This window comes from Photobacterium angustum, assembly GCF_002954615.1.
In the GTDB taxonomy this organism is placed as follows: Bacteria; Pseudomonadota; Gammaproteobacteria; order Enterobacterales; family Vibrionaceae; genus Photobacterium; species Photobacterium angustum_A.
The window spans coordinates 1,730,146-1,787,816 of sequence record NZ_MSCJ01000001.1; the positions used below are offsets into that span (position 1 = coordinate 1,730,146).

Annotated in this window: 48 protein-coding genes and 1 other annotated feature (2 of these 49 only partly in view); of the genes, 28 read left to right on the forward strand and 20 right to left on the reverse strand. The window is 39.7% G+C overall.

What is annotated here, in order from left to right; translation table 11 throughout:
• The 3 genes in view from BTO08_RS07540 to BTO08_RS07550 are tightly spaced (at most 10 nt apart) and all read left to right on the forward strand, a layout consistent with a single transcriptional unit that may run on beyond the window.
• Positions 1 to 141 carry the 3' end of a response regulator transcription factor gene (locus tag BTO08_RS07540; RefSeq protein ID WP_105060515.1) on the forward strand. The gene continues 531 nt to the left of window position 1, outside the view, so only the last 141 of its 672 coding nucleotides appear in the window; its start codon lies beyond the left edge, outside the window; it ends in the stop codon at positions 139 to 141.
• Positions 110 to 1,360 carry a sensor histidine kinase gene (locus tag BTO08_RS07545; protein WP_105060516.1) on the forward strand — a complete coding sequence of 417 codons (1,251 nt, stop codon included), beginning with the start codon at positions 110 to 112 and terminating at the stop codon, positions 1,358 to 1,360. Before BTO08_RS07540 ends, BTO08_RS07545 begins: the two co-directional genes overlap by 32 nt.
• Positions 1,361 to 1,370: 10 nt before the next feature.
• A complete protein-coding gene (locus tag BTO08_RS07550; protein ID WP_105060517.1) occupies positions 1,371 to 1,895 on the forward strand; it encodes a lipocalin family protein in 525 nt (174 codons plus the stop codon).
• A 33-nt stretch (positions 1,896 to 1,928) separates the two neighbouring features.
• On the opposite strand, the gene BTO08_RS07555 is transcribed toward BTO08_RS07550, so the two are convergent.
• From BTO08_RS07555 to gyrA, 3 genes are all read right to left on the reverse strand, one after another.
• On the reverse strand, positions 1,929 to 3,935 hold the full coding sequence (locus BTO08_RS07555; RefSeq protein WP_431356666.1) for an EAL domain-containing protein: 2,007 nt from the start codon (positions 3,933 to 3,935) through the stop codon (positions 1,929 to 1,931).
• Between the two features lie 203 nt (positions 3,936 to 4,138).
• Complete coding sequence (gene serC, locus BTO08_RS07560) at positions 4,139 to 5,221, reverse strand: 3-phosphoserine/phosphohydroxythreonine transaminase (protein ID WP_105060519.1); 1,083 nt, start codon at positions 5,219 to 5,221, stop codon at positions 4,139 to 4,141.
• A 441-nt stretch (positions 5,222 to 5,662) separates the two neighbouring features.
• Entirely contained in the window at positions 5,663 to 8,326 is a 2,664-nt protein-coding gene (gyrA, locus tag BTO08_RS07565) for a DNA topoisomerase (ATP-hydrolyzing) subunit A (RefSeq protein WP_105060520.1), read from the reverse strand.
• 458 nt (positions 8,327 to 8,784) lie between these two features.
• Between gyrA and BTO08_RS22320 the strand changes: the two genes are divergently transcribed.
• The 5 genes from BTO08_RS22320 to yfaE all read left to right on the forward strand — a co-directional run bounded on the left by BTO08_RS22320 (position 8,785) and on the right by yfaE (position 14,076).
• A complete protein-coding gene (locus BTO08_RS22320) occupies positions 8,785 to 8,928 on the forward strand; it encodes a hypothetical protein (RefSeq protein ID WP_198038424.1) in 144 nt (47 codons plus the stop codon).
• 148 nt (positions 8,929 to 9,076) lie between these two features.
• A complete protein-coding gene (gene ubiG, locus BTO08_RS07570; protein ID WP_105060521.1) occupies positions 9,077 to 9,787 on the forward strand; it encodes a bifunctional 2-polyprenyl-6-hydroxyphenol methylase/3-demethylubiquinol 3-O-methyltransferase UbiG in 711 nt (236 codons plus the stop codon).
• A 549-nt stretch (positions 9,788 to 10,336) separates the two neighbouring features.
• On the forward strand, positions 10,337 to 12,604 hold the full coding sequence (gene nrdA / locus BTO08_RS07575; protein WP_105060522.1) for a class 1a ribonucleoside-diphosphate reductase subunit alpha: 2,268 nt from the start codon (positions 10,337 to 10,339) through the stop codon (positions 12,602 to 12,604).
• Between the two features lie 45 nt (positions 12,605 to 12,649).
• Positions 12,650 to 13,783, forward strand: coding sequence for a class Ia ribonucleoside-diphosphate reductase subunit beta (gene nrdB, locus BTO08_RS07580; RefSeq protein ID WP_105060523.1), 1,134 nt, complete (start codon positions 12,650 to 12,652; stop codon positions 13,781 to 13,783).
• Complete coding sequence (gene yfaE / locus BTO08_RS07585) at positions 13,780 to 14,076, forward strand: class I ribonucleotide reductase maintenance protein YfaE (RefSeq protein ID WP_105060524.1); 297 nt, start codon at positions 13,780 to 13,782, stop codon at positions 14,074 to 14,076. The genes nrdB and yfaE overlap by 4 nt, the downstream gene beginning before the upstream one ends.
• 35 nt (positions 14,077 to 14,111) lie before the next feature.
• Here the strand turns inward: yfaE and adiA are convergent, their stop codons facing one another.
• From adiA to BTO08_RS07605, 4 genes are all read right to left on the reverse strand, one after another.
• Positions 14,112 to 16,406, reverse strand: coding sequence for an arginine decarboxylase (adiA, locus tag BTO08_RS07590; RefSeq protein ID WP_045129536.1), 2,295 nt, complete (start codon positions 16,404 to 16,406; stop codon positions 14,112 to 14,114).
• A 66-nt stretch (positions 16,407 to 16,472) separates the two neighbouring features.
• The gene (gene potE, locus BTO08_RS07595; protein ID WP_105060525.1) at positions 16,473 to 17,789 is read right to left on the reverse strand and encodes a putrescine-ornithine antiporter; all 1,317 of its coding nucleotides are present in this window, start codon (positions 17,787 to 17,789) and stop codon (positions 16,473 to 16,475) included.
• 284 nt (positions 17,790 to 18,073) lie between these two features.
• Positions 18,074 to 18,913: an META domain-containing protein gene (locus tag BTO08_RS07600; protein WP_105060526.1), complete on the reverse strand. Its 840-nt coding sequence runs from the start codon at positions 18,911 to 18,913 to the stop codon at positions 18,074 to 18,076.
• A 235-nt stretch (positions 18,914 to 19,148) separates the two neighbouring features.
• Positions 19,149 to 20,369 carry a CinA family nicotinamide mononucleotide deamidase-related protein gene (locus BTO08_RS07605; RefSeq protein ID WP_105060527.1) on the reverse strand — a complete coding sequence of 407 codons (1,221 nt, stop codon included), beginning with the start codon at positions 20,367 to 20,369 and terminating at the stop codon, positions 19,149 to 19,151.
• A gap of 423 nt (positions 20,370 to 20,792) precedes the next feature.
• On the opposite strand from BTO08_RS07605, the gene tyrP reads away from it, so the two are divergent.
• A complete protein-coding gene (gene tyrP / locus BTO08_RS07610) occupies positions 20,793 to 22,007 on the forward strand; it encodes a tyrosine transporter TyrP (protein ID WP_105060528.1) in 1,215 nt (404 codons plus the stop codon).
• A 262-nt stretch (positions 22,008 to 22,269) separates the two neighbouring features.
• Complete coding sequence (locus BTO08_RS07615) at positions 22,270 to 24,237, forward strand: putative bifunctional diguanylate cyclase/phosphodiesterase (protein ID WP_105060529.1); 1,968 nt, start codon at positions 22,270 to 22,272, stop codon at positions 24,235 to 24,237.
• A 52-nt stretch (positions 24,238 to 24,289) separates the two neighbouring features.
• Here the strand turns inward: BTO08_RS07615 and BTO08_RS07620 are convergent, their stop codons facing one another.
• Together BTO08_RS07620 and cysB are read right to left on the reverse strand one after the other, a co-directional pair.
• Positions 24,290 to 25,480, reverse strand: a complete 1,191-nt coding sequence (locus BTO08_RS07620) for a methyltransferase (RefSeq protein WP_105060530.1) — start codon at positions 25,478 to 25,480, stop codon at positions 24,290 to 24,292.
• Positions 25,481 to 25,597: 117 nt separating this feature from the next.
• Positions 25,598 to 26,572, reverse strand: coding sequence for an HTH-type transcriptional regulator CysB (cysB, locus tag BTO08_RS07625; protein WP_105060531.1), 975 nt, complete (start codon positions 26,570 to 26,572; stop codon positions 25,598 to 25,600).
• 392 nt (positions 26,573 to 26,964) lie between these two features.
• Between cysB and BTO08_RS07630 the strand changes: the two genes are divergently transcribed.
• Complete coding sequence (locus tag BTO08_RS07630) at positions 26,965 to 27,726, forward strand: DNA repair protein (protein ID WP_105060532.1); 762 nt, start codon at positions 26,965 to 26,967, stop codon at positions 27,724 to 27,726.
• Positions 27,727 to 27,816: 90 nt separating this feature from the next.
• Positions 27,817 to 28,596: a tRNA isopentenyl-2-thiomethyl-A-37 hydroxylase MiaE gene (gene miaE, locus BTO08_RS07635; protein ID WP_105060533.1), complete on the forward strand. Its 780-nt coding sequence runs from the start codon at positions 27,817 to 27,819 to the stop codon at positions 28,594 to 28,596.
• 102 nt (positions 28,597 to 28,698) lie between these two features.
• Here miaE and topA read toward each other — a convergent pair whose 3' ends face one another.
• A complete protein-coding gene (topA, locus tag BTO08_RS07640; protein ID WP_105060534.1) occupies positions 28,699 to 31,353 on the reverse strand; it encodes a type I DNA topoisomerase in 2,655 nt (884 codons plus the stop codon).
• Positions 31,354 to 31,976: 623 nt separating this feature from the next.
• Between topA and BTO08_RS07645 the strand changes: the two genes are divergently transcribed.
• Positions 31,977 to 32,225, forward strand: a complete 249-nt coding sequence (locus BTO08_RS07645) for a DUF2498 family protein (protein WP_105060535.1) — start codon at positions 31,977 to 31,979, stop codon at positions 32,223 to 32,225.
• A gap of 59 nt (positions 32,226 to 32,284) precedes the next feature.
• On the opposite strand, the gene sohB is transcribed toward BTO08_RS07645, so the two are convergent.
• On the reverse strand, positions 32,285 to 33,346 hold the full coding sequence (gene sohB, locus BTO08_RS07650; RefSeq protein ID WP_105060536.1) for a protease SohB: 1,062 nt from the start codon (positions 33,344 to 33,346) through the stop codon (positions 32,285 to 32,287).
• 268 nt (positions 33,347 to 33,614) lie between these two features.
• Between sohB and BTO08_RS07655 the strand changes: the two genes are divergently transcribed.
• Complete coding sequence (locus tag BTO08_RS07655; RefSeq protein WP_105060537.1) at positions 33,615 to 34,388, forward strand: YciK family oxidoreductase; 774 nt, start codon at positions 33,615 to 33,617, stop codon at positions 34,386 to 34,388.
• 67 nt (positions 34,389 to 34,455) lie between these two features.
• Here BTO08_RS07655 and BTO08_RS07660 read toward each other — a convergent pair whose 3' ends face one another.
• From BTO08_RS07660 to rnm, 4 genes are all read right to left on the reverse strand, one after another.
• Entirely contained in the window at positions 34,456 to 35,340 is an 885-nt protein-coding gene (locus tag BTO08_RS07660) for a DMT family transporter (protein WP_105060538.1), read from the reverse strand.
• A 174-nt stretch (positions 35,341 to 35,514) separates the two neighbouring features.
• A complete protein-coding gene (gene rluB, locus BTO08_RS07665) occupies positions 35,515 to 36,645 on the reverse strand; it encodes a 23S rRNA pseudouridine(2605) synthase RluB (protein ID WP_105060539.1) in 1,131 nt (376 codons plus the stop codon).
• A 340-nt stretch (positions 36,646 to 36,985) separates the two neighbouring features.
• The gene (locus BTO08_RS07670; RefSeq protein WP_005370802.1) at positions 36,986 to 37,606 is read right to left on the reverse strand and encodes an L-threonylcarbamoyladenylate synthase; all 621 of its coding nucleotides are present in this window, start codon (positions 37,604 to 37,606) and stop codon (positions 36,986 to 36,988) included.
• Entirely contained in the window at positions 37,606 to 38,496 is an 891-nt protein-coding gene (gene rnm / locus BTO08_RS07675) for an RNase RNM (RefSeq protein ID WP_105060540.1), read from the reverse strand. The genes BTO08_RS07670 and rnm overlap by 1 nt, the downstream gene beginning before the upstream one ends.
• Positions 38,497 to 38,671: 175 nt before the next feature.
• Positions 38,672 to 38,766: a sequence feature (Trp leader region), on the forward strand.
• A gap of 79 nt (positions 38,767 to 38,845) precedes the next feature.
• Here rnm and aroF point away from each other — a divergent pair.
• The 12 genes from aroF to gspS2 all read left to right on the forward strand — a co-directional run bounded on the left by aroF (position 38,846) and on the right by gspS2 (position 50,504).
• Positions 38,846 to 39,859 carry a 3-deoxy-7-phosphoheptulonate synthase gene (gene aroF, locus BTO08_RS07680; protein WP_105060541.1) on the forward strand — a complete coding sequence of 338 codons (1,014 nt, stop codon included), beginning with the start codon at positions 38,846 to 38,848 and terminating at the stop codon, positions 39,857 to 39,859.
• Complete coding sequence (locus tag BTO08_RS07685) at positions 39,856 to 41,451, forward strand: anthranilate synthase component 1 (protein ID WP_105060542.1); 1,596 nt, start codon at positions 39,856 to 39,858, stop codon at positions 41,449 to 41,451. The genes aroF and BTO08_RS07685 overlap by 4 nt, the downstream gene beginning before the upstream one ends.
• Positions 41,452 to 41,462: 11 nt before the next feature.
• Positions 41,463 to 42,083 (forward strand): aminodeoxychorismate/anthranilate synthase component II, encoded by a 621-nt coding sequence (locus tag BTO08_RS07690; protein ID WP_105060543.1) that lies wholly within the window; start codon positions 41,463 to 41,465, stop codon positions 42,081 to 42,083.
• Positions 42,084 to 42,094: 11 nt separating this feature from the next.
• Positions 42,095 to 43,105, forward strand: coding sequence for an anthranilate phosphoribosyltransferase (gene trpD / locus BTO08_RS07695; protein WP_045127200.1), 1,011 nt, complete (start codon positions 42,095 to 42,097; stop codon positions 43,103 to 43,105).
• Positions 43,106 to 43,107: 2 nt separating this feature from the next.
• On the forward strand, positions 43,108 to 44,508 hold the full coding sequence (gene trpCF / locus BTO08_RS07700) for a bifunctional indole-3-glycerol-phosphate synthase TrpC/phosphoribosylanthranilate isomerase TrpF (RefSeq protein WP_105060544.1): 1,401 nt from the start codon (positions 43,108 to 43,110) through the stop codon (positions 44,506 to 44,508).
• 2 nt (positions 44,509 to 44,510) lie between these two features.
• Complete coding sequence (trpB, locus tag BTO08_RS07705; protein ID WP_105060545.1) at positions 44,511 to 45,701, forward strand: tryptophan synthase subunit beta; 1,191 nt, start codon at positions 44,511 to 44,513, stop codon at positions 45,699 to 45,701.
• Positions 45,701 to 46,504 carry a tryptophan synthase subunit alpha gene (gene trpA / locus BTO08_RS07710; protein WP_105060546.1) on the forward strand — a complete coding sequence of 268 codons (804 nt, stop codon included), beginning with the start codon at positions 45,701 to 45,703 and terminating at the stop codon, positions 46,502 to 46,504. The genes trpB and trpA overlap by 1 nt, the downstream gene beginning before the upstream one ends.
• An 827-nt stretch (positions 46,505 to 47,331) precedes the next feature.
• Positions 47,332 to 48,540 (forward strand): dicarboxylate/amino acid:cation symporter, encoded by a 1,209-nt coding sequence (locus tag BTO08_RS07715; RefSeq protein WP_198038425.1) that lies wholly within the window; start codon positions 47,332 to 47,334, stop codon positions 48,538 to 48,540.
• Positions 48,541 to 48,669: 129 nt separating this feature from the next.
• A complete protein-coding gene (locus BTO08_RS07720; RefSeq protein ID WP_105060548.1) occupies positions 48,670 to 49,209 on the forward strand; it encodes a septation protein A in 540 nt (179 codons plus the stop codon).
• An 11-nt stretch (positions 49,210 to 49,220) separates the two neighbouring features.
• Positions 49,221 to 49,622: an acyl-CoA thioester hydrolase YciA gene (gene yciA / locus BTO08_RS07725; RefSeq protein WP_105060549.1), complete on the forward strand. Its 402-nt coding sequence runs from the start codon at positions 49,221 to 49,223 to the stop codon at positions 49,620 to 49,622.
• A 161-nt stretch (positions 49,623 to 49,783) separates the two neighbouring features.
• Entirely contained in the window at positions 49,784 to 50,083 is a 300-nt protein-coding gene (locus BTO08_RS07730) for a YciI family protein (protein ID WP_006646989.1), read from the forward strand.
• Between the two features lie 19 nt (positions 50,084 to 50,102).
• Entirely contained in the window at positions 50,103 to 50,504 is a 402-nt protein-coding gene (gene gspS2 / locus BTO08_RS07735) for a type II secretion system pilot lipoprotein GspS-beta (protein ID WP_105060550.1), read from the forward strand.
• A 99-nt stretch (positions 50,505 to 50,603) separates the two neighbouring features.
• On the opposite strand, the gene sbmA is transcribed toward gspS2, so the two are convergent.
• The 4 genes from sbmA to BTO08_RS07755 form a co-directional block, all read right to left on the reverse strand.
• Complete coding sequence (sbmA, locus tag BTO08_RS07740; protein ID WP_105060551.1) at positions 50,604 to 51,605, reverse strand: peptide antibiotic transporter SbmA; 1,002 nt, start codon at positions 51,603 to 51,605, stop codon at positions 50,604 to 50,606.
• Between the two features lie 282 nt (positions 51,606 to 51,887).
• Positions 51,888 to 52,826, reverse strand: a complete 939-nt coding sequence (locus BTO08_RS07745) for a class I SAM-dependent methyltransferase (protein WP_105060552.1) — start codon at positions 52,824 to 52,826, stop codon at positions 51,888 to 51,890.
• A gap of 80 nt (positions 52,827 to 52,906) precedes the next feature.
• Positions 52,907 to 53,176, reverse strand: a complete 270-nt coding sequence (locus BTO08_RS07750) for a hypothetical protein (protein WP_105060553.1) — start codon at positions 53,174 to 53,176, stop codon at positions 52,907 to 52,909.
• A 149-nt stretch (positions 53,177 to 53,325) separates the two neighbouring features.
• Positions 53,326 to 54,021: a TIGR01621 family pseudouridine synthase gene (locus BTO08_RS07755; protein WP_105060554.1), complete on the reverse strand. Its 696-nt coding sequence runs from the start codon at positions 54,019 to 54,021 to the stop codon at positions 53,326 to 53,328.
• Positions 54,022 to 54,308: 287 nt separating this feature from the next.
• Here BTO08_RS07755 and cls point away from each other — a divergent pair, with 287 nt between their 5' ends.
• Positions 54,309 to 55,760, forward strand: coding sequence for a cardiolipin synthase (gene cls / locus BTO08_RS07760; RefSeq protein ID WP_105060555.1), 1,452 nt, complete (start codon positions 54,309 to 54,311; stop codon positions 55,758 to 55,760).
• A gap of 81 nt (positions 55,761 to 55,841) precedes the next feature.
• Here the strand turns inward: cls and yiaY are convergent, their stop codons facing one another.
• The gene (gene yiaY / locus BTO08_RS07765) at positions 55,842 to 56,990 is read right to left on the reverse strand and encodes an L-threonine dehydrogenase (protein ID WP_105060556.1); all 1,149 of its coding nucleotides are present in this window, start codon (positions 56,988 to 56,990) and stop codon (positions 55,842 to 55,844) included.
• A gap of 515 nt (positions 56,991 to 57,505) precedes the next feature.
• Here yiaY and BTO08_RS07770 point away from each other — a divergent pair.
• Positions 57,506 to 57,671: the 5' portion of a M48 family metallopeptidase gene (locus BTO08_RS07770; protein ID WP_105060557.1), read on the forward strand. The gene runs 629 nt beyond the window's last position; the window shows 166 of its 795 coding nt (coding positions 1-166); its start codon is at positions 57,506 to 57,508; the stop codon falls past the right edge of the window.

The following is a 57,671-nucleotide window of genomic DNA, read 5'->3' on the forward strand; positions in this document are numbered from 1 at the left end:
ACCATTTGGGGAGAAGAATCGCCCTGTAGTGATGCATTACGAAGTCATATTTATGGTTTACGCAACGCCATTGACAAAGGTTTTTCCGAATCACGATTAGAGACAATTCATGGACAAGGCTACCGTATCAAAGCTGCATAAATATCCAAGTCTTTACCAAAAAGTTGGACTTAGCGTCAGTGTCATGGCATTCAGTATGTTCGTTCTTTTTTGGATAGTCATTTATATTGCAGAAAATCAATTAGAAGTAATTAGCCTTCATCACTGGTTAGATAAGGAATCTTCCCAGTACCAAATTGATTATAAGAAAATGGGTGAAAAAGCCCCACTTCCCAATAATAGTGAATTTAAAAGTTATTGGAGCCAAAATTCGTTACCAGATTGGCTTAAACCATACCGTAAACCCGGATTTTATGAACACCTTCGCGGTACTGAAGATAAACACTTTATTGTCTTTAAACACCCATCAGGAAAAGGCTTAATGTATGTTGTGTATCAAGATGATGCTGATGATTACTTAGATGAGTATGAAAGTAGCTTACATTACTTCACCTTTATTTTTGGCGTATTGTTATCTCTATTAATGGGCGGATATAGTTTCTATTTTATTCGTTCGTTATCGCATCCATTTGAGCAAATTAAGCAGAAGATCGGTCAAATGCAGCCAGATCAAACTGAGTTTACTATTGATACCCAATACAATGAAACACGAACAATTGAACAAGCGTTATTAGATAGTAAACGTGCGATCTCACACTATTTTCAGCGAGAACAAGAATTCAGCCGGTTTGCATCGCATGAATTACGTACGCCGATTATGGTTATTCAGGGCTCTACGGAGCTGCTTGATAAAGTGCCTAACCAACCCAAGATTGCAAAAAAGGCGATAAACCGTTTGCACCAAGCCAGTGAGGATATGAAAATTCTCACAGAAACTTTTTTGTTATTAGGAAAACAGCATATAGAGCCGCAACACTTTGTCATTTGCGATATAGAAGCCGAATTAAGTAAGCAGCTCACGGTAATGAAACCTTTATTTGCTAAACAGGATACCAGTTATCAGCTGACGCTTTCATGTAACACTCCGATCAGCGCACCACTCAGTTTCATCACAATTATTATTAACAACCTAATAAAAAATGCATTTAGTTATAGTGTTGGTGACATTATTATTAAGTTAAGCAAAAATACGCTAATGATTACTAACCGTCATGATGGTAATGAGCTCTATAATCAAGGCTATGGATGTGGTTTAGTTATTGTTCAGCGGATCTGTGAAAGGATGAATTGGCCTTATAATATAACTAACGACAACATTAGCTTTACCGTTAGTGTCATATTTTTACCGCCAAATAATTAAGGAACAATTAATGGCAAAATATATCAAACCACTAAGCTTTATCGTGTTATTAGCAACCATGTTTGGATGTACAACAGGTAAACCCAACAATATTGAAGCGGTTACACCTTTTGTGCTTAATAAATACTTGGGGACTTGGCATGAAATAGCAAGAATGGATCATAGCTTTGAGCGTGATTTAGACTATGTCACTGCAACTTACAGTATGAATGAAGATGGCAGCGTAAAAGTCGTTAATCGTGGATTTAACACTCAGTTAAAAGAATGGAAAGAAGCCATTGGTAAAGCCAAATTTGTAGAAAATGATAATGTTAGCTACCTTAAAGTCTCTTTCTTTGGCCCTTTTTATGGCAGCTATATCATTTTCTATTTAGAGCCAGACTATTCAACCGCGCTGATCAGCAGTTATAACCACAATTACTTCTGGTTATTATCTCGTCACAAGCAAATAAGCCCACAGCAATTAGAACGTTATATCAGCATTGCTAAAAAAGCAGGTTTCGATACAAATAAACTGATATATCCAAAACAATAAACAAAAAGCCACAGTTAAGCTGTGGCTTTTATGTTAAGTTCGAATCTTATTATTAGCCCAAACCTGTGCTTCATCTAATGACATAGGTTTAGCAAAATAATAGCCTTGGCAAATATCGATACCACACTGTTCTACAAACTGTTTTTCTTGTTCCGTCTCAATACCTTCTGCAACCAGAACACAGCCCGTCACTTCACTTATCTTAGCTAACAATTGGTAAAGGTTCTTTTCTCGCTCATTTTGCGTATTCAATAACAACGATCTATCAAGTTTTACCTTATCGAAGTTAAATTTAAGTAAATGCGGGAATGACGCATAACCCGAGCCAAAGTCATCGATAGCAACAGTGATCCCTAATGCTTGTAGTGCATCTATATTTTTAGAAATCTGCTTATCTTCAGTGATAATAGCTTCTTCTGTGATCTCAACTTCTAAATTTTCTGGGTCAATATTATAAAAGCGTAAGCGTTCCATGATCAGATGAATGATTACAGGATCAGCAATACTTTCTGCCGAAATATTCACCGACACTTTACAGCCATTATCTAAAGGCATATTTTGCATATCATTTAAAACAAGATCGATAACCATCTGATCCAATTGTTTGATTGCACCAAGCTGATAAAAATCATTAATAAAGATTGGCGGAGTTAGCTTACCCGTTTTATCTTTATAACGAACTAATGCCTCAAAGGATAATTGCGCCGAGTTAGTTACGTTTACCTGCGGCTGATAATGCATTACAAACTCACCGTTATTAAGCATATGATTAACCCGACGGCTTATATCATGCTTGCTTACGTAACTACCCATCATTTGGTTTATATCACCTAAGAAGGTTTTCAGTGTTGAGCTTTCTAATTCTGATTGTCGGCTCATCGTCATATTATTTTGACGACTTCGCCCAACATAATTCAAATAAAACGGACGATAAATCATTACACCAAGTGTTATTACCACAAACTGTAGAACAACCCCACCAATGCTATTTTGGGTCGCAATATAGCCACTTAATAATGGCGGTGTCATCCAATCAACAATCGTACCAACATGATTTACTAAACCTAATGATATAGCGCTATAAACCACAACAAAACTAACTAACGGTACACACACAAAAGGCACAATTAATATTGGATTAAAGATAATAGGCAAACCAAACAGTAATAGCTCATTAATATTAAAGATCACTAATGGTATCGCTGATATTGCTAACGTGATATGACGACGATCTTTTGAAAACAATAAAATACATAGCAAAAGACTGATCGTGTTTCCAGAGCCACCCATTGATAAAAATGCATCATAAAAACCTTGCCCTAAGACATTTAACGGTGCGTCTCCAGCTTGCCATGCTGCAATGTTTAGCTGTGTATTTTCAAAAAGTTGCTGTTTCGCGCGGAATAAAAAGTTATGTCCATTGATACCTACAGCGCCCAATAAACCCAAGATAAATTGGTATGCAAGACCACCTAAAAACGTTAATGGGTTTAATGTTATGAACTTGCTCGCCCCCGTACTAAAAGCGAGGAAACTTTCCATTAGCTTTGCAAGTACGAGTGTCATCAATAGAAAAGCAAAAAAATGAGCCACTTGTTTATAAAGTGTTTTCACAAAATCTAAACGAGACGGATCAAGTGGAAATAAACGAAACGACACACAACACATTGCGGAAATAATTGCCGTCAACAGCGCAATAAGCGGATTATTAGGTAGTCCTGTATTTGCCGCAACTAGATCATTAGGCACCGAAATCGCAATGTACATAAGCAATGAATACGGCACAACAACCATGGCATTCACACCATGTTTCGTTGAAATGTAATAGCTTGTGATAATACACAACGTAATAGGATAAATACCTATTAGTAAATCAGAGAAATAGAAAAACGTACTCGCCGCTTGTGTTAAGCCTGCGATATTTAAGGAGTGACCAACAAAAATGGTTATTGCGTTACAAATCGTTAATGGCAATAACAATAAAAAGACAATTGATATATCTTTAATATAGTTGTTGTAATATGACTTAATTGACGCCATTTTCCACATATAACGATAAAAGCCATGCTAGGGTATGAGCTCGCGATTATATATATGAAAAGCTTTTCATCAATAATAAAACTGTTAGCAGAAGTAACAGAATTAGCGTCTTTGTTTATATCGTTAAACTGCAGTCGTTATAATGTTTAAAAATTAAAAAAAGCCATAATATCGACTATTATGGCTTTAATTTTTATTCGATTTTACGCGTTTTCTTTTTCGAACTTAGCCATAAAATCAACTAATGCTTGAACACCTTCTAATGGCATCGCATTGTAGATTGACGCTCGCATACCACCTACTACACGATGTCCTTTTAATGCTTTTAAGCCAGCCAAATCTGCTTGCTCTAAAAACAAGTTATCCAACTCAGCATTTTTTAATTGGAACGGCACATTCATAATTGAACGGTTATCACTGTGTACTTCATTAACATAAAAGTCAGAGTGATCAACAAAGTCATACAGTAATTTAGCTTTAGCGAGATTACGCTCTTCCATCGCTTCTACCCCACCGACAGCTTTTAGCCACTTAAAGACTTCAGCAGCTAAATACCATGCAAATGTTGGTGGTGTATTAAACATCGATTCTTTTTCTACCAGAACCGTGTAATCAAGAATACTTGGAAGAATAGATTTAGCTTTACCAAGCAAATCATCACGTACAATAACAATCGTTAAACCAGCAGGGCCAATGTTCTTTTGTGCACCGGCGTAAATCACACCGTATTTTGATACATCAATCTTACGCGATAAGATTGTTGATGACATATCAGCCACAATGGGTTTATCCGTCTGAGGTAAATCACGGATTTCAATGCCATCAATCGTTTCATTTGGACAAAAATGCACAAATGCCGCATCGTCAGAAAGTGACCATTGTGAAGCCGGTAGTACTGCCTTTTTACCGTCTTTTTCACAGGTAATATCAATCGCATTTGGTTGGCAATATTTCTTTGCTTCTTCAATCGCACTGTGCGCCCAGAAGCCACCATCCATGTAATCAGCAGTTTCTGCATCACCTAGTAAATTTAACGGTACAGCAGCAAACTGACCACGTGCGCCACCATGACAAAACAGCACGTGGTAATTAGCAGGAATATTCAAAAGATCACGTAAATCTTGTTCTGATTGTGCAGCAACAGCAAGAAACTCTTTACTACGGTGGCTTACTTCCATCACAGAAGTACCTAAACCATTCCAGTTAATCAATTCTTGTTGAGCTTTGGCGAGAACATCTGCGGGGATCATTGCGGGTCCTGCGCAAAAGTTATAAACCTTATCCATAATTTTGACTTTGCTCCTGCTTGGGGAAATAAAAATAAATGCCTATTGCTTCATAAAGCTAATAACACCAAACACATAACGTTTTTAGCATTATAAAACAACATAAGAGAAAACATCGCCACGACAGCAAATGTCAATGCTTTGTTTTTACACCTTTATTAAGCAACTTAAAAGTTTTTATTATAAATTGCTAGCTTGATGAATAAACAAAGTACAAAAAGTCTACTCACAAAAAAATAGCGAACAGAGGAATATTTGGAATTATTGAGTGATCCTGAAATATTTCAAATACGACAACGGAGATTTATTCATAAACTCACGTATTGAGCGTTTTAATAACTATATTGATCCATTCTGAATAAAATCAAAATACCGAGATAAAAAAATGGCGACTACTCTAGGAGTAATCGCCATTTCATATCATCAAACAGTTAAGGTAACTTATTCTTGTTCAGTTGAATCATCAGAGCTGGTATCAGTTGCTGGTTGATCTGTATTTTCTACAGCTTCACCTTCGACTAATTCCGCATCTTCAATTAATTCTTCTTCTGGTTCATCAATACGTTGAAGGCCAACAACTTTTTCGCCTTCAGTTGTACGGATAAGCGTTACACCTTGGGTGTTACGGCCAACACGACTTACTTCAGAAACACGAGTACGAACAAGCGTACCAGCGTTAGTGATCATCATGAATTCATCGCCGTCTTCTGCTTGAACAGCACCAACAACGCGACCATTACGCTCAGAAACCTTAATCGATACAACACCTTGCGTTGCACGGCTCTTCGCTGGGTATTCAGCCAGTTCTGTACGCTTACCGTAACCGTTTTCAGTTACTGTTAGTACATCACCATCGTTATGAGGAACGATAAGTGAAATCACTTTATCGCCTTCAGCAAGCTTGATACCACGAACACCTGCGGCAGTACGGCCCATACCTCGAACACCGCCTTTCGCGTTGCCTTCAGCATCAATTACAGGGCTTTCGTAGAAGCGAACAACTTTACCAAATGCAGAGAACAGCATAATGTCGCAATCACCGTCAGTAACATCAACACCGATCAATGAATCACCTTCACGTAGATTAACGGCAATAATACCGGCACTACGAGGACGACTAAAGTCAGTTAATGGTGTTTTCTTCACTGTACCGTCAGCGGTTGCCATAAAGACGAACTTGTCTTCTGTGTATTCACGTACTGGAAGAATAGCGGTGATACGCTCATTTTCTTCAAGAGGTAGAATGTTCACAATTGGCTTACCACGTGCAGTACGGCTTGCTAATGGTAATTGATATACCTTCAGCCAGTACATACGGCCACGACTAGAGAAACATAAAATCGTATCGTGAGTATTAGCAACTAACAGACGCTCAATGAAGTCTTCTTCCTTCATACGCGTTGCAGCTTTACCTTTACCACCACGACGCTGTGCTTCATAGTCGCTTAAAACTTGATACTTAACGTAACCTTCATGAGATAGCGTTACAACAACATCTTCTTGAGTGATTAAATCTTCTAAATCGATGTCGTGGCTAGCAGCAGTGATCTCAGTACGACGTTCATCGTTAAACTGCTCTTTAACTAGCTCTAGCTCTTCACGGATCACTTCCATCAAGCGCTCAGAGCTTGACAGGATGTACATTAGTTCCGCGATTTCATCAAGCAGTGCTTTGTACTCTTCTAAAATCTTCTCGTGCTCAAGCCCTGTTAGCTTGTGTAGACGAAGATCAAGAATCGCTTGTGCTTGCTGTTCAGTTAAGTAGTACTGATTATCACGAATACCGAATTGCTCTTCCAGCCACTCAGGACGTGCAGCATCTGTACCAGCACGCTCAAGCATTGCTGCTACATTACCAAGATCCCAGCCACGTGCAATTAAACCAGCTTTCGCTTCTGCAGGTGTTGGTGCACGGCGGATAAGCTCAATAATTTCATCAATGTTAGCCAAAGCAAGAGCAAGACCTTCAAGGATGTGTGCACGATCACGCGCTTTACGCAATTCGTAAATAGTACGACGTGTTACCACCTCACGGCGGTGATTCACGAAGCACTTCAGCATTTCTTTTAAGTTAAAGATTTTTGGCTGACCGTTATCCAGTGCAACCATGTTGATGCCGAATGTGGTTTGTAGCTGAGTTTGTGCATAAAGGTTGTTAAGTACAACTTCACCCACAGCATCACGCTTACATTCAATAACAATACGCATACCATCTTTATCAGATTCGTCACGTAGTGCACTAATGCCTTCAACTTTCTTATCTTTAACAAGCTCTGCAATCTTTTCGATTAAGCGAGCCTTGTTAACTTGGTACGGAATTTCGTGAACAACAATGGTTTCTTTACCATTCTTCTCAACTTCAATCTCCGCTTTGGCACGCATGTAAACTTTACCGCGGCCAGTATGATAAGCGTCAATAATTCCTTTACGACCGCTGATCATTGCAGCTGTCGGGAAATCTGGGCCTGGAATATATTCCATTAGCTGATCAATGGTGATGTCTTCATCATTGATGTAAGCCAAACAGCCATTGATCACTTCACCTAGATTGTGTGGCGGAATATTTGTTGCCATACCTACAGCGATACCAGAAGAGCCATTCACCAATAGGTTAGGGATCTTAGTTGGTAATACTGCAGGAATTTGCTCTGTACCATCGTAGTTTGGTACATAATCCACAGTTTCTTTATCTAGATCAGCAAGTAGTTCATGTGCGATTTTAGACATACGAACTTCGGTATAACGCATCGCAGCGGCTGAATCGCCGTCGATTGAACCAAAGTTACCCTGACCATCTACGAGCATGTAACGCAACGAGAATGGTTGAGCCATACGTACAATAGTATCGTACACAGCACTATCACCATGTGGGTGATATTTACCGATAACATCACCTACCACACGGGCAGATTTTTTATATGCTTTATTCCAGTCATTGCCTAGTACATTCATCGCGAATAAAACGCGGCGGTGTACTGGCTTAAGGCCATCACGCACATCAGGAAGAGCACGACCAACGATTACTGACATCGCATAGTCGAGGTAAGAGCTTTTCAGCTCATCTTCAATATTTATGGGCGTGATCTCTTTTGCAAGATCGCTCATGGAGCCAATATCCCTCAGGTAATTTCTGTCGTATTTTTATACGTGCAAGGCGTAAGAATATAGCATATTACAGCCCTAATAGGCACACCTTTCACGACTTATGTTGTGAGTAATTTAGCGGAAATGAAATAAAACAGAAATAAACGATGTCACAATTGTGAATTGAATATATGCACCTGTTTATAAATTACACACTATTGGAAGAACAACTCAAATCATAATGTAACTATTCTAACTTACCGAATATGTAATGGTTTGTAAAAACTAGACTGATAACTTAATTTTTAACTGTACGCGTTGCAATTGATTAATCAATCATAAGATTGGGAGTTGTCGCAACTTTCACCCCCCCATAACCATTAAAATAGTGTGGTTAATAAGCCAATATACAACAAACAGGTAGATTTTAGATCACCTCTATATCTACACCTACGTCATGAACGCATGAGGATACGCTGATGGGTACAGCAATAAATATGATTGGACTATCAATTGTCATTGGAAAATACATCTTAATGGCAATACTTGCGACATTCACTTTTCTTGGTGGTTCTGTGAGCCCAGAGCTTATTCCTGCAACGTTAGCGTCTTTTAATGATTAGTTTTGCTATCAATATGTAATCAAATAGCCAAGCACATCTAGTTTGGCTATTTCTTTTCTGACTCCTCTCCTTTTACTTTAGCGCTTTGCAACCATTCAATTATTTCGCATAATGCGCAGTATCAATTAAGGAAAATGGCATCAATGTAATGAGCAAACCACAAAATGTTGATCCAGCAGAGATCAGTAAATTTGAAGATATGGCCTCTCGCTGGTGGGATCTAGAAGGTGAATTTAAACCTCTTCATCAAATTAATCCCCTTCGTCTAAATTACGTTATTGATCATGCCAATGGTCTATTTGGCAAAAAAGTACTCGATGTCGGTTGTGGCGGTGGTATTTTAGCAGAAAGTATGGCGATAGAAGGCGCTGAGGTAACAGGTCTCGATATGGGCAAAGAACCATTAACTGTTGCTCGTTTACATGCTTTAGAAACAGGGACAAAGTTAGATTACATTCAATCAACAGCAGAAGAGCATGCTGATGAGCGTCATGGATATTATGATGTTATTACATGTATGGAAATGCTAGAGCATGTTCCTGATCCTGCATCAATTATTGCGGCCTGTGCCAAAATGGTTAAGCCAGGCGGTCACGTTTTCTTCTCTACCTTAAACCGTAACCTCAAATCTTACCTTTTTGCTATTGTTGGCGCAGAGCATGTTATGCGTATCGTTCCCAAAGGGACACACGATCATAATAAGTTTATTCGCCCTTCTGAATTAATCGCAATGATTGATAAAACAGAACTAGAAGAACGTAATATTATAGGTTTACATTATAATCCTCTAACAAATGCTTATAGTTTAGGCTCCAATGTTGATGTGAACTATATCGTTCACACCCAAAAACAAAGCTAACCTACATAAATAATGCTTTTAGCTTCAACATTGAATATTGAATGTTGAAGCTACGTTTAGTTATTCAACCTCATGCATCTTAGCTCTACTATCAATAAACATCTCAGTAACATTAGACCAATAAACTGTGTACATAGTCACTCAAAAATATCTTGGTATATCAAGGGTTACTTAGTATTTATTGATATCACTCACAACAATTTTTGAACCTCTAAAATCACGAAAATTCAATAAAAATATATTTTTTTTATCTCCTAAATCTCACCCTAAAATATTGCTTTTTGCTATCTAATTGATGGCATTAGCGAGTTAAGTAAGTAGGTACTGACTTTTTTAAAAAAATCCCCACCTTATCCACAGCTGGTCAAAAAATGTCATCTTGCAATAATCTGAAATCAACACTATCTTGTAATCACTTTGATAGAACACCCCAAGATGTAGTGTTTCTGTCTTACAAAACTTCAATCAAAGATCACATTCTTTGCTAAGATACTTATAAAAGTAACAAAAAAAGCTCATAGGCAAGGAAAATTGGGAAACTAACGAAAAATGACTCAACAACTAACAGTTACCAAGCGCGACGGTCGTACTGAAAGTATCGATTTAGATAAAATCCACCGAGTTATTGAGTGGGCGGCAGAAGGTTTAGAAAATGTTTCCGTATCACAGGTTGAATTGAAGTCTCATATTCAATTTTACGATGGCATTCGTACTGATGATATTCATGAAACAATTATTAAAGCTGCAGCTGATTTAATCTCCGAAGACACGCCAGATTACCAATATCTTGCTGCACGTTTGGCGATTTTCCATCTTCGTAAAAAAGCCTATGGTCAATTTGAGCCACCGAAATTATATGATCACGTAAAAAACCTTGTTGAAAAAGGTAAATACGACGGTCACTTATTAGAAGATTACACAGAAGAAGAATTCGCAGTGATGGATAATTTTATCGATCACTGGCGCGATATGAACTTTTCATACGCAGCGGTTAAGCAACTTGAAGGTAAATACCTTGTTCAAAACCGTGTATCAGGTGAAATTTTTGAAAGTGCCCAATTCCTATACATCCTGATTGCAGCAGCTTTATTTAATAAGTATCCAAAAGAAACACGTCTTGATTACATTAAGCGTTTCTACGATGCATCATCACTATTTAAAATTTCACTACCAACACCAATTATGTCTGGTGTTCGTACGCCAACACGTCAATTTAGCTCTTGTGTACTGATTGAATGTGATGACAGCCTTGATTCTATCAATGCGACGGCAAGTTCCATTGTTCGTTACGTATCACAACGTGCAGGTATTGGTATTAATGCTGGTCGTATTCGTGCATTGGGTTCAGAAATCCGTGATGGTGAAGCATTCCATACCGGTTGTATCCCATTTTACAAGTACTTCCAAACAGCCGTTAAATGTTGTTCGCAAGGTGGCGTACGTGGTGGTGCAGCAACACTGTTCTACCCTCTTTGGCACCGTGAAGTTGAATCACTGTTAGTGCTTAAAAATAACCGTGGTGTTGAAGAAAACCGTGTTCGTCATATGGACTACGGCGTACAAATCAACAAACTGATGTACACCCGTTTGATCAAAGGCGAAAGCATTTCTCTGTTCTCTCCTTCTGACGTACCGGGAATGTACGATGCATTCTTTGCTGATCAAGAAGAGTTCGAGCGTTTATACCTAAAGTATGAGCAAGATAGCAGCATCAAACGTGAAACAATCAAAGCGATTGATCTGTTCTCACTACTAATGCAAGAGCGTGCGTCAACAGGTCGTATTTACATCCAAAACGTTGACCACTGTAATACACACAGCCCATTTGATCCGGCAGTTGCACCAATTCGTCAATCTAACCTGTGTCTTGAAATCGCACTGCCGACTAAGCCACTGAACAACGTTGAAGATGAAAACGGTGAAATTGCACTGTGTACGCTGTCTGCATTTAACCTAGGTGCTATTGATAGCCTTGATGATTTAGAAGAGCTAGCAGAGCTAACTGTTCGTGCGCTTGATGCATTATTAGATTACCAAGATTACCCACTTCCAGCTGCGCGTCGTTCAACGATGAACCGCCGTACATTAGGTGTGGGTGTTATTAACTTTGCTTACTACTTAGCGAAAAATGGTGTTCGTTACTCTGACGGCAGCGCAAATAACCTGACACACGAAGCCTTTGAAGCAATTCAATATTACTTATTAAAAGCTTCTGTAAATCTGGCTAAAGAGCAAGGTGCTTGTCCAGCATTTAATGAGACAACGTATTCACAAGGTATTCTACCTATTGATACGTATAAAAAAGATATCAATAATATTTGCTCTGCTGAATTACGCTACGATTGGGAAACATTACGTGAAGAGATCAAAACACACGGTCTACGTAACTCAACCCTATCGGCATTAATGCCATCAGAAACATCATCGCAAATTTCTAATGCGACAAATGGTATTGAGCCACCACGTGGTTTCGTTTCTGTTAAAGCGTCAAAAGATGGTATCCTCAAACAAGTTGTTCCTGAGTACGCGAAGTACAAAGATAACTACGAGCTACTATGGAATATCGGCAGTAACGACGGTTACCTACAACTTGTGGGTATCATGCAGAAGTTTATCGACCAAGCGATCTCAGCTAACACCAATTATGATCCAAGTAAGCAAGTTGGCGGTAAAGTTCCAATGAAGTTGCTACTTAAAGATCTACTAAATGCTTACAAACTTGGCGTGAAAACACTTTACTACCATAACACTCGTGATGGTGCCTCTGATAGTCAGGGTGATATGGCAGCAGACGATTGCACCAGTTGTAAAATTTAATTATTAAATGGGAGCCTCATGGCTCCCCTTTGATTTGAGGAAATCATGGCTTACAGTACTTTTTGTCAAACACGTAATGATCAATTAAAAGAACCTATGTTCTTTGGTCAATCAGTGAATGTTGCTCGCTACGATCAACAAAAATTCGAAATTTTCGAAAAACTTATTGAAAAACAACTATCCTTTTTCTGGCGTCCAGAAGAAGTAGATGTTTCTGGTGATCGTATTAATTACAACAACTTGCCAGATCATGAAAAGCACATTTTCATCAGTAACCTAAAATACCAAACATTACTTGATTCGATTCAAGGTCGTAGCCCTAACGTGGCACTATTACCGATTGTTTCTCTTCCTGAATTAGAAACATGGATTGAAACTTGGTCGTTCTCTGAAACGATTCACTCTCGTTCTTATACGCATATTATCCGCAATATCGTTAACAACCCTTCTGTAGTTTTTGACGATATTGTCGAGAATGAGCATATTATCAAGCGTGCTGGTGATATTTCTAAATACTATGATGCTCTAATTTCTGCGACTAATGATTATCACCGTTATGGTGAAGGTAATCATTCAGCTAATGGTGTTCCATTTACGGTCAACCTTCATGAGTTAAAGAAAAAACTCTACCTTTGCTTAATGTCAGTAAATGCTTTAGAAGCTATTCGCTTTTATGTTAGCTTTGCGTGTTCATTCGCTTTCGCTGAACGTGAGCTAATGGAAGGTAATGCAAAAATCATCAAGCTCATTGCGCGTGATGAAGCATTACACCTAACCGGTACCCAGCATATTCTGAACTTACTGCGTAATGGTCACGACGATCCTGAAATGGCAGAAATTGCAGCAGAGTGTGAACAAGAATGTTTTGATATCTTCAAAGCCGCTGCTGAGCAAGAAAAAGAATGGGCAGATTACCTCTTTAAAGATGGCTCAATGATTGGCTTAAATAAGCAAATCCTATGTCAATATGTAGAATATATTACCAATCTACGTATGGTTGCTGTGGGTTTACGTCCAGCCTATGAAGGTGCAACGCAAAACCCAATTCCATGGATTAACTCTTGGTTATCTTCTGACAACGTACAGGTTGCACCACAAGAAGCTGAGATCAGTTCATACCTTGTTGGTCAAATTGACAACGATGTAAGTGCTGATGATCTTGGTGACTTCGAGCTATGAGTCAATTAACCATTAAGGTTAATGGTGTGGAGGTTCATGGGAATAACCATGAGCCTCTGCTCAAGCAGCTAGAGCAAGCTGGGGTTCAACCTGAATACCAATGTCGAAATGGTATGTGTGGTGCTTGTCGCTGTAAATTAAAGCAAGGGGCTGTTGATCAACATGACGCACTCGCTTTTATTGCACCAAATGAAATATTAACCTGTCGGTCAGTCCCTAAATCAGATGTCGAAATAGAATTTAATTATCAAGTTACGACAAAGCAAGAAACAACAAAAAAGGTAGCTCAATAATCTAGAGCTACCTTTTCTTTTAGTGCTAAATCACGTTACTTATTTTTCACACACATCACGTGATAAACACCGTCTTCAACTTCTGTCCCTTCAGTCTCATGCTCAAAGCCTGGGAATTCTTTATCCCATACTTCAAGGCTATGAAGGTAACCAATCTGCGGGCTACTATCATCACCAAAGTTCTCACCTGACATCAACATTGGAATACCCGGTGGATATGGGATAACCGCATTTGCTGCAATACGGCCTTGTAACTTATCAGAAGGTACCATCTCAACATTATCATCAACTATCGCTTCAAACGCAGCACGTGGCGTAATATCAGCCTTCGGTAACGTTGAATAAGCAGCATTAAGCATTTCCGATGGTGTATGTTGTTTCAAATAACCAAACATCTTATCCCCAAGATCTTTTAAGCCTAAATGCCCATACACGTCAGGATGAGCAGCAACAAGATCCGGTAAAGCGTTTTTCAGTGGCGTATTGTTATCGTAGTGTGTTTTAAAGCTCAATAAGGTATTAACAAGCGTTGCCCATTTACCTTTAGTGATCCCCATTGAGAATAAGAACATGACTTGAAAATCTGTCGTTCGGGTTGGCACTATGCCAAATCGAGTAAGGTATTGCGTAACCAGTGCGGCAGGAACACCTGTATCCAATAACTTACCGTCATCTCCCATACCAGGTGCTAAAATACTGACTTTAATTGGATCGAGCATACACCAATCAGCAGGCATATCTTCAAAACCATGCCATTTATCACCAGGCTTCATCACCCAGAAATCTTGATGCGTTGCTAAGAGCTCTGCAGGCGCATCTTCAAAATCATAAACTTTACCCGTTTCAGGATCAGTGATCGTTTCTGCATTCCAAGGTTTGAAGAACCACTCACCATCGGCAGCAAATTCCCGATGCAAACGCCCCATCGCCTGACGATAATCAATCGCTTCTTTAATCACTTCATGGGTAAGAGACTGACCGCGAGGACCGTCCATTTGTGATACAGCAATATCGTTAGAGGCACTAATTGCATACAACGGTGATGTTGTCGCATGCATCATGTAAGACTGATTAAATCGCTCAAAATTAATATGATCTTTACCATAGCGCACATGAATCCAAGACGCTTGTGACAATGCATTCAGTAATTTATGCGTTGAATGTGTCGCGAACACGGTTGGTGCATCAGGATCTTCTATTGGCTCACCACGCATCGCAAAGTGATCGGTATAAATAGGATTAAAACGCGCATAGCCATACCAAGCTTCATCAAAGTGAATACGATTACTACTTTCAGCTAATATATCTTGCGCACGCTTAGCGTTATAACACAAACCATCATAGGTACAGTTTGTCACCACTGCATAAGTTGCCTGTCCACCCGCTTTTGCTTTGGTTAACTCGCTACTTTCTGCTGATTTCTTTAACCCTTCTGGCGACATTTGATCTGGATAAATAGGACCGATAATACCGTAACGATTTCGAGTTGGTACCATGTAAACTGGTAATGCCCCAGTAAGCATTAACCCTTGTTCAATAGATTTGTGGCAGTTTCGGTCACAGATCGCAAGTGTATTTTCACGCATACAAATTTGCATAATGGTACGGTTTGCACCTGATGTACCAGTGACTAAAGAGTAGGATTTATCCGCACCAAAAACTTTTGCCGCGTATTCTTCACTCTCACCAAACGCTCCCGTATGATCCAATAGCGAGCCCAGTGAACCACGCTCGATCCCCATATCAGAACGGAATAAACCTTCACCATAATAGTTATAGAATCGCTGACCTGCCGGTGTTTTACGGAAACCGACACCGCCTTGGTGTCCAGGCGCTGCCCATGAATACTCATGAATATCATCATATTTCATCATCGCCGATGCGAGTGGTGGCAACAATTGCTCTCGATATCGCTCCATCGCCGCCATGGCACGGCCAGCAATAAAATCTGCTGTATCTTCTAATATCCACACAAACTCATCAACCTGAGACATTAACTCTCGGTTAATCGTCAAGGTAACTTTTTTTCTTTCTGCTAGTAAAAAGACGGGAACCCCATCTTGGCGTTGATTTAATTTTTCAATCAACGAAAAGAACATATCGTTTTCTTCTTGTTGCTGTCCTGTCATGCTCGAGGTCAACATTAAGCAATCAATCGCTAAATTAACATTTAGAATAGAATAACAATCATCATAAGAAGAGGCGCTAAGAACGGTAATTGATTCATTTTTAAATTGTTCGATTAAACGATCAATTGCATTCGCAATAACCCCTGTTTTCTGTGAGTTATCAAAAATTAACACTCTCTTATGTTTTCCGTAATTAAGCATATTCTGGTCCTGTTATAATCAAATTTATATCGATAGATCATTTGTTTTTAAATTAAATGCCAACCTTTATGTTTTATTAGGAACAGCATCTCGGCTCGCAATGAACCCATAGAAGAAATAACCAAATAATGTAATGACGGTTCCATAGAATACGGCTTCCTCACCTGTAGAATACGCGCCATAAATACTATAAATAACAGCAACTGAACCGATTAAAATACCAGTATTATATTCTTTTTGATTAACCTGACTCTGTCTCATAATAATGCCAAGAGCCGTGAGTGCGAGAATATATGGAACCATATTAATAAATACAGCTAGGTTTACTAATACATTAAATTGTTTTAGTAATGTTGGAGAGATCGTCATTACTGCCAGAAGTAATTCTAATGCTAACATTATCATCATGCCTTTGAAGGGAGCATCATGCTTATTTACATCAGAGAAAATCTTTGGAAATAATCGCATATCAGCAGCAACTTTAGACACTTGGGCATTCGTAAATTGCCAACCAAGCAGTGAACCAACACATGCCATAATTGCCATTGCGGTAATAATTTCCCCAACGAATGGGCTAAACATCTGAGCAAAAACGAGACCAAAAGGAGAATCAGACTTAGCTAATATATCGTTAGGAATAATGCCTTGAATAACAGTTGTTGACGCAATATACGTTGCTGCAGAAAAAACGGTGGCAAGCATACAAGCAAGAGGCACATTACGTTTAGGGTTTTCAACAGTACCTGAGTTAGCCCCTGCTGATTCTATCCCTAAGAAAGCCCATAACGTTAGTGCCATACCAGCATAAATCGCACTACCAACCGAGATATTGTTTGGGTTCCAAGCTTCTGCAAAAATTTTAGTATCAAACCAAAACCAACCAATAATAGATAAACCAAGCACAGGAATAATAATCCCCCATACGGTTATAGTGGATATTTGGCCTGTTATTTTTGCACCTCTAACATTGGCAAACATAGTAATAATTAAAATAGCCACTACCCCAATGAATGTTTGGAATGGCGTTTCTTTTAACCATGGAATAAAGTATTCCAAGTAACCAACACACGAAACAGCAATAGCAACCGCACTAATAACTAGACACACATAGTAAGTATAAGAGGCAATAAAAAAACTAGATTTACCATGTGCTTTTTCAGCATATGCGGACATCCCTCCATCATCCGTACAATACATTCCACACTTAGCAAAAGCATAAGCAATTGCAAGTGCACCTAATGCTGTAACAACCCAAGCTAATAAGGCTATCCCTCCTGTTGCAGCAAGACTTGATGGTAATAATATTATTCCAGAACCCATCATATTAACGGTGACAATGGTTGTTAATCCCATTAATCCCATTTTATTACTGGTAGAACTCATAAAATAAGCAACCTTCTAAGTTATTAAATACACTAAGTTTTAATATTTATTATTCATATAACCCTTTAATTAGTAATGAATAAAATTAAGGTCGTACAAATAAATATAATATTAGAATAGATGTATATTCTTAGAATACCTAAAAAATATATTAAGTTTTGGTTACAGTCTTATTTAGGATATTTAATGACTTTAAAACTAAAAAAAGCGTATAAGCCGTAATTATAAATTACAACTTATACGCTTTATCAACCACTATAGCTATTTATCTATTATTTTTAGTCTTACTTATCACTTTTAAAAGTAGCAATTTGTTTTCCTTGCTGATCTTTCACTGTAAGTACATTATCAACAACCACATAGCTGGCAAAATTAGGCATCGATTCTAAAAATGACTTTTCTAACTCCATGCCATCCATACACATTTTACGTGTTGCGGCTGCAGGTCCCATCGTTAATGTGCCATTAGATGTTTCAAATGCGCCTTGGAAATTATTACAGCCAGAAAAACCATGAGCCGATTTTTTATCCATATCAAATTCGATAAATGCCACATTGCCACCAGCACCCGGTTTTACAGTTTCACCTTCAAGCGTCACTAAATTCCATTGCTGACCAACTAGCGGAGTATTCTCTGTTGCTTCATTTTGTTGATGAGCAACACGGTCTAATTTAATTTCAATAGGTTGCTTTACATCTGCTGCAAATGGGTCAATGTTCGTTGTTGAAGTCATGACTAGCTTATCACCAACCTTAATTGTTGCACGTAAGCTATAGCGATGATTATTTTGAATTTTCGCAACGTCATATTGAAGTGCTACAGGGTATGGTGGCGCACCAGCAACGTCCATTGCTTCACTTGTAATTGTCGTTGATGGCGCATCAGCAAGAGACACATCTTCTAGTGCAACATTTAATACAGCACCAGGTGGCAGCATACGGCGATCAAGGTAAATAACATTAACATCTAAGGATTTCATCTCAGCTTTCTCAGTTTTAGCCGTTGATTCTGTTTGCTGCTGGTTATGATTTGCCGCAGTGTCAGCATCATTACAAGCTTGTAGCATGAACGCAGAAAGTACAACTGAAGTGGCTAGCGCTAGCTTTTTTAATTTAAAAGTCATTTATCTTCTATCCTGTGCGATTTTCAATCCATAACCATAGCAACGAAATATGTTACTCAGTTAACTTTGCCATCAGAAAGATAGCATACTGATTTGCAATTATTTTTTCTTAACATTAGCTAATAATACAGCATTCAAAACGAGGTGCAATCTTTATAATCCATGTCAATAATATGCTTGCATTTTACTTATCAACATTATGATTCATAACCTGTAATATAGGTCAACCTAACAGTTATAGACTATGTTTTTTCAATATTCTATTGAACGATTCATAGTGACCAAAAACACTAATCCCTTCCAGTTGGCGCCTTAGCATATCAAGAAGTACTGTGGCAATAATCGAACGCTGATCATTATATGTATATTCACGCTTAAATTGTAATTGTTGGATCCATCGACCTTCTATTGTACTTATACCTACAGTAAAGCAGTCTCCTTCTATGAAGCCAGAATATAAGCCTATATCGACCTTTGAGCGGCTATGAATAAGAGATAGTTGATCGTCTATTTCACGCACTAACGTTTCGGCACTGATCTTTTCTTTCACATCGTTATGATTTACTGTGGCTGATACAATGTATTCGCTCAACTTACATTTTTGGTTAAGCCAATTGACAACAAAACCGCCCGTTGAATACTCCAATAACCCTATTTTCTTTTGCTTTTTTTCAATGAGGTATTCAAGGTTATCAAGTAAGCTTAAATTTTTGCCTACAATGTTATCGCCTAACAATCGTTCCATTTCATGTAATAGTTCTAATGCATAGCGATCATTGGATGGTGCGAATAATTTCACTTCAATAAAGGGTAATGAAGAACGATACCCCAACTCATAACCTTGTGGTAAAACGATATGCTTTAAGGTGTCACTTATTCCGGACTCTGACAAACCATAGGTAAATAATCGATGACAGTGCAATGATTGGCTCTGAGGATAGTGTAATTGTAAATATGGCAGTATTTTCTCTTTAACCATAAACTTAAATTCACTGGGAACACCCGGAGTAAAACATATCCAAGCTCGATTTAATTTAATCGAAAAGCCACAAGCGGTGCCGACAGGATTATCGATTAATTCAGCCCCTTCAGGTAGCATTGCTTGCTTCAAATTAGCCGCTGGCATTTCTCGATTTAGCTTTTTATATTTAGCTTTCATCTCCGCTACCCAATGTTCAGATTGCTCTAAACCAACATCAGCAGCCATTGCCGCTGCGGCAGCACTTAAATCATCACTCGTTGGCCCAAGTCCACCATTAACAATAACAATATCGCTATTAAAACTGCATGATTCAATTTCTTTGGCTAATCGCTCACAATGATCGCCAACGGTTATTCGGCGTGTCATTGGAAAACCATGTTGAAACAAAAGACGAGATAACCACGCTGCGTTAGTATCTGCTATATCGCCCAGTAAAACCTCTTCACCGGTACTTATCATTGTAATTTCAAGCATTCTATCCCTCTGAATCATTTACCGAACATGACTGTTACTAGTCTATGCTTAACATCATTTGTTATACAGCCTTCCTTTCATCAATCACGTTATTAATCTCCATACCACCCAGTGTAAATATTAGTTTACATTTATTAAACTAATGTTGACAGAAGAGTTATCTGTCGTTAATGTGACCTCATAGTGAAATACGCTATTAAAAACAACACATCCACTAGTAAAGAACAATTAGAGCAAATTTAATGAAGCATACCTCGACAACACATACCTATCGATAGCCACAGTGGCTATTATCAAGATGTAATAATAACTTTACACTCATCTCGATACGCCTCTGTGGCCTCTATTTTCATAGGGAGCAACGATAGGTGATCAATAACGACCACCTCCCGATCTAATTATTTACCTCTGGGAGCAACACAAATGGCTTTGAATAAAACACTCGGCAGTATGCTTATTATTGCAGGTACGACTATTGGCGCAGGCATGTTAGCCCTTCCTCTCGCTTCTGCTGGACTTGGGTTTACCACCGCATTAGTTGCCATGTTTGGCATGTGGGCACTAATGACTTACACCGCTTTATTGATGATTGAAGTTCATCAACATGCAGATACAAATGCGACATTAAATACTTTGGCTCAACAACTTCTTGGTCGCAAAGGACAAATCATTGCTAATTTTGCCATGATATTTCTGCTGTATTCTTTATGTGCAGCCTACATTGCAGGTGGTGGTGGTCAGTTAAGTGAGAAGTTAAGCGGCTGGTTGAATACATCCATTCCTCCACAATTAGGCGCACTATTGTTTACGCTTTTAATTGCAGCGATAGTTTCTGTCGGTACTCATACTGTTGATTTAGTAAACCGCTTACTTTTTGCAGCAAAAATCATTGCACTAGCCGTCATGTTGGGGTTATTGGTTCCACATGTTGAAGGACAACACCTTGTTGAAATGCCCGTACAAAAAGGCTTAATTTTATCAGCATTACCTGTTGTTTTTACCTCTTTTGGTTTCCACGGCAGCATTCCATCGATCGTGCGATACATAGGCATTGATATAAAGACGTTAAAAAAAGTCATGATTATTGGCTCGGCACTGCCTCTTTTTATCTACGTTTTATGGCAATTAGCAAGTCAAGGTGTAATGAGCCAACCAGAGTTAATGGCAAGTACAACATTGGGAAGTTTTATCGCAAGTTTAAGTGATTTACTCCATAACCCTATGGTTAGCCAATCTGTCTCTATTTTCGCAGATCTCGCACTAGCAACATCATTTTTAGGTGTTAGTTTAGGGTTATTTGATTTTATGGCTGATAGCTTGAAACGTTCAAGTAATGTGAGTGGTCGCATGCAAACAGGCATGATCACTTTCTTACCTCCCCTTGCTTTTGCTATCTTTTACCCACAAGGCTTTATTATGGCGCTGGGATACGCAGCCATTGCATTAGTTATTTTGGCGATATTTTTACCTGTTGCGATGGTAATATCTCAGAGAAAAAAGAATAATATATCTAATGAAATTTCACCTTATAAAGTAAAAGGTGGTAATTTTGGTTTAATTATTGTGACAATGGCGGGTGTTTTAATTATATCTGCACAGACCTTACAAATGGTAGGCTTAATTCCAGCTGTTGGATAATCGATAAATAAACATAAAGAATAAGAAAGTAATTCTCTTACTTTCTTATTTCTTTACATTTAAAGAATATATTTAAACAATAAAAAACATTTCATTACAATAAGTTAAGCCCACCAAAGAAAACCTTCGATTTGTTATACAAAATCTTGCATGCAAAGCTCGATTTTGTGGAGTAATATCACGTATTTATAAAAAAAATCATATTCTGTTGTTTGTATGTCAGTTAAAATCAGCTTACATAATAATTAAAAAGATATTGGTGATGGATATTTACTCGCCTTTAAATCATCTTCAAAGTCCTATTTGGATTTTTGATTTTGACCACAAACAAATCATTTGGGCTAACGACAAAGCACTTCCTTTATGGGAGTCTTCCTCTCACAACGAACTTCGATCGCGCGATCTTGGCAAAGATATGTCAGCCGCAGTAGAAGCAACCTTAGAAGAGTACCGCGAAACATTTAAACAAAATAAAACAATCAAAACATGGTGGCATTTAGATCCAAGAAAGGTAGGTAAAAACTTGCTTTGCATTTTCTCTGGTATCAATTTGCCTGATGAACGTGTTGCAATGCTTGTGGAAGTTATCGGTGATGAATCAAGCATTCGACGTGAACTTGCTTTTTCAGATTACTCTAATCTAGCACTTCTGTTTAATGAACAAGGTAACTTGGTGAGTGCCAATACCGTGTTTACCAAAACATATGGTGCGGAGCTGAGTAACTTAGCAGCCTTTGTTGGCGACAGTGATATGGCCCAACAATGGATATCTGACGCTAAAAATAATCTAAACCTCAAACATAGCCGATTATGCTGGACGGGAAAAAGTCATATTTGGTTTAACATTGAGGCTAAATGGCTATCTGATAAATCTCAACTCCTACTTCAAGTTGTTAACATCACCAAAGAAAAAGAGAACTTACAGCGCGAACGTTATAATGCTGAGCACGACTTTCTAACTGGATTAATGAACCGTCGTGGTATTTCTACGGCACTAAAAGCTAGCCACCACTCTTCAATTCCATACCATTTATTATTTCTTGATCTCGATAGCTTCAAACTAATTAACGATACTTACGGTCACGCTATTGGTGATAAGTTATTAAGAGCTGTTGCAATTAGATTATTAGATACAATAAGAGGACGAGGACTTGTCGCCCGTTTTGGTGGCGATGAATTTATAATCCAAGTTGAAGATCGATATATCTCTAATTTAGTCCAATTGACCCAAGAAATAATTTCGGCTCTAAACAGTCCTTTCTATATCAAAAACATTGGTGAAATATCGATTGGGTGCAGCATCGGTACTGCGCAATATCCTAAAGATGCCAATAGTTTTGAAACCTTGATTACTCAAGCTGATATGGCAATGCATTGTGCTAAAAAGCATGGTCGTAACTGTAGCTATCATTTCCAGCCTCATTTGGCAGAAACATTGTATCGTAAAAACGCTCTACGCCATCACTTATCTCAAGCACTTGAAATTAAAGACTTTGAATTGTATTACCAACCTATCATTGATCTTAATACAATGTTGCTAAAAGGTTTTGAAGCGCTTATTCGTTGGCATGACGACTCTTTAGGTCATGTATCTCCTGCTGAGTTTATTCCATTGGCAGAAGAAACTGGGCAAATTGTTCCTATTGGCTCTTGGGTGCTTAGAAACGCTTGTAAACAATTGGAAGAGTGGAATCAACAATACGATACCAAGTTAATAATGAGTATTAATTTATCTCGTGCACAACTAAAAATGTCGCTTTTAGATGAGCTGAAATTAATTATTGAAGAATATAGTATAGACCCAGCTCAAGTAGCTTTAGAAATAACCGAATCTGCCATGCTGCAAGAATTCAGTGAGGCTATGTCGTGTTTAGATGCTATTGCTGCACTGGGCTTTGAACTTTATCTTGATGATTTTGGTACTGGGTACTCATCGTTATCACAATTACAAAACCTTCCAATCAGTACAGTTAAGCTAGATCAAAGTTTTGTTCAAAATGAGCACGACAGTGGGAAAGCTATTGTTGAAGCAACAAAAGCCATTTGTAATAAGCTCAATCTTAAAGTAGTAGCTGAAGGGGTTGAAACGAAAGAGCAGCTAGAATATATCCAAAGCTGTAATTTCAATTATTGCCAAGGTTATTACTTTAATAAGCCCCTCTCTGTTAGCGAATTAGAAAAGGGGGTTCTTTCGACGTTATTGACGAAAGAGCAAACTAAGCTTCACTAATATCGATAATACCACCGTGAAATCACGGTGGTATTATATTGCCTATAAAACACTAACAACGCTCTGCGTGAATCAATAAATTTCTTGGTGTCATTTGTTTATCGCAGAATGTCCCTAACGATACGTCATAGCCAAACTCTTCAAGATAACAAACACGATCAAGCACTAACCATAATTCTAGTGGTCGGCGAAACAATTGACGGACTAATTCCATCCGCTCTGTTATTGCAAAGCGTTGCTCGCCCTGTTGCTGCCAATAATCAAAGTCAATGTTAGCGGGTAACACAACCCCTTTCTGAGCTGCAGCCCAACAACAAAAAGATTTAAAACCTTCTCCTAATAAGGCTTTTTGTACATTTGGGACAGGAAGGTAGGTATCAGATTGATTAATGTTTCGCTGTAGTAAATCAAATCCTAACCGAAAACTAACCTCAATAAATCGAAGTTGCTTAACACGATTTCCAGCCGTCACGGTCTCTTGCAACGGTAAACGTAAATCATGTTTAGATAACTGTAGCTGGCTCGATTTTGCCGCTGTTGATAACGGCTGATAATGTGAATCTTGGATCAAGTGATAGCAACACGGAGATATGCTCACCGCTTTTCCTTTTTTCGCCACAACTTGTTTAATAAGCGACACATGCAAGTCACCACAGGCGTGCAGTGCAACAGCATGTTGCTGCTCTTTAATATATTGCTGACTGCTTACATCGAACGCATCGCCTTGAACAAAATGGATATCTAATCCCAGTTGTTTCGCCGCGGCTTCACCATCAACACATAATTGCGGTTGCCATTCTAAACTAGTGACAGACTGTTGGTGGGTAATTGATAATACGCGCCCCAGAAAGCCTTTTCCAGCGCACCATTCAAGCCACGGTAAATTCAGACGTGGCAATACATGATTAAATGCTGTGATTTGTTGCCATTTACGCCCAGGTATACCAACATCAAAGTTTTTAGGGTACGCATATTCTGTTTTTAGTAACGACGGCGTTTTCGCTAAATCCGCTAAGATTTTGGCATCTGGGATCCATGGTTCAAACGCCGCTAATAGTGCGTCATGATCTTCATTTAACTGCTGCAAACTTTGATCATCAATAGACTGTAACCATTGACAAAATTCAGGGTGTTGCTGTTGCCATGTAAAACCCTCATCAGCAAAAGGAACAAACTGCCAATATTGTCTATTTTTCGTCAATAACATATCTAATTGGTGAAAAGTGTTGGCATAGCAAGTCATAAAATAGCAACTTTAAGGTACATAAAAACAAGGGGCGCTAGTGTATACCTAAATACACCTTCCTATAAACAACAAAACCGCCAAGAGTGGCGGTTTTAAAAATAGATAACAAAAACGTTATCTTACTGGTAAGTCAAAAGAAGCAAACATCGCCTCAATTTCACCATTGGTTTTTAATGCTATCGCCTGATCAACCACATTACGTGTCAAGTGAGGCGCAAAACGTTCCATAAAGTCGTACATATATGTACGCAAGAATGTACCTTTCTTAAAACCTATCTTGGTGGTACTCGCTTCAAAAATATGGCTGGCATCAATGGCAACTAAATCTTTGTCTGTTTCAGGATCCATGGCCATACTGGCGATGACACCAACACCAACACCTAAACGTACGTAAGTTTTAATGACATCCGCATCTGTTGCCGTAAAGACAATCTTAGGCGTTAAACCTGAGCGATTAAACGCACTATCAAGTTCTGAGCGTCCAGTAAAACCAAAAACATACGTCACAAGAGAGTAAGCTGCTAAATCGTGAATTGTAATGTTTGTTTTGGTTGCTAATGGATGATCACTACGAACCACGATTGAACGATTCCAGTGATAACATGGCAACATAATCATATCTTGATATAAATGTAGCGCTTCTGTCGCAATAGCAAAATCTGAACGGCCTTTACCAACGGCATCAGCAATTTGAGATGGTGTTCCTTGATGCATATGTAATGATACTTTCGGGTATCGCGCTGTAAAACCTTGAATCACCGATGGTAAAGCGTAGCGTGCTTGGGTATGGGTTGTCGCAATGTTTAACGTTCCCATTTCAGGGTGAGTATGCTCACCGGCTACCGCTTTAATGCTTTCCACTCTTGATAGAATATCACGTGAAATACGTACAATTTCTTCACCAGCGGGTGTCACTTTGGTTAAATGCTTACCACTTCGTTCAAAAATCTGAATGCCAAGTTCATCTTCGAGCAATCGAACTTGTTTACTAATACCGGGCTGAGAAGTATATAAACTCTCAGCCGTCGATGAAACGTTAAGGTTGTGATTAACCACCTCAACAATATAGCGTAGCTGTTGTAATTTCATGGTACCGCCTGCCTACTCAATAATCCGTTACCTTTCACACCACATCCATCAAGCCCTTATGGTATTTAATGAGATAGGTATAAGAGTGCAACCATGTAATTAACATTTTATATATTGAAAACAGTTAATTTCATAGCATTTGTTTGTTTTTTAGTTACCTAACTCAATGTTTTGACAATAAATCAAGACAGGAAAAAATTCTCAACATTTCAACAAGCACACATAATAAGCCACTTTCGCGATATTTTGTTACGTCTAAATTTGCCACACAGCACAAATTACATCTCGATTTGAACAAAGCTCCTATTTAATAAGCATCTCACTAGGCTGTTTTTTAGAGATAGTGTATCCTGCAACATTCAAGATTAATGCATGGAAGATAGATATATCTTATGAGTATTCCTTTAGTTATAGGCCTCATTGGCCTGTTACTTGCGCTTATTGTTGGCTACAACATTATTATTCAATATCGCCAACGTTTAGAGTCGCTCAAGCAACAAGAATTAGCTAAGCACATTGCGATTATTGATGCTACTGAAGAGTTAATCGGTAATGCGCATCACCTGCCATACAGCAAAGAATTATTGGTCTGCTTAAACCAACGTATTGTTGATGCTTTACAACAAATGTCTGAAGCATCACCTAATGATCGCTCTTTGACTCACCGTATAAAAAATGTCAGCGAGCAAATCACTCATTTAGAAGCTAATTACAGTAATGCCGACATTACCCCTTTTAAAGTACCCAATACGGACAAACAAGCGATTGGCATGCTACAGCTTGTCAAACGTTTGAAAACAGTGATCAAAAATGAGCACAGCAAAGGCCGTATGGGGACTCAGGCATTTGTTAATGAGAATGCCCGTTTAGAGTCGATTCAACTACGTATTAATATTGAAAATGTTGTCAAACGCGCGAATGAAGCACGTATTAAAGGACAAATTGGTACAGCAAAACAATTGCTGAAAAAAGGCATCGATGTACTTTCAGCTAAAAATGATAACTATGCTAACCAAGCACGAGAAAAACTACAGCTGATGCTCGATGAAATTGATAACAAGCAATCAATGAACTACGAGCAAGAGCGCCAACAACAGCTAGATAAAGACCAAGACGATCTCGATGTTTTATTCCAGCCAAAGCGTAAATGGTGATTTGATTTACTTTGGCTTAAAATAGCTTCATCTACCAAGGTCGCAGTAGCGGCCTTTTTTACGTCTTATAACAATAAAAAGATACGCCTTATGGATAACACTCAACAGATGATCAATGAGCTACTTCAGCCCATTAAACAATTTCTTCAATGTGAAACGCCTGATAGCTGGATTGAAGAGGCTCGTAAACCAGAAAACCTAACTGCATTGTTGGTCGATCACTGTAACTGTGAACTAAAAGCCAGCCAAACGGCGATGTTCATGGTACGTAAATACGCAGTTGATAAAGCCAGTGGTGAAGCGCTACTTGCATGGGCAAAGCCTTATGAAGATTTCGTTTACGGCGGTGATAATCGCTCTACAGCGCTATTTCATAACAAAAAAAATGGCTTGTCTGCACCATTGGTCGCTCGTCCAGACTTTCATTATGGTGAAGAACTCATTGAAAAAATGGTGCGCTTAATTAAAGAAGAATTTCACCATTTTGAGCAAGTGTTAGAGATCATGGAAAAACGTGATATTCCCTACTCTAACTTGCATGCGGGGCGTTATGCCAAAGGTTTAATGAAAGCAGTACGTACCCATGAACCAGCAACCTTAATCGATAAGCTCATCGTTGGTGCTTACATTGAAGCGCGCTCTTGTGAACGTTTTGCCAAATTAGCGCCTTATTTAGATCCTGAACTCAAAAAGTTTTATATCTCGCTATTACGCTCAGAAGCTCGCCATTATCAAGATTATTTAACGCTTGCTGAAAAAATTGCGGGTCAGGATATAAGTGAGCGTGTCAATGCGATTGGCGCAAAAGAAGCAGAGCTAATTCAAGCGCCTGATAACACTTTCCGTTTCCACAGTGGCGTACCTGAATAAGCTTATATTTACACACATCACCACTATTTGATGTTTTGTTCGCTTAAAACAAAAACGCCATCAGCTTTCACTGATGGCGTTTTTATTAGCGAGAAATAAAGATTACTTTGTCTCTTTTTCTGCTTTCTCTTTCTTTGGCTTTTTACGCTTGTCAGTGATTTCCCACTTACCATCGACGTAAAGTGCAGTCCAACCTGAAGGCTTACCGTCAATCTCAGAACGCACGTAGTTTTCTTTACTCTTACGAGCAAAACGAACCACAGTTGGTAGACCATCTGGATCTGCCACTGGCGCTTCAGTTAGGTAAGTAAACTTAGGCGATAGACGATCTTTAAAGCGTACTAGCTCTTCCACTAACGGCGCACGTGTTTCACGTGATTTAGGGAACGTACTTGCTGCCATAAACAAACCAGACGCACCGTCACGAAGTACAAAGTAAGCATCAGTATCTTGCGTGCAAGGTATTTCTGGAAGATGTACTGGATCTTCTTTCGGTGGCGCAACTTCACCATTTTTCAGGATCTTACGCGTATTCTTACAGCTTTCGTTAGTACAGCCCATGTATTTACCGAAGCGACCGTTTTTCAGTTCCATATCAGAACCACACTTGTCACATTCGATAACAGGACCTTCATAGCCTTTAAGCTTGAACTCACCTTTTTCAACAATGTAACCTTCACAGCTTGGGTTATTACCACAAACGTGTAGTTTACGATCTTTGTCGATCAGGTAGGCGTCCATTGCGGTACTACAAATCGGACAACGTTTTTTGGCACGTAATGCCGCTGTTTCAACGTCTTCTTCAAGAACGTTAACAATGCCGTCTTCGTTACCTAAATTGATCGTTGTCTTACAACGCTCTTTAGGTGGTAGCGCATAACCTGAACAACCAAGGAATACACCCGTTGATGCGGTACGAATCCCCATTGGGCGAGAACACGTTGGACATTCAATATCAGTTAATACGATATTGTTAGGCTTCATGCCGCCTTCTGATTCATCAAGCTCAGCTTTTTCAAGCTCAGTGGTGAAATCAGAGAAGAACTCATCAAGCACTTTCTTCCAGTTTTTCTCACCTTCAGCGATTTTATCGAGATTACCTTCCATACGGGCAGTAAAATCGAAATCCATCAAATCAGGGAAACTACCATCTAAGCGATCAGAAACAATCTCACCCATCTTCTCAGCATAAAAACGACGCTGATCAACACGCACATAACCACGATCTTGAATCGTTGAAATAATAGATGCGTAAGTTGATGGTCGACCAATGCCACGCTTTTCTAGCTCTTTAACCAATGCTGCTTCTGTAAAGCGCGCTGGCGGCTTAGTAAAGTGTTGCTTAGGTTCGAGTTGTTCTAGCTTCAATACGTCGCCCACGTTAACCATAGGCAGCGTAGTGTCTTCATTTTTACCCGATGGGCGCTGTACTAGTGTCCAACCTGCAAAACGTAACGTACGACCTTTCGCTTTTAAGCTAAAGTCACCCGCTTTTACCGTAATCGTGCTCGAATCGTATTTCGCTGGCACCATCTGACATGATACGAATTGACGCCAAATTAAGTCGTATAACTTAACCGCATCAGCTTCCATACCTTCAAGGTTTTCAGCTTTCATTTCTACATGAGAAGGACGAATCGCTTCGTGCGCTTCTTGGGCATTTTTCTTACTGCCATAAACATTGGCCGCTTTTGGCAAATATTCATCGCCATACTCACTACCAATAAACTCACGTGCTGATTCAACCGCTTCTTTAGAAAGGTTGGTTGAGTCGGTACGCATGTAGGTAATGTGACCCGCTTCGTATAAACGTTGCGCTAAGCCCATTGTACGCTTAACACCATAACCTAAGCGCGTACTCGCCGCTTGTTGCAGTGTTGAGGTAATGTATGGCGCTGATGGTTTACTGCTAGTTGGACGATCTTCACGATCAATCACTTCGTACGCTGCTTTTTCAAGTAACGCTTTTGCAGCCATGGTGTCTTTTTCATTAACAGGACGGAATGTTTTACCCGCCTGTTGAGCCACCATTAAACGTAACGCATCTTTACCAACTGTTAGTGTGTCAGCGTGGATATCCCAAAACTCTTCAGGATCAAAAGCATTAATTTCGCGTTCACGTTCAACGATTAATTTTACCGCTACAGACTGAACACGACCCGCAGATAAACCACGAGCGACTTTTTTCCACAATAATGGTGAAACCATAAAGCCAACAACACGGTCTAAAAAACGACGTGCTTGCTGTGCGTTTACACCATCAATATTAAGTTCACCTGGCTCTTCAAACGCCTGTTGAATTGCATTCTTCGTAATTTCGTTGAACACAACGCGCTTATAGCGTGCATCATCGCCACCGATGATCTCACGAAGGTGCCACGCAATGGCTTCTCCTTCGCGGTCCAAATCGGTTGCGAGATAAACATAGTCAGCGTCTGCTGCTAGTTTTTGTAATTCATTAACGACTTTTTCTTTACCCGGAAGCACTTCGTAATGCGCGTTCCAATCGTCATAGGGATCAACCCCCATCTTACTGATCAGCGCTTTACGGTCTTTCTCTTGCTTAATGCGTGCTTTTTCTTCAACACTCAACCCTTTGGTCGATGTTGCCGCGGCTTTCTTGCCATTACTACGTGCACCTGTTGGTAAATCACGAACGTGACCAACACTTGACTTAACAATGAAATCCTTACCCAAGTACTTATTAATCGTTTTAGCCTTGGCGGGGGACTCCACGATAACGAGAGATTTACCCATAATGACTCTATTACGTCCTCGTGCTCGCTAAATATAAAAATAAAAAATTGCCACTGTATTACAGAGTAATTCAGCAACATTCAACCAATCTCATTAAGTCACTAATCATAAAAAGATAGGAGCAGTGAATTAATATGATTGCCTATGATCTTTTTCGTAATCAAACATTTTTGCAATGAAAAATTTCATTGTCGCTACGTAAAATTCTATTTACATATTGGGCTAGAATACAAGAAGGTCAACTGCTTTTTAACGAAATCTGTCTGTTTGGTTGTACCTTCCCCAGTTGTTAACAAAATGTATAACATAAATGTAATGTTACAAACCATCAAATAACCGTATGATTTAAAACAATATAGTTGAAGAAATATGTTGTTTTACAAAAGCTATTCGCTAACACAAAATAAATTGGGCATGAATTTACGCAGATCATTACCATTTATCTAATATCACTGACTAGCGTAAAAAAAATTTTTATGTATTTGGTCACACAATTAAAGACATTAAAACAAAATATACCTTAATATTGATTAAATAATAAACACTCTGGATTTTTGTTTATTTGTTTTATTCAATTAAGTTAAATAGACTACGCAAGCTATTAGATTGTTTGAGACTTTACTATGAGTGATAAAAACCCAATTTCATCAACTGATTTACTAATGATTGCTAACCAAATCATTCAAGATCAAGAGTCTTATATTGATGGGATGCGTGCAACTTCTGTAGAAGAACTCGATGGTGTATTAATTTTCAAAGGTGAATACTTCCTTGATGATGAAGGATTACCAACACCAAACACTACTGTTGTTTTCAATATGTTCAAAATGCTCGCACACAAGCTTTCTCCTCAGTTTACGCTAACAAGCTAAAACGGATGAGAATAAAAAAACCCGCATCAAGCGGGTTTTTAATCTACGAGTATAAATACTTACATAAATGGACGCTGACCACGCGCAACCCACTTCATCAGTAAACTATCCGCAGCTTCGCTTGATGCTCCTGCTAGTTTCTCGGCAAGCTTCTTACGACGTACGTATTTTACTTTAAGTACTTCACGGTCTTTACATGCTTCAGTGATCAAGTCATCACTGGTTGAGATCTGATCAACCAAACCTAATTCAAACGCTTGTTGACCAAACCAATGTTCGCCCGTCGCCACTTTTTCAAGATCAAGATCTGGACGGTGAGCTGCAATAAAGTTCTTAAATAAGCCGTGAGTTTCTTCGATTTCCATCTGGAATTTTTCACGTGCTTTATCAGTGTTCTCACCAAACATTGTTAATGTGCGCTTAAACTCACCTGCTGTAATTTGCTCGTAGTCAATATCGTTCTTTTTCAATACCTTATTAAAGTTAGGTAGTTGAGCAATCACGCCAATTGAGCCAACAATTGCGAACGGGGCTGAAACAATTTTATCAGCAACACATGCCATCATATAACCGCCACTTGCTGCTACTTTATCAACTGCAATAGTCAGCTTAATACCTGCCGCTTTTAAACGATCAAGTTGAGATGATGCTAAGCCATAACCATGTACCATACCACCGCCCGTTTCTAAGCGTAATAGTACTTCATCACCTTCGATAGCAACCGCCAGAATTGCCGTGATCTCTTCACGCAATGACGACACTTCACGCGCATCAATACTACCGTGGAAATCAATAACAAATAAACGGGGATCACGTGATGTTTCTAAACTGCCATTTTTAGCCGCTTGTTTCACTTCTTGTTGGCGAGCTTTATCTTTTTCTTTCTCTGATTTCTTATCTGCTTTATCGCGTGCTTTTAATAACGCTTTATCAAATAAGTGAGATTCAAGTTGGTTTACAGTGTCTTTGTATTGTTCTGTCAGATCGCTTACTTCAAGTTCACCTTTCTGAGAACCATGACGACCATTCAATGCTTTTACTAGTACCAAGACACCAACAATCGCAACAACAACTGTCGCGATTTTGGCGAAAAATAGTCCATAATCAAATAAAAATTCCAATATCCAATCCTCTTTGTTGGCAGTAAAAAGTGCCAACCGTTATTGTAACTGTGTTATCACGTTTATCGCTATCTTCTCTTTCAGAAAAATGTAATGAATCGGTTTATAGATCACGTCTTAAGATGAAAGGAAATTTAATCAGCGAGTAAATTCTGATATGTTTTGTTTAGTAGTAATCTATATTGTTACCAAGCTCAATACTTGGTGGAGTTCTTCGGCGAAAAATCAGCCAAATAACAAGAAAAATCAACATTAAAAGGATGCTAACGTGGAATACCATAACGCTGCTGATTCTCTTAAAGGTCGTGTCATTTTAGTAACAGGTGCAGGTGATGGCATTGGACGCGAAGCCGCTATTCAATATGCAGCCCATGGTGCAACGGTTATTTTACTCGGTAGAACAGTAGCAAAACTTGAAGCCGTTTATGATGAAATTGAAACTCTGGGTTACACACAGCCAGCGATTATCCCTTTAGATTTAATGGGTGCGACTAAACAACACTATCTCGATATGGTGGATACCATCGAGCAGCAATTTGGTCGCCTCGATGGCGTATTACATAACGCAGGGATCTTGGGGGTGCTTAGTCCACTAGAACAAATTGAAGAATCGACCTTTGATGATGTCATGCAAGTTAATGTGAAAGCGCAGTTTTTATTAACTCAGGCTGTTATTCCATTAATCAAGAAATCGCCCGATGGCAGAATTATTTTCACATCATCAACTGTTGGTCATAGTGGCCGTGCATTTTGGGGCAGTTATGCTATTTCAAAATTTGCAACCGAGGGCATGATGCAAGTCCTTGCTGATGAACTAAGCAACACCAACGTAAAAGTAAATGCAATAAATCCTGGTGGTACAAGAACGGGAATGCGTGCCAAAGCCTTCCCTGCAGAGGATGCAATGCAGCTTAAAACACCAAAAGATATCATACCGCTATATGTGTACCTAATGGGCCCAGAAAGCCGTCATGTTTCTGGTAAATGTATTGACGCTCAACCTAAGCCAACATCTTCTTACAGCCATTGTGAAGAAGAATAAAGCTGTTCATTAAGATATAAACAAAAAAGCCGACGCAATGTCGGCTTTTTTATAGCTAAATCTAGTATTAGTGACTTTGTGTTTTAAGTTGTTTTCGCCACTGCCAAGCAAATAAACAGGATAAGGTCAGTACAACGACAGCTGAGCCTGCCAACACATTGGCTGTTGGTGTTTCCCCAATGATCAACCATACCAACAACGGACCAAAAAGTACTTCAAGTAACAAGATCAAACTTGTTTCGGCTGCGGGTAAATAACGTGGTCCATGTGCAATCAAATAGAAAGACAATGGGATCACAACACCACCGAGTAAGAACATATAAATAGCATGCTGCATGTCCAGTGCAAACGGTTTAGCACCAACAGAGAGCGAAATAATCGAAGTAAATACACCGGCAAGGATAATATAAATAGAACCTAGCTGCCCCTCTGTCTTACGCAGTGCCACAAGATAGACAGCTATCGCAATGGCAGAAACCAAAGCAAGTGAATCCCCTCTCAGCTCATCAATAGTAGGATGATAACCAAACACTAACCCTATCCCACCAACAGCAATAATAATCGCAAAGATCGTTGCCTTATCTAACTTCTCTTTTAAGAAGAAGAAACCAATCACTGCCGTAAATAAAGGTGCGGTATTGGTAATAACCAAAGTACTGGCCACTTGGGTATTATTCAGTGATAACACAAAACAAATGGTCGATGCGCTAAATAGTCCAGCAGTAATTAAAGTTAATAGCGATGGACGCAGTAAATGTTGCGTGATTAGTTTTTTATCTGAAAACCACTGCACAATAAACAACATGGCAGCAGGTAAGAAGCCACGCCAGAAAATCAATGTCCATTCATTACTATCAATTAAACGCACGAGTAGCGTATCAAAACTTAATACCATCACGCCAAAGACCGTGATCAATCGTCCCCGTTGTTGCTCTTTCAATGCATCTAACATTGCTATACTCACTGACTTATTCGTTATATGTTTAGCATCCCTTCACAGTAAAGTGCTTCACAACAATATTCACACTTTTCACTCCGTGCCTATCTGAGTTATACCACGTGATTTACCGGATACAAAAAAACCGACACTAGGTCGGCTTTTTATTATTCATTTAGTCTAAACCAATTACTTACGAGTACGTGGCTTAGCAGGCTTATTGGCTAAAGGATTACGGCGATTTGCTGCATTTCCTGAAGGCTTACGCTTACCTGATGATTGCGGTTTACCCGATGTTTGTGGGCGACCTGCTGATTGTGGCTTGCCATTATCGCGACTGTCACGGTTATCACGACCTTTTGCTGGCTGTGAACGACCATTACCACGACGCTCATTTGATTGAGCTTCAACTTCAGCATTACGACTAGAGCCAGGGTTACGACGATCGTTACCACGACCACGACGACCGCGACCACCGCCCGTTTCTACACGCTCTTCGTGACGACGAACAGCACGACGGATCTGACGAATGCCTTTTTTACGCTTTTGACCTTCAACAGTTAATGCTGTTTCAGTCTCAGGTGGAAGTTCAACTGTCGCACGAAGCTCATTCACTTCTTTTAGTTCAAGCTCACTCCAACCACCACGAGGCATATCTTTCGTTAGGTAAACATCACCGTAACGAACACGCTTAAGACGGCTAACAGTAACGCCTTGCGAATCCCATAAGCGACGAACCTCACGGTTACGACCTTCAGTGATCACTACGTAGAAGGTATGGTTCATACCTTCACCACCAGCGTAAACAACATCTTCAAAACGTGCTAAACCATCTTCTAGTTCAACACCTTTAACAACGTTCTTTACCATCTGCTCAGTCACTTCACCAAATACACGAACCATGTATTCACGTTCAACCGTGCGGCTTGGGTGCATTAAGCGGTTAGCAAGTTCACCGTCTGTTGTGAACAACAATAAACCTGAGGTGTTCGCATCAAGACGGCCTACTGATACCCAGCGACCTGTGTTTAAGCGAGGAAGACGATCAAATACAGTACGGCGGCCTTCAGGGTCGTGACGAGTACATAGCTCACCTTCAGGCTTGTTGTAAGCAAGAATACGGCAAATTTCTTCATCAGAAGAGATCAACTCAATGTTATGACCATCAATACGAACACTTACTGATAAATCTTCAAGACGATCGCCAAGTTTAGCAACGACACCATCAACACTCACTCGACCGTTTTGGATCATTAATTCGATTTCACGACGTGATCCTTGGCCAGCTCGTGCCAATACCTTCTGTAATTTTTCACTCATTATAGACAAACCTTTGTCGCCTTCACAGGCGTCGAAATACTCATCAAAAGATTTCGGACAATACTTTCTAATTTAAAATCAGAGAGTTGCTTAACCAAAACCATTTATGCGAATAGCATTAATTTGGATTCTGTGTGAGATATTAACTACTCACTTTTTATCAGAATGTGGGCGCGCATTATGCCAAAAGACGGCAAAGTTAGCTATAAAAAGATAGTCGATTGCGAGGTTATTTACAGGAAAATCAAACAAATAAAATAGGGATAAAAACAAAAAAGCAAACAGCCAGAAACTAACTATTTGCTTTTATTAGATTTACTGAATGTTAGAACGTTCTAGATCATTCAAACGGTGTCACATCACCTGCACCAACTCGAACAATATTAATTTCACCTTCACTGAAATCAATCACTGTTGTTGGCTGCTCACCTAAGTAACCACCATGCATAATCAAATCAACAGCATGCTCTAACTTATCGCGAATTTCATCAGGATCCGCTTCTGTTGTTTCATTACCCGGTAAAATAAGACTGGTTGACATTAGAGGCTCACCTAACGCTTCAAGTAATGCCAGTGCAATCGCATTATCAGGTACACGAATACCAATCGTTTTACGCTTAGCATTCATTAAACGACGAGGTACTTCTTTTGTTCCTTTAAATATAAAGGTGTATGCACCTGGGGTGTTATTACGTAAAAGACGGAAAGCGATATTATCAACACGGGTGTACAAAGATAGCTCAGATAAATCACGGCATAACAAAGTAAAGTTGTGCTTTTCGTTTAGGCGGCGGATCTGACAAATACGCTCTAGTGCTTGTTTGTTTTCTAACTGACAACCAAGGGCATAACCAGAATCCGTTGGATAAACCACGACACCGCCATTTTTAATAATTTCTACCGCTTGTTTAATCAAACGCGTTTGGGGTGTTTCTGGGTGAACATAAAAAAATTGACTCATTATTCCTCCTTTGAGGCAGCAGGCCCAGCCTGAACTTCTACCTCTACTCGCTTTTTCTCAACTTCCCAATCATGCCAAATCGCTGGAACATCTTTAGGAAGCCACAAGTTACGTCCTAATTCCGTCCAAGGAGATTGGTAATGAAAATCAGATCCTTGTGAAGCAAGTAAATTAAATTGTATGGCGTAATCCCCTAAGGTACGTCGTTCTTGCGGTGCTTGTTGTGGCTGTGATACTTCCATACCATCGCCACCCACCTCAATAAAATGCTGAATTAAACGCTTAAGCCATTTTGCCGTCATGTTGTAACGACCTGGATGGGCAATAACCGCTTTACCACCAGCGGCATGAATCACATCAATAGCATCGGCGATGGTGCACCAATTTGGCGGAACGTAACCCGGATTTCCACGTGTTAAGAATTTCTTAAACACTGCCTGCATAGTTTTCGCATAACCTTGTTCTACAATCCAACGAGCGAAATGTGCACGAGTAATCGATGCATCACCCGCAAGTTTAGCAGCGCCTTCAAATGCCCCTGGCATTTTGTTTTTCTCAAGTCGCGCGCCAATTTCTTTAGCGCGTTCAAGCCGACGCTCTACTTGCTGCTCAATAAACGCGACTAACGTTGGATTTTGTGGGTCTATATTAAGCCCAACGATATGAATATCAAAGTTTTGCCACACGGTAGAGATTTCAATACCGTTGATTAGCGTAATAGGCAAGGCTTCTTGCTCTATCACTGTATGCGCTTCATGTAGGCCAGCAACCGTATCGTGATCAGTAATTGCCAGGATGTCGACCCGCATATCTACGGCACGTCGAACTAACTCTTGCGGCGTTAAGCGACCATCAGACGCTGTAGTATGGCTATGTAAATCAAACAACATAAGTTTTATTCTTGACTTTATAATCGTGAACTAGTTTACTAGTACATAAATACCAAGTATCCAATACTTGATTGAGAGGCATCATGTACATTTAGCTAATAGCAAAAATGTAACTAATACCTAATAGGACTCTTACATGTTACAGCAAATTCAAAATCAACAATGCGTTTTCTTCAATAATTGGTGGTGGCACTCCTACTTACGGGCGGTGTGAATAGCTGTAACTCAGCAAAATAGCAACGAGCCCGCCATCAATGCGGGCTTTTTTATAACGCCGAATTTAACCAGATAAAAAATAAAACGGGCACGGCACCTAGCCTTCACTGCGACCATTAACAAGGATGACCTCATGATTATTGTCTTAAAACCGCAAGCAACAGAAGCTGATGCCAAAAGCCTACTGGCTAAAATCGCCAGTGTCGGATTAAAACCGCTCTATATGCCTGGCAGTGAACGCATTGTTTTAGGTGCATTAGGTGATGAACGTGTTTTACAAAGCTTAAATATCGAAGCGAACCCTTTGGTTGAAACGGTAAAACCCATTTTAACTAAATACAAATTAGTTAGCCGAGAAGTCCAAGCCCACAACACAGTGGTACGTTTTGGCTCTGCTGCGGTCGGTGGCGATCGTTTTGCTGTTATTGCAGGCCCTTGCTCTGTCGAATCAGAACAACAATTATTGTCTGTTGCTGAAATGGTGAAGTCTCATGGTGCTATGGCACTGCGAGGTGGAGCATATAAACCTCGCACCAGCCCTTATGATTTCCAAGGATTAGGTATTGAAGGGTTAAAATTGTTAAAAAAAGCCAATGACATGCTCGGTATACCTACCGTATCTGAAGTCATGGATGTGAGCCAAGTTGAAAAAATGACTCAATATATTGATTGTTTTCAAATTGGTGCGAGAAATATGCAAAACTATGGCTTGTTAAAAATTATCGGTGAAAGTAAAAAACCGATCTTGCTCAAACGCGGACTTTCAGCCACTATCGAGGAATTGCTACTCGCTGCTGAATATATTTATGATGCAGGTAACCCAAATATCATTTTGTGTGAACGTGGTATTAGAACGTTTGAGACAGCAACGAGAAATACATTGGATCTCAATGCGGTCGCTTATTTAAAGCAACATACCCATTTGCCCGTGCTGGTAGACCCAAGCCATGGAACAGGTATTCGTGAGTTAGTGATCCCACTCTCACGCGCAGCGGCTGCTGTTGGCGCCGATGGCATCATTGTCGAATCACATTTAAATCCATGTGAAGCCTTATCTGATGGTCATCAAGCATTAACCGCACCAATGTTTGAACAATTAATGCAGGAATTAAAACCGTTTGTGGAAGCGGCAGGGAGAACGCTGTGAATACTCACTCAATAGGAAATCATCCACTAGGGCAAAATACATTAGCTGCTAATGAGATCGATCTTCTCAGCCTTGATGTACCTTATGTTGCCGATCCCACTGAACTGTACTTTTCAGTTTGTGGCGATCGCCCGCACAACCTTTTATTAGAATCAGCAGAAGTTGATTCTAAGCAAGATTTAAAGAGCTTAATGCTTGTTGATGCTGCAGTACGTATTGTTTGCCGCGGTAAAGAAGTCACGTTGGAAGCACTAACAAGTAATGGTGTGAATGTCATTACGCATTTACAAAGCCAACTGCCTAACGATATTCATGCAGCACTCAATGGAAAAACATTAACATTAGTATTTCCATCCCACGCTCATGATATTGATGAGGATAGCCGCTTACGCCAAACTTCATCATTCGATGCTCTACGTTTGATCCAACATGCCTTTGATACCAAGCACCACCCAAAAGAAGCCTTATTCTTAGGTGGTCTATTTGCGTATGACTTAGTCGCTGGTTTTGAGCCGCTACCAGAAGTGAAGCAAGACAATAACTGTCCTGACTATATTTTCTATATTGCCGAAACCTTGTTGATTATCGATCACCAACGTCGTAAAGGCACGCTGCAAGCAACTTTATTTGGTGGCGAGCACTACACCAATAGCTATCATGATTTGAGTCGTCGCCTTCAAACGATTAAAGAGATCTGTTTAAACCCTCAGCCTGTGCCACCCGCACAAGTATTAGACAAATGTGAACCAGAGGCGTCTATTAGTGATGAAGATTTCTGCCAAACGGTTAACGATCTTAAACAATACGTTATCAATGGCGATGTGTTCCAAGTCGTGCCGTCACGCCAATTTACTTTGCCATGCCCTTCAACACTCGCGGCATATAAAGCATTGAAAATTGGTAACCCAAGCCCTTATATGTTCTTTTTACAAGACTCAGAATTTACCTTGTTTGGCGCCTCTCCTGAAAGTGCACTGAAATATTGTTCAGATTCAAACCAAGTAGAGATATACCCGATTGCTGGTACTCGACCACGAGGCAAAAACAGCGACGGATCAATTAACCTTGATTTAGATGGTCGCATTGAATTAGAGCTACGTTGCGATAAAAAAGAGAATGCTGAACACATGATGCTAGTGGATCTAGCACGTAATGATGTTGCAAGGATCAGTGAAGCAGGTAGCCGCTATGTAGCAGATTTACTGAAAGTTGATCGCTACAGCCATGTGATGCACTTAGTTTCTCGTGTGGTAGGCCAATTGCGAGGCGATCTTGATGCCCTTCATGCGTATCAAGCCTGTATGAACATGGGCACATTAACAGGGGCACCGAAAATCCGAGCTATGCAGCTTATCCGTGATGTTGAACAACGTCGTCGTGGTAGTTATGGCGGTGCTGTCGGTTATCTCACTGGTCACGGTGATATGGATACTTGTATCGTGATCCGCTCAGCCTATGTTGAGAATGGTATTGCGAGTGTTCAAGCTGGTGCTGGCGTGGTTTACGACTCCATTCCACAAGCAGAAGCCGATGAAACGCGTGGCAAAGCGCAAGCGGTCATTAACGCTATTCGCACAGCACATCAAGGTTAAGGAGAACCACAATGACAAACGCAATCCCAGCCCATATTGTGCTACTCGACAACTTTGATTCGTTTACTTACAACCTTGTTGATCAATTTCGTTCTCTAGGTCATCCAGTAACGATTTACCGTAATAACTTAACGGCAGAGCAAGTAGAAAATGCACTTAGTGCTAAAAGCAATCCCGTTTTAGTGTTATCCCCCGGTCCTGGTGTGCCAGCTGATGCGGGATGTATGCCCGAACTGATCCAACGAGTGAAAGGAAAAGTACCAATGATTGGTATTTGCCTAGGACAACAAGCGATTGTTGAAGCTTACGGCGGAAAAGTTTCAGGCGCAGGTGAAATTGTCCATGGTAAAGCTGCAATGATGAGCCACAACCAACATGCAGTGTTTGGCAATTTACCGAATCCTCTCTCTATTGCACGTTACCATTCATTAGTTGCAACAGATGTGCCAGATAGTCTAGAGACTATCGCCGATGTCAATGGCTTAGTCATGGCAGTACTGAACGAAGAAGATAAGGTATGTGGCTTTCAATTCCACCCTGAGTCAATCCTAACGACACAAGGGGCGGAGCTTTTAACACAGACCTTAAATTGGGTAACAACATCTAACGGAAAGAATAATTCAAAGCATTAAGGACGATGATTATGGATAACAAAATTTACGATATTGCCAATAAACTCTACGATCAAGAATCTCTGAGCCAACAAGAGAGTCACACCCTATTTGATGCCATTATCAAGGGTGAGGTCGATCCCATTATTCTGTCGGCCGTTTTAACATCGTTGAAAATTAAAGGTGAAACACCACAAGAAATTGCTGGAGCCGCGAGCGCTTTAGTCGCTAACGCTAACGCCTTCCCAAGCCCAGATTATGACTTTGCCGATATCGTAGGGACAGGTGGTGATGGTGCCAATACCATCAACATTTCAACCACAGCAGCGTTTGTAGCTGCAGCGTGTGGTATTAAAGTGGCAAAACACGGTAACCGTGGCGTTTCAAGCAAATCTGGCTCTTCAGATCTGCTTGATAAATTTGGTATCAACCTTGCGATGACACCAGAAAACGCGCGTGGAGCACTAGATGAACTTGGTGTGTGTTTCTTATTCGCGCCTGAATATCACGGTGGTGTACGCCACGCTATGCCTGTACGTCAAACATTAAAGACTCGCACCATCTTCAATGTACTTGGGCCTTTAATTAACCCTGCAAAACCTAATATTGAACTTATGGGTGTTTACGACAATAGCCTCGTTCGTCCGATTGCAGAAACCATGGCTACCATGGGCATGAAACGTGCGGCTGTCGTTCACGGTAGTGGTTTAGATGAAGTGGCAATTCATGGTGAAACCCATGTTGCGGAAATCATTAATGGCGAAATCACCGAATACACTCTCACTCCTGCTGATTTCGGTTTGGATACCTACCCGTTAGAGGCGATTAAAGGCGGCGAACCTGAAGAGAACCGCGCCATTATCACTAACATTTTAACCGGTAAAGGTACGCCAGCCCAAGTTGGTGCAGTAGCAGTCAACGTAGCCCTGCTATTACGTTTATTCGGTCAAGAAGATCTTAAACAAAATACGCAACAAGCCATTGAAGTCATGCAATCAGGCAAAGCTTTTGAATTAGTAGAAAAATTGGCAGCACGAGGATAATCATGGAAACAGTATTAGCAAAAATTGTTGCTGACAAAAAAATTTGGGTAGAAGCACGTAAGGAATCACAGCCACTTGATTCATTTATTCATGATCTCGTCCCAAGTGATCGTGACTTCTACCAAGCGTTATCATCCAATACTGATAATGGTGTAGAGCGCCCTGCATTCATTCTTGAATGTAAAAAAGCCTCACCATCAAAAGGCTTGATCCGAGACGATTTTAATCTTGATTACATTGCTAGTGTGTACAACAACTACGCTAGTGCGATTTCAGTTCTAACCGATGAAAAATACTTCCAAGGTAACTTTGGGTTTCTCCCTCAAGTCCGTGGTCAAGTACGCCAACCCGTACTATGTAAAGATTTCATGGTTGATACCTATCAAGTCTATTTAGCTCGTCACTATCAAGCTGATGCTATTTTGCTTATGTTGTCAGTCCTCAATGACGAGGAATACCAAACCCTTGCTGATGTTGCCAATCAATTAAATCTTGGCATTTTGACCGAAGTGAGTAACGAAGAAGAGCTTGAACGTGCAATTAACCTAAAAGCGAAAGTTGTCGGTATTAACAACCGTAATTTACGCGATTTAAGTATTGATTTAGACCGCACTAAACAGCTTGCACCGAAATTATCACCAGACACGATTGTGATTTCAGAGTCTGGCATTTATAGCAATCAAGAAATTCGCCAGTTATCTCAATATGCCAATGGCTTTTTAATTGGTAGCTCGTTAATGGCAGAAGATAACCTCGATCTTGCGGTACGCCGTGTATTACTTGGTGATAACAAGGTTTGCGGATTAACCGAAGCGAAAGACGCCACCATCGCTTACCAAAATGGTGCCGTTTACGGTGGTTTAATTTTTGTTTCTAACTCCCCTCGCTGTGTTGATATCGAGCAAGCACGCCATGTGATGACAGGTGCCCCACTCGATTATGTTGGTGTATTCCAAAATGCAGAGCTTGAAACAATTGTCGATACGGCAAAACAACTTGTACTAAGTGTTGTGCAACTACATGGCACAGAAACGCAGCAATACATTAATGAGCTAAAAGCACAACTTCCTGCTCAATGTAAAATTTGGAAAGCACACGGGGTATCAGATGCTTTACCTGATTTATCAGCATACCAAGTTGATAAACACCTTGTTGATAGTAAAGTAGGTAATCAAAGTGGTGGTACAGGGACAAGCTTCGACTGGTCGTTGATCCAAAGCGGCGATCGCAAAGGTATATTACTGGCTGGTGGCTTAAATGCAGACAATGCACAACAAGCGGCAGCATTAGGATTTGATGGCCTTGATTTAAATTCTGGCGTGGAAAGTGCGCCAGGTAAAAAAGACCCGAATAAATTGAGTGCGGCATTCGCGGCAATCAAAAATATTAAGGACGATAAATAATTATGAGTAAATTAGATGCCTTTTTTGGCGAATTTGGTGGTCAGTATGTACCACAAATTTTAGTACCTGCATTAGACCAATTGGAAGATGCGTTTATTGAAGCCCAGCAAGATCCAAGTTTTCAACAAGAATTTATTACACTACTTAAAGAATACGCTGGTCGTCCAACCGCCCTAACGCTATGTCAGAACTTGACGAAAGGGACGAAAACAAAGCTATACCTGAAACGTGAAGATTTATTACACGGTGGCGCGCACAAAACTAACCAAGTTTTAGGTCAAGCATTACTCGCTAAGCGCATGGGTAAAAATGAGATCATCGCAGAGACAGGCGCAGGTCAACACGGTGTTGCAACTGCGCTTGCTTGTGCACTACTCGGTCTTAAATGTCGTGTTTACATGGGTGCTAAAGATGTTGAACGTCAAAGCCCTAACGTATTTCGCATGAAGTTGATGGGTGCAGAAGTTATTCCTGTCCACTCAGGCTCCGCAACCTTAAAAGATGCTTGTAATGAAGCAATGCGTGATTGGTCTGCAAGTTATGACAAAGCACACTACTTGCTAGGCACAGCGGCGGGTCCTCACCCATTCCCAACGATTGTACGAGAATTCCAGCATATTATTGGTGAAGAAACTAAAGCCCAGATCTTAGAGAAAGAAGGTCGCCTACCTGATGCAGTTATTGCTTGCGTCGGTGGCGGTTCCAACGCAATTGGTATGTTTTCAGATTTCATTGAAGAAACAGATGTGAAACTGATTGGTGTAGAGCCTGCCGGTAAAGGTTTAGATACCGATATGCATGGTGCGCCTCTTAAACACGGTACATTAGGTATTTTCTTTGGTATGAAAGCACCACTGATGCAAGATCAACACGGTCAAGTTGAAGAGTCTTACTCTGTATCAGCAGGTCTTGATTTCCCATCTGTCGGTCCACAACATGCTCACTTAAATGCAACAGGTCGTGCTGAATACGGCTCTGTGACTGATGATGAAGCACTAGATGCATTCCAATTGCTTGCACGTAAAGAAGGGATCATTCCTGCGCTTGAGTCTGCTCATGCATTAGCTTATGCAATGAAGCTTATTCATGCAGAGCCAGAAAAAGAACAATTGCTAGTGGTTAACTTATCAGGTCGTGGTGACAAGGATATCTTTACTGTTCACGATATTTTGCAGGAAAAAGGAGCATTATAATGGATCGTTATCAACAATTATTCAGCACATTAGCTGAGCGCAATGAAGGCGCTTTTGTGCCTTTTGTTACCATTGGCGATCCAACTCCAGAGCAATCAATGAAGATCATTGATACATTGGTTGAATCTGGCGCTGATGCTTTAGAATTAGGTATTCCATTTTCTGATCCTCTCGCTGATGGTCCTACAATTCAAGGCGCAACAATTCGCGCATTAGAATCAGGCACCACACCAACTTTGTGTTTTGAATTACTAACACAAATTCGCCAAAAATACCCAGACGTGCCAGTCGGGTTATTGATGTACGCCAACCTTGTGTTTGCCGCTGGTATCGATAACTTTTATCAGCAGTGTGCAAAAGCTGGAGTGGATTCAGTATTAATTGCAGATGTTCCTGTTAATGCATCACAAGAGTTTCGTGATGCGGCAAATAAATACGGTGTTCACCCTATTTTTATTGCGCCACCTAATGCTGATGATGCAACACTACAAGCGGTCTCTGAACTCGGTGGTGGTTACACTTACCTGTTATCACGCGCAGGTGTAACGGGTGCAGAAACTAAAGCGGGAATGCCCATCAATCACTTGTTATCTAGCCTTAAAGCACATAACGCGCCGCCAGCTATTTTAGGATTTGGTATTTCTTCGCCAGAGCAAGTTAAAGAAGCGATCACTGCAGGGGCAGCGGGCGCAATCTCAGGCTCTGCAGTAGTGAAAATTATCGAGCAAAATCTTGAAAACAATACTGTAATGTTAGAAAAATTATCTGCATTCATTTCATCGATGAAAGCGGCAAGTAAATAACGCATTCTAACTCTTTAATAAGCCCATACATTTCAGCTTACTAATGCTGTTTATGTATGGGCTTTTTTATATTTACACAGCTATTGTTAACGAAAAAGAGTGCGTTAAATCCATCGCCAATAATAAAGGCAGTCACTTAGAAGAAAGACTTGATGACAATATAAGGGAATTCTCAATACCGTTAATAGCGCGTTTTTTACGATCTATACACAACTCACACTAAGCTTAAAAACAAAAGCAAGGATAAGAAAAAAGTTAACGACAAGGCAAATGTTGAATAGCACACGAATGCGATTAAAGAAACTTGTTATCGTGTAGTACAAGAAAACAAGGCATATCAATGTGTAAGAAATTGATGTCACATGAGACACTTTATTTAAATAATACACGCTTGGTAAATGATTAATAATTGTTATCGTATTGAAAACAATAATAACTAATAAAAAAAATGCTTGTCCCAAACAGAGTATTAGACCCATTTTTCCATAGTGTTGAATAAACTCTTTGATTGATGAGTTTTTCATTGATGCCTCCATATTAAGAAATAAGAAACACTATAAAGAAAGGGTTCATTTTAACTTAACCACACAATAAAAAGCCATCAGACAATAAGCAATTACTCTAATATATGCATATTGCTACCACTATTTTTCAACGCTCAACAGAAAGCCTCAATCCTCGTGATGACGAACAATGATGATTGCATGTAAAAGACACACCCAATATATATTTGTGTAACAATTAAAACAAAATGACTACGACTATGCTTACTACACTTTTGCATCAATACTTTAGAGGTCGGTACTGTGCCAAATAATGGAAATTTAATGAAGAATATTGGCGTGCAAGTTGTTATTGCCATGTTTGTTGGCGCATTTGTTGGCGCTATGATGGGGCATTCTGCTTCAATTTTTGCACCGTTGGGCAGTATTTTTATTCACCTAATCAAGATGTTAGTTATTCCATTGGTCGCTGTCGCTATCATTTCAGGTGCCGCAGGATTAGGTAACAGTCAATCTGCTGGTAAAGTTGGAATAGCGACTCTGTTATTTTTTACATTAACATCCGCTATTGCTGTCGTACTTGCATTGGGAATGGGACATATTTTCAAACCCGGTATCGGTATTGATCTTAATGCGGTGTCAGGCCTCTTTGCTAAAACCTATGCCGACAAAGGCGAGCTGCCAACGTTTTGGAATACCGTATTAGGGATGATCCCGACTAACGTATTCCAGTCTTTAACCGAAGCTAATATTTTACAGATATTAGTGTTTTGTCTATTTTTTGGTATCGCTGTTTCTAAACTAGAAAAAGAACGACGTGAGCCATTAATCAACGGTATTAATGCCATCGTTGATGCAATGGTGTGGATGATTAACGTTGTTATGAAAATAGCGCCACTGGGTGTATTTGGTTTAATGGCAGATGCGGTCGGTACCTTTGGTTTTGATGCATTGATGGTCGTCTTTAAACTGTTTATTGTTTACGTTGTCGCCATTGCTATCTTCGGTTTTGTGTTCTATCCCTTACTCGTAAAAATATTCAGCAAAACCTCTGCGCTCGCTTTTTTATCCGCCATGAAAAAGCCACAGATTGTTGCCCTTTCAACCGCCTCTTCTATGGCAACATTACCGGTTAACATGGAAACTTGTGAAAAAGAGTTAAAAGTCAGAAACGCTACCGCATCATTCGTTCTGCCATTAGGGGCAACAATTAATATGAGTGGTAATGCCATTTACTATGGGTTGGTTGCAACGTTCTTTGCCCAAATATTCCAAGTTGATTTAACCTTGGGAGCCTATATCGCCATCATTCTGACATCAACTTTAGGTGCCGTTGGACAAGCAGGTGTTCCTGGCCCATCTTTTCTTGTTGTTGCCGTTTTGCTTTCAGCAGGCATTCCCATTGAAGGTCTACCTCTGTTATTTGCGCTTGATCGCGTCTTTGACATGATAAGAACGGCGCTTAATATCACTGGTGATGCTGCTTGTGCGGTGATTGTTGATAGTCTTATCGATCAAGAACCTACTAAATAATAGAACACTATTATCCTTTTCTTAGCGACGTCTATCTAACAAAAGTAGGCGTCGCTTTTTCTTCGCTCTTTTTCATTCACCATACTAAAAGGGTATACTCTTATTAATTATTAGAAATGAGTTGTTGTAATGAAACAATTAATAGATTTTATCCCCCTTATAATTTTCTTTATTTTATTCAAAACGAGTGGCATTTTTATCGCCACTGGCGCTTTAATTGCAGCAACAGCGGTTCAGGTAGCGTTGACTTGGTTTATCTATAAAAAAGTCGAAAAAATGCAACTTGTTACTTTCGTATTAGTGGCTGTTTTTGGTGGTTTAACCATTTTCCTCCATGACGAAAATTTCATAAAGTGGAAAGTCACCATCATCTACGCCATCTTTGCTTTAGCATTACTTATCAGCCAATTTATGGGTAAACCACTGATCAAAAGTATGCTTGGGAAAGAAATTACCTTACCTGAATCAATTTGGTTACGTATTAACCTTGCTTGGAGTGTGTTTTTTGTTGTCTGCGCTATAGTAAACATCTATATTGCATTCAATTTCCCGCTAGATATATGGGTAGACTTTAAGGTATTTGGGCTATTAGCATTAACGCTGCTCTTTACCTTCCTCACCGGTGGCTACATTTATCGCCACTTACCGAAAAGTGACAATAACCAGTAAAGTTGTAAATCATGAACACTAAAAATAATATCCCTCGCGGACAGCTTCTGCTTCGCACGCTTGCCATGCCTGCCGACACCAACGCCAATGGTGATATATTTGGTGGTTGGATCATGTCCCAATTGGATCTAGCAGGCGCAATCCTTGCTAAAGAAATTTCTGGTGGGCGTGTTGTGACTGTCTCTGTTGATAAAATAGAGTTTAAAGCCCCTGTAAGTGTTGGTGACGTGGTTTGTTGTTACGGTGAGTGTAAACGCATTGGTAATACATCTATGAGCGTAGGTCTTGAAGTTTGGGTAAAACCTGTCGATGTTGAGGCTGTCGGTGATCGATACCGTGTATGCGAAGCAACATTTAATTATGTTGCTATTAACAGTGAAGGTCGTCCTCGCCCTATCGTAAAAGCACAATAAAACGCAGCGATATTTCGTTAATAAGTACAACATTAGCCTACAAAAAAGCACTAACGCCTAGTTAGTGCTTTTTTTATTGGTTACTATGGGGATATAAAATAACAAGATAGCCAGCGACACCTTACTGCTATCACTTCTGTACTTTATTAGGGAGAACAATAATGTGGTACGTCATTTTTTCTCAAGATGTTGAAAATAGCTTAGAGCGACGTATGAGCGTTCGTGAAAAACACCTTGCACGTTTAAAAGATTTACAAGAACAAGGTCGCTTGTTAGTTGCAGGGCCTATGCCTGCTATTGATAGTGAGAATCCAGGTGATGCAGGATTTACAGGCTCGACTGTTATTGCAGAATTTGCTTCTTTAGAACAAGCACAACAATGGGCTGACGCTGACCCTTATATTGATGCTGGCGTATACGCGAATGTGATTGTGAAACCATTTAAAAAAGTGCTTCCGTAATTTATTTAAGGGCGAGATTGTGAAATTAACTATAAGCAAAGCGCTAATCACTGCATCATTAGGTTTATTACTGCTTAGTGGCTGTGCTTCTCATGAAAAGCAACAAATTGCTGAAACATTAGCAAAAAGCCGCGCGGCTGCAATTGATAGTAAAGCACCTTATCCAAAGATTGATGCTTATCAAATAACCCAAGCTTACGCGTCAGGAAATACCGTTAAAATTAATGTTCTTTATGGTGGGAAAAGTCGTGTTTCACCATCAAATGCTGTAAAAACGGCTGCGAGAAACTACTGTAGTAACAAAGAAATGAAGCCTTTATTTGATAGCGGCGTAAATTACCTAATTACGATAAAAGATATCAGTGGTCGTACAATGGCGCAACAAGTAGTATCTAAAGAATCTTGTGAAGAACTGAATTAATATTCATTTCCATAACGATAAAAAGCCCGTACCAATGATCATTTGGTACGGGCTTTTCTATTTGAAATTTACCATCACACTATTTTGGTATAACCCTACTCAATCTACAGGTACTTGTTCAGCTGCAATCGCTTCATCTATTTGCAATTCAAATGCTTTAAGGCGTTTATAAATAGACATTAACTCAACAATGGTGCTCCATGAATGGACAAGGAATTGGAAAGATTCTTCTACCTTACCAAAGGCACGTAAAATTTGTTGCAACACGCCAAGCGTTAATGCGCCAGATACAATCGCAGGCCCTAACGCAATATACGGCACAATGACGGTATATTGAATATATGACCATTTCGCAATATCAAAGTAAAGATAGTGACGATATAAATTAAAGTAGTTCTTACGTACGTTGAAAAATAACTCGCCAACTGTCTCTGGCTGTGCTCTAGTGCTTTGATCTTCACCAAAAACCAGCTCTTTCCGATATGCCGCTTCAACTTTTTGGTTTTTAAATTCAAGTCCAGGTAATTTGACACCAACAATCGCCAGTAAAACTGTCCCAAATAAAGCAGAGATAATCGCTAAATACACTAATGATCGGTCAACTTCACCTATCCACGGTAGTTCAGTAATGTTTTCACTCAGCACCCATAAAATAGGTAGGAAGGCGACTAACGTCATTAATGAGCGCATGAAGCTCACCCCTAACCCTTCAACAATACGCGCAAAACGCATGGTGTCTTCTTGAACACGCTGCGAAGCACCTTCAATATGGTGAATTTTATCCCAGTGTGACATGTAGTAATTATTCATCGCTGTTCGCCAGCGGAAAACATAGTGACGAACAAAGAAATCAAGCATCACGGCAATAATGATATAAACAGAGACAATATTAAAAAACTCGATACAACCAGAAAGAAACTCATCAAATGTAACCGCATGAGGTTTCGCCAGTGCTTTCTGGATCAAATCATAAAATGTCCCAAACCATTCATTCACCTCAACATCAATCTGCACTTTGTACCAAGTCACATACAGAATTAAGGCACTACCTAAAATCGACCATAAAAACCAGCGTCGATCGAGAAAAAAAGACTTAAACATAATGACTCATCCTTAATCTATGTTTTGTTATGTGGCTACCCTAAACGAACTAACTAACAATCCTGCGTTTTTTTTATATGTTCTATCTTTTCAGTATTTGTCAGCTGCTACAAAATTGCAACATTAGCCTTAATTATGAATAAGTTAGTAAGGTTGAATATATGGTTATGTGATGCTTTATCCATTTTTATCACTAGTAACGTAGTAATTGGATACAAAAAATCCCTTACATTAAAAACATAAGGGATAAGAAAGTGGTTGTCTCTATTTTCTATTTTTCAATTAGTTGCGCTGGAATACCAATGCCTTTAAACCACCTTCTGGCTCAATATCTTGAAACTCTGGTGGATTATCAAGACGTTTTTCAAAAACGAGCTCAGGGGCCTCTGCTGCCATACCTTCAATTAAGAAAGCTGAAGTAATGCTCGGATCATTCACGCACGCTAACACTGTACCGTTTTCAGTTAACAATTCAGGTAAGCGACGTAAGATCTTTTGGTAATCTTTCGTGAGTGCAAAGCTACCTTTCTGAAATGATGGTGGATCAATAATAATGAGATCGTATGGGCCATATTTGCGCACCTTACCCCATGACTTAAATAGTTCATGACCTAAGAAACTGACTTTCTTTAAATCATGTTTATTTAAATGGTGATTATCACGACCACGGCTTAATGCTGCTTTTGCCATATCAAGGTTCACAACATGCTCTGCGCCACCAGCAATCGCAGCAACCGAGAAACCACAGGTGTAAGCGAATAAGTTCAAAACGCGTTTACCAGCAGCTTGCTCGCGAACCCAATCACGGCCTAATCGCATATCAAGGAACAAGCCGTTATTTTGCTTACGTCCAAGATCCAACTTGTACACTAAGCCACTTTCAACCACATCTTGATATTCTGACGTTTCACCCCAAATCACCTCCATCGGAGATCCTTCGCGATCACGATGTTGAAGCAATAGCGATGTCGCACCACTGTTTTGCCATTCTGCTGTTTTAGTCAGGTTATTCAGCAAAGTGGCAAGTTCAGCTAAGAACTCAGGAGAAGGCTCTTTAAACAAGGAAACAAGTACTTGACCTTGTAGCCAATCAACCGTTATTTGCTCTAACCCTTGCCAGCAACGTCCACGGCCATGAAAGAGTCTGCGAACTTCATTTGGCGGTGAAGACAAGGCTGTGAGTAGATGAGCTTCTAAAGTGGGTAATGCACTTATTTCCATAATTTCAAACTATATAGTGAATTAAGGGCGCTATTTTATACACTGACGACAAGAATACCAGTTTCCACGTCTTATATTACTCAAGCAGCTAATAATATAGTCGTTGGCGACGCTGAAGCTGTAATTTCTCTAGGCAAACAAAGCGGTATAAATGCAGGATAATTGCGGTAAATTAATTGCGACGATAATTGAAAAATACCATCGTTAGTCTGTTTCAATTCAGGGAGGTAAGGGGAATAAAACGTAGCGCGCTTTAATTGAAAGAACTGCTGGGCCCGATAACGACAATGACGAAGTTGACGTTGATTACGAAGTTGCTTTCTATGAGCTCGTGAGCGGGCAATACGCATGTTTTTTCTCTTGCTAGGTGATCCTAGACAGCCATTATACGTTAAGCTTATTGATAGTTATAGCACCAAGAATATGTGCTGATGCTAATTGCTGAGGATTTCTACAGTTCTAAATAAACTGCAGAAAAACACAGCAACCACATGAAAACTTATACACTCGCCTTTTTATAAGCCAATGTTGGCCACTCTAATTGCCATGGCTGATTCCAATCGCTTAACGCCTGTTGTGTCTCAGCTACTTGCCACAATTTACCGTCTGTTGGTGGACAAATAAAACGCTGTGTTTCGCCCTTGTAAGGAAAAGACAGTGCATAAGCATGTAAGTAACCACGATCTGACGCTTCAGTGCCATAAATATCATCGCCAGTGATACCAGAACCAACACTACGTAATGCAACACGGATCTGATGCGTTTTCCCAGTATGAGGCTTACAGAGAAATAAACGTCGTCCTTCACCTGCAGCTGTTGAGAAAAACTGAGTAATGGCTGGATTTTCCTTTGTACTTTCTAATTTCCAGCTACTACGACGTGAACGAGTCATATCACCAATCACCACACCTTGTTTTTTCTTTGGCTTTTTGGTGCCTATTGCTACATAAAACTTTTCGACCACCCGCTCAGCAAAATTTGAAGACAGGATCGATGCCGCTTCTTTATTGCGTCCAAGCAGAAGTAAACCTGATGTCATTTTGTCGAGACGGTGGATCAAATACAGCTTTTCGTCGCCAGTTTGTTCAGCAACAGCAGCGAGTAACGGCTGATCATTGTCATCTTTATGAACACTGATACCTGGATGCTTATTAATGACTAAAAAATCAGGGTGTTGGTAAACAAGAGTAAACATAGGGTAGCCTTACAACAAAAGAGCGAGCGAGTATACCAGCACAATATCAAAGGAAAAGTCAGGGGAGAAATTAACACAGTAAAAAAGTGGCATACCTCTATCTACTAAATACTTCTTCTCAATAAATTTCAGTAATGAATATTAGGTGTAATTTATGCATTTAATTAGACAGTTAAAACTGATGCTTCACCCCATTTTTGTTAATAAACACCCTAAATATTAGGTTTTTTTTACTTTTCAATGCACTATATATCTATAACGTATTATTGAATCAATGAAGTCATTTGATGGAACAATTTTATCAAGTCTTAACGTGGATTGGCGTTTTCGCCTACTGGTTACTCATCGCATCGGTTACTGTTCGCGTCGTATTTAAACGTCGTGTTGTCGGAGTATCGCTAGCGTGGATGATGATCATTTACATCGTACCCATCGGTGGGGTAATTGCATATCTATTATTTGGTGAATTAAATCTTGGTAAAAAGCGAGCTGAGCGTGCACGTGAAATGTTTTTGCCTTTTGCCAATTGGTTTAAACAACTCAATGATTGTCCGGGGCATCAACCTCAGGAAATGAGCCTTGTTGCTAAGCCGATCAGTGATTTATGTGAAAATCGATTAGGTATACCCGGGCTTATTGGTAATGATCTTTCCTTGCAATCATCACCACAAGAAATTTTACGTTCGCTGGTTAACGACATAAACAATGCACAACATTCAATCCACCTTGAATTTTATATCTGGAACCCAGGTGGGCTTGCTGATGAAGTTGGTGTTGCTTTAATTCAAGCGGCTAAACGTGGTGTTAGAGTTCGCTTGTTGCTTGATTCTGCGGGCAGTATGCGCTTCTTCCGATCGCATTGGCCTAAGTTAATGCGCGGCGCTGGCATCGAATTAGTTGAAGCCTTAGCAGTATCACCGTTTAGGATGTTCTTCCGTCGTCTAGATTTACGTCTACACCGTAAAATTGTCGTGGTTGATGATCATATTGCTTACACAGGCTCTATGAATTTAGTCGATCCTGCATTCTTTAAAGTTGATGCAGGTGTGGGTCTATGGGTCGATGTCATGGTGCGAATTTCAGGCCCTACCGTCTCAGTGCTAAATTGCATTCAAGCATGGGATTGGGAGGTAGAAACAGGCCAACGCTTTTTACCCCCACTGCCTTCTTGTACCTTTGATACTGCACACAAAGACACGGTACAAGTCATACCATCAGGGCCAGGTATGCCAGATGATATAATTCATCAAGCGTTGTTACTAAGTATTTACCAAGCACAAAAATCTGTCGTTATCACAACCCCTTATTTCGTGCCGAGTGAACATTTACTACATGCAATGAAAGGCGCGGCTGATCGTGGTATTGAAGTACACATTGTTATTCCGCGCAGAAATGATTCAATAATGGTGGAATGGGCAAGCCGATCATTCTTTAGTGATTTACTAGAATCAGGAGTACATATCCATCGTTTCCACGGCGGGTTGTTACACACAAAATCTGTGGTTATTGATGATAGTCATTGCCTAATTGGTACTGTAAATCTTGATATGCGGAGCTTATGGCTTAATTTTGAAGTGACGATGGCGGTCGACAATATTGTTTTCACCCAAGAGCTAAGTCAATTACAACAAAGCTATATTGCTGATTCTGACGAAATCGATCGTGAACAATGGAGCAAACGTTCCATGAAGAACAAATTTATCGAACGCTTTTTCTATATGTTTAGCCCACTGCTTTAACGCAATTAAGCTTAAATAAAAGTTAACCATTAAAAAAGGCAATCATTTGATTGCCTTTTTATTATCTCGTTACTTTAGCAATTACATTGCAGCCATAAAGATCTGTGAAATCTCTTCATGGGTTGCCTGTTTAGGGTTAGTGAAACCACAAGCATCTTTCAATGCATTATCAGCCAATAGTGCGATATCTTCTTCTTTCACACCCAGCTCTTTTAAACCTAGTGGAATGCCAACATCTTTAGATAGCGCCACAATCGCTTCAAGTGCCGCATTAGCCCCCTGCTCTGCAGTCATACCTTCGACATCAACACCCATAGCTTTAGCAACATCACGTAAACGCTCAGATGATACTTGTGCGTTATAACGTTGAACATGTGGTAGTAATACCGCATTACATACACCATGAGGAAGATTGTAGTAACCGCCTAACTGGTGCGCCATCGCATGTACATAACCGAGTGATGCATTATTGAATGCCATACCAGCCATGAACTGCGCATACGCCATTTGCTCACGAGCATTAAGGTTTTGACCTTCTTTAACAGCGGTACGTAGGTTTTGTTGAATTAACTCAATCGCTTTAATCGCCACAGCGTCAGTAATTGGTGTTGCGGCTGTAGAAACATACGCTTCAATAGCGTGAGTTAATGCATCCATCCCTGTTGCAGCGGTTAATGATGCAGGTTTTGCCAACATTAACTGAGGATCATTTACAGATATTAATGGGGTAGTATTTTTATCGACAATCGCCATCTTAATATGACGCTCTTCATCAGTAATGATACAGAAACGGGTCATCTCCGATGCAGTACCCGCTGTAGTATTAATAGCAACTACAGGTAGCTGTGCTTTTGCAGAACGATCAACACCTTCATAGTCACCAATTTGACCACCGTTGGCAGCCAATAGCGCAATACCTTTTGCGCAGTCATGTGGAGAACCACCACCCAATGAAATTACAAAATCACATTGGTTTTCTTTTAGTAACGCTAAACCTTCATCAACGTTTTTAATGGTTGGGTTTGGTTGGGTGCCATCGTAAACCACAGAGTCAATATCACGCTCAGTGAGCAATACAGCCACTTGAGTAACCACACCAATTTGTTTCAATACTTTATCGGTAACAATGAGTGCTTTTTTAAAACCGTGAGATTTAATGGCATCAGCCGCTTGAGTCAAACAGCCTGCGCCCATAAAGTTAACAGTAGGAATATAGAATGCACTGCTCATAATATTTACCTTAATTTAAATAATATTAATTACCAAAACACTCTGTTAAAAATGCTTTCGTAAATAATACAAGAACAATCAAATATCTCTTTAGTATCGTTTTACCTACTTAATAATTTATTTATTTGATCTAAAACAAAAAAATTAACGTCATAATAAAGATAAATTTTTAAATTGATAAAGATCTCATTATTTGATTTTTATTATCTATTCTATGAAATTTAGATTTGCAATAAAGAAACAATATATAAAATAAATTGCCAGACTTTATAATTAATGTGACATATCCCGATGAAAAATCGAATCAACCATGATAAAGCCGAAATGACATTCCCTTGATTAAAAAAAGGACAATTAAGCCGCCACAACACCGCAATAAATACCAAAAAAGCAACAGATGTGTTTTTTTTATTATACATATCGCACTTTTATACTCTTAAGTTTGCCTGCCATTCCTCTTAATTGCACTATTTTACTATTGATGATTTTAATTAACTGACAAAAGGAATTATTTAATGAACGTTTCTTCGTTACGTCATCCTAAAGAAAATCTTTATAAAATGTTATGCATTATTATTGGTGGATTAATTTGGGCTGGATTATTACTGGGCACACTTTTTAGTATTCTTATTTTTCTTATTCCAGTAGCATTCTTTATTTGGCTTTCAAGTAAATTCTTTC

Excerpts from the sequence above, each read along its gene's own strand:
- potE (WP_105060525.1), bottom strand. The coding sequence starts at position 17,789 with ATGAGTTCTACCAGTAATAAAATGGGATTAATGGGATTAACAACCATT.
- BTO08_RS07690 (WP_105060543.1), top strand. The coding sequence starts at position 41,463 with ATGACAAACGCAATCCCAGCCCATATTGTGCTACTCGACAACTTTGAT.
- rnm (WP_105060540.1), bottom strand. The coding sequence starts at position 38,496 with ATGTTGTTTGATTTACATAGCCATACTACAGCGTCTGATGGTCGCTTA.
- BTO08_RS22320 (WP_198038424.1), top strand. The coding sequence starts at position 8,785 with ATGGGTACAGCAATAAATATGATTGGACTATCAATTGTCATTGGAAAA.
- BTO08_RS07720 (WP_105060548.1), top strand. The coding sequence starts at position 48,670 with ATGAAACAATTAATAGATTTTATCCCCCTTATAATTTTCTTTATTTTA.
- BTO08_RS07645 (WP_105060535.1), top strand. The coding sequence starts at position 31,977 with ATGAGTGATAAAAACCCAATTTCATCAACTGATTTACTAATGATTGCT.
- BTO08_RS07730 (WP_006646989.1), top strand. The coding sequence starts at position 49,784 with ATGTGGTACGTCATTTTTTCTCAAGATGTTGAAAATAGCTTAGAGCGA.
- BTO08_RS07745 (WP_105060552.1), bottom strand. The coding sequence starts at position 52,826 with ATGGAAATAAGTGCATTACCCACTTTAGAAGCTCATCTACTCACAGCC.
- gyrA (WP_105060520.1), bottom strand. The coding sequence starts at position 8,326 with ATGAGCGATCTTGCAAAAGAGATCACGCCCATAAATATTGAAGATGAG.
- yfaE (WP_105060524.1), top strand. The coding sequence starts at position 13,780 with ATGAGTCAATTAACCATTAAGGTTAATGGTGTGGAGGTTCATGGGAAT.
- BTO08_RS07660 (WP_105060538.1), bottom strand. The coding sequence starts at position 35,340 with ATGTTAGATGCATTGAAAGAGCAACAACGGGGACGATTGATCACGGTC.
- nrdB (WP_105060523.1), top strand. The coding sequence starts at position 12,650 with ATGGCTTACAGTACTTTTTGTCAAACACGTAATGATCAATTAAAAGAA.
- trpCF (WP_105060544.1), top strand. The coding sequence starts at position 43,108 with ATGGAAACAGTATTAGCAAAAATTGTTGCTGACAAAAAAATTTGGGTA.
- tyrP (WP_105060528.1), top strand. The coding sequence starts at position 20,793 with ATGGCTTTGAATAAAACACTCGGCAGTATGCTTATTATTGCAGGTACG.
- yciA (WP_105060549.1), top strand. The coding sequence starts at position 49,221 with ATGAACACTAAAAATAATATCCCTCGCGGACAGCTTCTGCTTCGCACG.
- BTO08_RS07755 (WP_105060554.1), bottom strand. The coding sequence starts at position 54,021 with ATGTTTACTCTTGTTTACCAACACCCTGATTTTTTAGTCATTAATAAG.
- BTO08_RS07670 (WP_005370802.1), bottom strand. The coding sequence starts at position 37,606 with ATGAGTCAATTTTTTTATGTTCACCCAGAAACACCCCAAACGCGTTTG.
- trpB (WP_105060545.1), top strand. The coding sequence starts at position 44,511 with ATGAGTAAATTAGATGCCTTTTTTGGCGAATTTGGTGGTCAGTATGTA.
- cls (WP_105060555.1), top strand. The coding sequence starts at position 54,309 with ATGGAACAATTTTATCAAGTCTTAACGTGGATTGGCGTTTTCGCCTAC.
- BTO08_RS07550 (WP_105060517.1), top strand. The coding sequence starts at position 1,371 with ATGGCAAAATATATCAAACCACTAAGCTTTATCGTGTTATTAGCAACC.
- BTO08_RS07605 (WP_105060527.1), bottom strand. The coding sequence starts at position 20,369 with ATGCTTGAAATTACAATGATAAGTACCGGTGAAGAGGTTTTACTGGGC.
- cysB (WP_105060531.1), bottom strand. The coding sequence starts at position 26,572 with ATGAAATTACAACAGCTACGCTATATTGTTGAGGTGGTTAATCACAAC.
- BTO08_RS07715 (WP_198038425.1), top strand. The coding sequence starts at position 47,332 with ATGAAGAATATTGGCGTGCAAGTTGTTATTGCCATGTTTGTTGGCGCA.
- ubiG (WP_105060521.1), top strand. The coding sequence starts at position 9,077 with ATGAGCAAACCACAAAATGTTGATCCAGCAGAGATCAGTAAATTTGAA.
- topA (WP_105060534.1), bottom strand. The coding sequence starts at position 31,353 with ATGGGTAAATCTCTCGTTATCGTGGAGTCCCCCGCCAAGGCTAAAACG.
- aroF (WP_105060541.1), top strand. The coding sequence starts at position 38,846 with ATGATTATTGTCTTAAAACCGCAAGCAACAGAAGCTGATGCCAAAAGC.
- BTO08_RS07620 (WP_105060530.1), bottom strand. The coding sequence starts at position 25,480 with ATGACTTGCTATGCCAACACTTTTCACCAATTAGATATGTTATTGACG.
- BTO08_RS07630 (WP_105060532.1), top strand. The coding sequence starts at position 26,965 with ATGAGTATTCCTTTAGTTATAGGCCTCATTGGCCTGTTACTTGCGCTT.
- sbmA (WP_105060551.1), bottom strand. The coding sequence starts at position 51,605 with ATGTTTAAGTCTTTTTTTCTCGATCGACGCTGGTTTTTATGGTCGATT.
- rluB (WP_105060539.1), bottom strand. The coding sequence starts at position 36,645 with ATGAGTGAAAAATTACAGAAGGTATTGGCACGAGCTGGCCAAGGATCA.
- BTO08_RS07545 (WP_105060516.1), top strand. The coding sequence starts at position 110 with ATGGACAAGGCTACCGTATCAAAGCTGCATAAATATCCAAGTCTTTAC.
- nrdA (WP_105060522.1), top strand. The coding sequence starts at position 10,337 with ATGACTCAACAACTAACAGTTACCAAGCGCGACGGTCGTACTGAAAGT.
- trpD (WP_045127200.1), top strand. The coding sequence starts at position 42,095 with ATGGATAACAAAATTTACGATATTGCCAATAAACTCTACGATCAAGAA.
- BTO08_RS07600 (WP_105060526.1), bottom strand. The coding sequence starts at position 18,913 with ATGACTTTTAAATTAAAAAAGCTAGCGCTAGCCACTTCAGTTGTACTT.
- BTO08_RS07615 (WP_105060529.1), top strand. The coding sequence starts at position 22,270 with ATGGATATTTACTCGCCTTTAAATCATCTTCAAAGTCCTATTTGGATT.
- yiaY (WP_105060556.1), bottom strand. The coding sequence starts at position 56,990 with ATGAGCAGTGCATTCTATATTCCTACTGTTAACTTTATGGGCGCAGGC.
- BTO08_RS07555 (WP_431356666.1), bottom strand. The coding sequence starts at position 3,935 with ATGGCGTCAATTAAGTCATATTACAACAACTATATTAAAGATATATCA.
- serC (WP_105060519.1), bottom strand. The coding sequence starts at position 5,221 with ATGGATAAGGTTTATAACTTTTGCGCAGGACCCGCAATGATCCCCGCA.
- miaE (WP_105060533.1), top strand. The coding sequence starts at position 27,817 with ATGGATAACACTCAACAGATGATCAATGAGCTACTTCAGCCCATTAAA.
- trpA (WP_105060546.1), top strand. The coding sequence starts at position 45,701 with ATGGATCGTTATCAACAATTATTCAGCACATTAGCTGAGCGCAATGAA.
- BTO08_RS07750 (WP_105060553.1), bottom strand. The coding sequence starts at position 53,176 with ATGCGTATTGCCCGCTCACGAGCTCATAGAAAGCAACTTCGTAATCAA.
- adiA (WP_045129536.1), bottom strand. The coding sequence starts at position 16,406 with ATGCTTAATTACGGAAAACATAAGAGAGTGTTAATTTTTGATAACTCA.